This is a genomic window from Paenibacillus sp. GSMTC-2017, from assembly GCF_016019935.1.
Lineage (GTDB): Bacteria > Bacillota > Bacilli > Paenibacillales > Paenibacillaceae > Pristimantibacillus.
Window position 1 is genome coordinate 749,729 of sequence record NZ_JAECMT010000003.1, and the last position, 57,671, is coordinate 807,399.

Sequence of the window (57,671 nt, forward strand, 5' to 3'; positions counted from 1 at the left end):
CCGGATATAACAGGCATTCCCTTTTAGCCTGAGTAGATTGTCTAGATCGGGGGCTTGTGATCCAGCGACTGTGCCGATGAGTACTGCCGTTAAAATAGTTGGATTTGCTGCTACTACTGGATCTATCGTTGCAAGCCCAGCAAGGCCAATGCCCATAACAAGATGTGTTCCTGAATCCATAAGGCGGAAACCTCCCTAATAAAATAATTAGGATTAGTATTAGCTCAGCAAGGGAACTTTATCAATATAAGTGAGAGGAGTCATTATTAAGATGTACATTTGTTTTGCAGAGTATCGTATTATGCCGGAATTTATTGATCAATATTTGGCAGAAGTAACAAGGTTGCAACAATTTGAAAAGCGACAAGTAAAGTTATTTGAAGGAACGGATCAGCCAGGTTTATTTGTTGAAATATGGTCTGCGGAACATGCAGAGGAAGCTGAACAAATAAAAAAAGAACGCTGCGATGAGCGTTCTTCATGGTTTGAGCTTTCACAATGGATCGTGGGCGGTCCAGCAAAGCTCCATGTGTGGACGTTTAAGCCAGTTGTTCCAAATGTAACTAAGGACGACCAACAGGATTAAGGTGTGGGATCGTAAACCTGAATTAACTAGCTGCTAATAGGTGTACTAGGTGTGACCACACTTCCTTGGAACGGATATTCGTATTTGATTGGCTCGTCAAATGTTACATAATCCAAGTTCAGCATTAGTAAGAGGTAGCGCATGCCCGTTGATGGATCACTAATAACGATATGATCCCGTCCAGCTGCCTCGATGATGCCTTTGAAAATTTTGGCGTTCCACTCGCGATTGTTTTCGTAAGTCATATAAAATGTAGCAAGCTTACCACGGTTGAGCCTAAGAATATTTTCTACATAGGATTCTTCCGCCGCAGGAATGGTAACGATATTGCCGCCGCTTGGTGTAACAAAGGCACCGCTTGGTACATTAGTTGGAGGTATTGTGCCTCCTGCGCCGGATGATTGCATAGAAGATATCGTTGCCGCTTGCCCTGTCATGTATGGTTGAGCATATTGTGGATAGCCCGCGCCGTACCCATAGGGCTGATTCATTCCATAGGGAGAAATGTTTGGACCCGCATTTGATATACTCACTTGCTGTTTGTATCCATAACCATTGATCATACTTGTTTATCCTCACTTTCGCACGTTAGAAATCGTTTCTTAGAACACGGCAGGACATTCGCCAGCTTGCGGGACGAAGAAGCAATGCGCTTTGTATCTTCCGCTGTTAGCCTGATCCCACCAAGTGGCTGGGCATCCGCCCGTTGGTCGATAAAACCATAGTGCATTTGAAGCAGGGTGCTGCCGCTCACCATTAATCACTCGTTTTGCGAGTCGAATTTCGCTTTCTCGTGCTTTCTGATAAAAATAACTTTTTTGGACAGCTTCGTAGCCTCCAGGGCTTTGATAAACCATGTCCGGGATAGATCGTATGTTTTTGAAATCGAGACAATTGCCGCGTATTCGATTGACGCCGACATTACCAACCATAAGCATGCCGAGCTCGCCTTCGCCCTCAGCTTCTGCTCTGAGCAACCGAGCAAGCATCTTCGTATCTTCTGCGTTCGTTTTGATAACGGCCATAGACTAGATCCCTCACTTCCCTTCGTGATCTGATAGGCGTTACACCACATGGTTATTGTATTTGCGGATAGGCGAATTGGTTACTAAAGAAATTCAAATGAATTGTCACATATTGAGTGTCGAATTATTGAACAAAGGCGAGGAACGTTGTCACCGTACTATTTTTTCTGTATGATTAGAGTCGATTCATCAATGAAAGATAGACGTTTCAAACGTCTTGACGCATAACTTGGGAGGCTAGCTTCGTGCTGAAGGATTTGATTGATTTAACCAAACCACGACTCCTGCAACTGAACATGTTCGCTGCACTAGGCGGTTATATGGTTGCTGCTAAGTGGGACATTGATTTTTGGATTATGTTCTGGATGCTGATTGGGTCTACTCTAACGATGGCATCAGCTACAGTTGTAAATAACTACTGGGATCGTGAGCTGGACAAGAAGATGGAGCGTACCAGAAATCGTGCATTGCCAACGGGCAGAATGAAACCTGGCCCAGTGCTTGCGTACGGTCTAATAATGGGCGTAGCAGGGATATCGATACTGTTTCTTCTCGTAGAACCGATAACGGGTTGGCTTGGTTTGATAGGTTGGTTGGTATACATCGTGATTTATACGATGTGGCTGAAACGTACTTCGACTTGGAGTACTTCAATTGGGGGTATTTCTGGTTCAATGCCACCTGTAATTGGGTATTGTGCAGTTACTGGTGAAGTTGATGCAGGTGCGTTGTTATTGTTCGCCTTGTTGTTTTTATGGCAGCCTGCTCACTTCTGGTCGCTTGCGATTCGACGTGTGGAGGAATACCGTGAAGCGGGATATCCACTTTTGCCGGTAGTTAAAGGTATTAAGCGTACGAAGTTGCAGATGATTCCTTACGTTTTTCTTCTATTACCAACAGTAGTGTTATTGTACACGTATAACTATGCAGGTATTTATTTCTTAATCATTTCAGTCGTTTTCTCTTTAATTTGGCTTGTCCACACACTCAAAGGCGTATCTGCTAAAGATACGGAGAAATGGGCAAAAACGAACTTTTTAATTTCTGTCAATTATTTAATGGTTGTATTTATCGCGATGATCGCTAACACGACATTCTCATAACGTATTAATCTGGTAACAAGATCGTTCAAAGTAAAAGCTGTAAAATGTTATGGGAGAGTGATTGGAAATGAGTTTCTTAAGCAAACATGGCTTTAAAATTGCAGTATTAGCATTATGTGCAGTGATGGGCATCTATTTACTTTTTACTTATGTTTGGAAACCAGAAAAACCAATGCCCATTCAGCAAGCAGCTCCTGCATTTGAGATGAATGACATCAATGGAAATAAAGTTTCATTAGCATCTACGGATGGCAAGGCGAGAATCGTTTATTTCTACTTTGCAAATTGTCCGGATGTTTGTCCACCAACGACTTTCTTGCTTTCTGAAGTTCAAGAGAAGCTAAGAGAACAAGGCACACTTGGAGAAAAAGCTGAACTCATCTCGATTACGTTTGATCCGGAGCGTGATACGCCTGAGGTGATTCGTGAATTTGCAGGCAGGACCTTCGCAGAATTTGAAGGTTGGCATTTCTTAAGGGGCGAGGAAAAAGAAACAATCGAACTTGCCAGAAACTTTAATGTAGGTGTGAAGAAGGACGAGCAAGCAAATTCCTTCATCCATATGAATATCATTACATTAGTTGATAAGAACGGTCAGGTTCGCGAATGGATTAACGGTAGCGATGAAGAACTAACTGCTGATTACATCGTGAAGCAAATCAATAAATTGCTTTAAAATTCATGTTTGTTCCATAATGAGGCGGGACCCAGTGCAGGATAAATAATATGCGCTTCGAGACCCGCCTTTTCTAATTGTCCGATTAAATAATCCTCTGGTGTATGTTCAACCCCCGGATAACCTCTTCTTGTATAGATATGTTCTGCATCTGGATACAACTCTCTAATTATACGGCGGATTCTTCTCCCTGAAGAATCATTATCTGTAAATATAAAGACGTGGCTATCGCCAATATCCTTCTGCAGCTTCTCCAGTTGATCCGTACCAGGAGTTCCAAAGGTGCAATAAATACTTATCGAATTGCCCAGTACTCTCCGTAACTTAGCCCGGTCATTTTTTCCTTCTACTACGATTGCAATATCCATTCCTGTCCCTCCATACATTCGTTCTACGGATAGTTTATCATCTAATGTCCAAAAGATAAAAAGGCAAGCGGACAGTTTGGCAACTGCCGCTTGCCTAAGATCGACTTGAAATCAGCTTACCAAAATCCTGAACATACAATGATTACTAGTAAAATGAACAACACAAGAATTGTGCCTACATTATTATGACGGTGGTGGTGCTGGTGATGATGGTGGTGGTCTTTTACACATGACATCTATGGAGTCACCCTCTTTCTTGTAGTTAAACGTCTGTATGACCCGCATTTTACGATTCTCATCGCCTTCTGGTCATTTGACTCACCGTATTGTATGTGGGAGGGAGACGAATGCCTTGTGCGAATACCTATACCCCTTTAAAATGGGTGTTTGGTGGTACAGTTATGGAACGAATTTTATAGAACGGAAGTAGCGATAAAGCTAACATCAAAGCAATAAAAGCAATATAGTAAGGTGATACATAATCGCGAAGTTGACCCGCTAGCATGGGACCAAGGAATGCACCGATCGAAAAAGCGATCGATAACATTGAGAAGGTCCGCCCATATCTCGAACCTCCACTCATTTCAATGAGCAGTGTTGAAAGTGCGGGTAGAATAATGCCTTTTGCCATACCTACACCAAAGAGCATGACCGCAAGTGGGATTGGAGCATCAGTAGCAATTGTGAAATACAGCATTGCAAGACATAACGCACCTAATAAGGTGCGATAAAATGCAGGAAAGCGATTCAAAAAAAACATGCTGAGAGTGACTAGTGCGCCGATACTTATTACAGAGAAGAGTAAACCTGTCGTCATCATAGCATCACGTGTTTTTGCAAGTAGAGGCAACTCGAAGGACAATATGCCTTGAGCGCAGCTGATCGCTACTGGTAATAGAAAAATAAGCCAAGGAAGTGGCACAGTTTTGTCTGGCTCAGCTTTTAATTTATTTTTTGAAAGTAGCTGCTCACTAGTTTCTGCTGGTTTGTTATCTAGCTTGCGATTGATATCTCTAATGAATATGAGTGCACAAAGAGCGGTCACGATCAGAACCCAGCCAAGAACAGTGAATGCTGTTCCGAAACCGATTTTGGCTACTAAATATGCGCCTGCTGCTGGTGAGACGACAGAAGCAAGTGTATGGACTAGTCCATTGCCGGCCATTAGTTTACCTTGTTCGGAACGATCATCCGTTAGTCGAGCTAACAAAGCTAAGCATGCAGGGGAAAGGAAAGCTAATACGAACCCGCTAATCGAGCGTAGGATAAGCAATTGCCATGGGTTTGTGACATAAGCTTGGAATAGTAAGACTACGCCGGCTGCAAACAAGCTAAATACGATGAATAGCCGACTGCCGTAACGATCGACACCGAATCCTGCTATCAGATTTCCAGGCAGATGTGTAATCGAATACAAGCCCATCATTAGTCCAATGAATGAGGGCGCCGCCCCAAGTGAGATTGCAAATGGGGTAAGAATGGGGTATTGCGCATGCAGATCGAAGAAAGCGACGAATAGAAACAAATATAACCATAGAGCAGTTTTCACAGGCAAAGCCTCCTTGCACATTTCCTTGATATCTACTTGTACGTTAAAATAGGACAGGATATGTCTGATGATTGAAGAGATAACGTTTACGCTCTTTCTTGTGTAGGCTATAATATTTTGTAATGAGGTAACGTAAGAGATATAATGGAGGGGATCACATGAATTTTTTAGATTTTGCATCGTATGACTGGGATACTTGGATGACGTTTCTGCAAGAAAACTGGTTTGTGTTAGCAATTGGACTTATCGTTTTGATTCTCGTAATACGTATCGTAAAAACAGTTGTGAAATGGGCACTAGTTGCGGCAGTTGTTATTGGACTTGTTGTTTATAGCGGTTATACGCTCGATGATGTAAAAGAAATTGGGACAAAAGTAATGGCCAGTGTAAAAGATGAAGCAATAAATGCAATGGTAGGGGAAGCTAAGGAAGCTAAATATACGTTAAATGATGATGGTACGTATACGATTACAACAAAAAATATTGATCTAAAAGGTAAGGTTGGGGATAGTGAAGTTAAAGTATCCCTTCACAACGCCCCATATGTAACATTGGAACTTGAAGGTGCAATTAAACAATTCATTGATCAAGCAAAGCAAAATGGTTAGTTGCAGGTATATATACCTGCATTGATTGGGAGTGAGAGAAATGCAGGATGATCCACAAAAACGTGATGTTGACAATCGGCGGAATTTTTCGTTCCGTCTGAACTTTTTTTTCTTTATTACATTTGCTCTTTTTAGTTTGTTAATTGTTAAGCTTGCTGTATTACAGTTTGTAGAGGGCCCCAAGCTAAGTGCTGAGGGTGCTAGAAAAAGTACAAGAGAAGACTCTATCCCCCCGATACGAGGCAATATCTATGATTCCAATGGACATCCTATAGCCTATTCTACGTCTACACAATCGTTGTATTACAGCCTTCAGCCAGGAAGTAAAAAGACAAAAACTACAGGTGAAAAAGCTCGGGAGACAGCAGAGCAATTAGCTAAAGTGTTTAGTGAGCATGGCGATAAGACGAAGAAAGCTATGACAGTGGACGATATTATACGCCAGATGGATTTGAAGTTTGCGCGGAACAATCTTTCAACGCCTAGGCGGATCAAGTCAGGACTTACAAATGCAGAAGTGGCTTATTTCTTAGAAAACCGAACAGCGTTTACTGGAATAGAAGTAATGGAAGAAAGCGTTCGTAATTACGACCAAGATTCCATAGCTACACAATTGGTTGGTTATTTGAAAAAGTATAAGGGTGTACGTTTGGATGTAGACTTTTATAAAGATAAGTTAGATGAGACTGAAGCAACACTTAAATATTTGGAAGAGGAAGAAGTTGGGTTAGACGGACTGGAGTTTATGTACCAGGATATATTGCGGGGCAAAAATGGGGTCAAGTCGTATCCTGTTAACAATCAAGAGCATATAATTGGTCCAGTACAGATTACAAACCCAGTTAAGGGCTCTGACTTGTATTTAACGATAAACAAAGATGTGCAGCTTAAGACAGAAGAAGCTATTATGAAACATCTTGAAGTTATTCGTAAATCATCAAACCAATATGAAAGAGCCACTTCTGCACATACAGGTTATGCCGTTGCAATGGAAGTTGAAACGGGTAAAATTGTGGCAATGGCAAGTATGCCTGATTACGATCCTAATATTTGGGCAGGCGGATCAATTAGTCCCAAAGACTACGAAAATTTCGGCCACGTTCTCTTAAACGGAACGATTCGAACAGCGTATGGCCCATACAAAGAAAAAGCAGAGCGGGATAAACATCCTTCCTCTTTGTTGCCGCTTGGCTCAACGATCAAACCTTTAACGGTATTGGTTGGACTGCAAGAGGGACTTTTTACTCCTTCAACCATTTATAACGATACAGGCGTGTTTACGTATGGTAAAAAGGGATATGAAACGTATATCCGAAATTCACAAAATAAAAGACCTGGTCCTATTGATGGAGCAGATGCGATAGCAGAATCTTCTAACCCATTTATGTCTGCAATGATCGGCGATAAGCTTTACAAACGCGGTTCAGTTGGAGGTAAGTCGAGCCTTGAGATTTGGGACGACTACATGAAGCAATTCGGATTAGGTGTATTGACTGGGAGTGGTCTGCCAGGCGAGCATAAAGGAATAATCGAATATTTTGCGGAGGAACAATCATCGGGTAGTGCACAATCTCCACTTATTCAAGCTTCCTTTGGTCAGCAAGGACGATATACAACTTTGCAACTCGCTCAATATACAGTCATGTTGGCTAACCGAGGCAAACGTGTGAAACCACAATTTGTTAACGAAATTCGTAGTAGCAACGGTGAAGTGCTTCAAAGCTATAAGCCAGAAATATTAAATTCAGTCGACTTCGCAGAAGCTTATTGGAAAGAAATTGAAGATGGAATGTCTAGAGTTAGTGTACGAGGTTTCGATGGCTTCCAGCATCAATTTATGCGTAAGACAGGTACATCTGAGCAAGATGTAGCCGGACCAAAGGATGCAAATAATGCGGTATTTATTGCGTACGCGCCAGCAAAAAATCCAAAACTTGCAGTAGCGGTTGTTATACCAGATGGCGGCTTCGGAAGTTATGGTGCTGCACCAATTGCTAGACAAATTTTCGATGCTTATGATGCAGAAATTGGTCTCACTGGTGTTCCGAATGTGGCACTAAAGAACAAATTAAATGCAACTTCACAAGGCAGTGTACCAACTAACACAGCAACGAATACAGATCAACCTGCTCGGGAAGAGGATGCATCTGAGGAGTAAGAGTAGAATAATTGTAACAACTAAATGACTTATAAAAGATGATTCCTGCTGTAGTAAGCAGGGATCATCTTTTTTTTTGTCGGATCTTGTACGAATAAAAAAATGTTGCACATGAGAAACATTTTTGTGTATACTTAAAAAAAAGGCGCATGGCTAAATAAACTTCATGAGGGCAAGTTCACGTAATTTGCTTTTTAAAATAATTATGGGCTGTAAGAGACAGCTATCAGGAGGGTAAACGTATGAAAAAAAGTAACCGGACAAAGTCAGCAGTAAAGCGATTAATACTTGCATTAGTATTTTTAACTATGACAATAATTGTGTTATCTGCCTGTGGCAACGGAGCTAATCAATCAGGTCAAAGTGGAAAGCTAAAGATTACGACGACAACAGGCATGATTGCGGATGCAGTCAAACAAGTAGGCGGCGAATATGTGGAAGTTACTGGACTAATGGGAGCAGGCATCGATCCCCATCTCTACAAAGCTTCTCAAGGCGACGTAAAGAAACTGGATCGAGCAGATATTATTTTTTATAACGGACTTCATTTAGAAGGGAAAATGGGGGAAATCTTCGAGCGATTAGAGAAGAGTAAGCCCGTTGTTGCCATTTCCTCGAAGCTTGAAGAATCTCAATTACAGAGTGGTTCTGCAGCAACAGGAGGAGCGACTCATGACCCTCACATTTGGTTTAACGTTAAGCTTTGGATGACCTCAGTAGAAGTTATTCGAGATACATTGGTCGAAAAGGATAGTGCCAATGCAGAACATTACAAAGCTAATGCAGCAGCGTATCTAGTTGAGCTTCAGAAGCTTGATGTGTATGCGAAAGAGCAGATTGCTATTATACCAGAGAAAAATCGTATATTAGTAACGGCACATGATGCTTTCGGCTACTTTGGCAAGGCATATGGAATGACAGTAACAGGTTTACAAGGGATGAATACGATGTCTGAATATGGTTCTAAGGATGTTAGTAAATTGCGTGATTACTTAGTAGAAAACGAAATAAAAGCAGTATTTATCGAGTCTAGTGTCTCTCCGAAATCAATCGAGTCAGTCATCGAAGGAGCAAAAAAATTAGGACATAACGTTACAATTGGCGGTCAGCTTTATTCGGACGCAATGGGTGATGAAGGAACGCCAGACGGTACTTATATCGGCATGGTAAAACATAATATAGATACGATTGTAAAATCGTTGATGTAACGATTTTAAGCTACAGCGAGAGTGAGTGATAATATATGAGTAATGCTGAAACTAAATTGTTGTCTGAGGCAGGTTTGCATATCGCACCACTAACCATTAACGGTCTAAGTGTAGCTTACCAAAAGAAACCTGTACTTCGTAATGTAACCTTTGAAGTCAATGAAGGTGAGTTAGTCGGCGTAATAGGGCCTAACGGAGCAGGGAAATCAACCATGATGAAAGCTGCGCTTGGATTGATCCCAACTATAAGTGGTGAAGTGCTTGTTTATGGCAAGCCATATAAAAGTCAGCGCAAACTAATCGGGTATGTTCCACAGCGGGAATCAGTGGACTGGGATTTCCCAACGAATGCACTTGATGTTGTGCTCATGGGTACTTATGGTCGGTTAGGCTGGTTCGGCAGGCCGAGATCGAAGGAAAAGGCACTTGCTATGGAGTGTTTGGATAAGGTCGGAATGGCAGATTTCGCAGACCGTCAAATAAGTCAATTGTCAGGTGGGCAGCAGCAACGAGTTTTTTTAGCTAGAGCTCTTGCTCAGAACGCAAAATTATATTTTATGGATGAACCTTTTGCTGGAGTAGATGCTGCAACTGAGAAGGCGATTATAACACTTTTGCAAGAACTGAAGAAACAAGGAAAAACCGTCATCGTTGTACATCATGACCTAGCGACTGTAGAACAATACTTCGATTCCGTTCTCTTGCTAAATGTAGAATTACAAGCATATGGACCAACTGCAACTACGTTTACTCAGGAGAAATTGCAATGCACATATGGTGGTCGATTAGCATTTTTGAATCAAGGTGCTGTGGTCTCTAGCCATAATGGCAATGGGGGAATGTAGTCATGAAAAATATTACGGATATGCTTGCAGATCCAAATATGCAGTGGATCTTCCTTGGATGTATGTTGTTAGGTTTGAGCAGCGGAGTCATTGGAAGTTTCTCTTATCTTCGTAAACAAAGTCTAGTCGGAGATACACTTGCTCATGCAGCTTTACCGGGGATATGTATCGCGTTTATGCTAACAGGAGTGAAATCGATAGGTGTCTTTCTTATAGGAGCTGCTATTTCAGGCATTATCGCCACGTTCGGAATCGGCTTTATTACAAGGCATTCAAGATTAAAGCAGGATGCTGCGCTTGGTATAGTATTAAGTTCATTTTTCGGTCTTGGCATCGTATTATTAACCTTTATTCAACATGGTGATTATGGTAATCAATCGGGTTTAGATAAATTTCTGTTCGGGCAAGCAGCCGCTATGGTCGGTTCAGATGTCATCATTATGTCCATTATAAGTATTTGTTTAATAACGGTTTGTACACTTTTATTTAAACAATTCAAGCTCATATCTTTTGATCCCGGATTTGCAAAAGGAATAGGTTATCCAGTTGCTCTACTTGAGCAATTGTTGATGTTATTAATTGTTGTTGCTGTTGTTGTTGGCATTCAAGCAGTAGGAGTCGTACTTATTGCTGCCTTATTAATTACGCCTGCTGTATCGGCGAGATATTGGACGAATCGACTTGGAATTATGGTAGCTTTAGCAGGTTTTTTCGGCGCTCTAAGCGGTGCATTAGGTACGTGGGTAAGTTCATCCGTATCTAATCTACCTACTGGGCCAGTAACTGTACTCGCAGCTACTTTGTTTTTTTTAATATCGATATTGTTCGGACCTCAGCGAGGTTTACTTGCAAGGGCATTAGTTCGCACTAATGTAAAAAGGAAGTTCGAACTAGAAGGCGAGCTGGTTAGAAGGGAACGGATGAAGGAGGAGACTGCATCATGAGTGACTTCTGGATATTGTTAACTGGCTCCTTAGTTGCAGCTTGCTGTGGTATAGTTGGTGTTTTCCTTGTACTACGTAAGATGGCCATGATTGGAGATGCGATTAGTCATTCGGTTATGCCGGGAATTGTTATTGCATTTCTGCTGAGCGGCTCTAGAGATTCATTACTCATGATGTTTGCTGCACTTGTGTTTGGTTTATTAACTACGTTTCTGATCGGAATGTTTGAACGTAGTGGCATCCAGTCGGATGCGTCAATTGGAGTAGTATTTACAGCTTTATTTGCAATTGGAGTTATATTGGTTAGCTTGTTTGCTAGACAAGTGCACCTCGATCAGGATGCGATTTTATACGGAGAAATTGCTTTTGTACATTGGAACATTTGGGAGCTTGGCGGGGTCAATATGGGGCCGAAGGCAGTATGGCTGCTAGGTGCTACACTTCTCATCATAGCTACTGTAGTTGGGTTGTTTTACAAACAATTCAAGTTATGTGCGTTCGACCCTGCACTTGCCGCAGCGATAGGCATACCAGTTGCTTTGTTCCATTATTTGCTCATGGGTTTAGTTTCCATGGCGACGGTAAGCTCATTCGAAAGTGTGGGCGCCATATTAGTAGTTGGCTTACTCATTATTCCAGCATCGACCGCTTACCTGTTGACGGATCGGCTTGGTGTAATGATTATGTTAAGTATTATAGTTGGAGTAGCAAGTACCTTCACTGGTTATGGTATATCCATCATTTTGGATGCATCCATCGCAGGGTGTATCGTGTGTGCTGCAGGACTGTTGTTTGTATTAGCTTTTTTGTTTTCTCCTTCTCAAGGAATCGTTATCCGCAAACTACGCCAGCGTAAATTATCTGTTGAAAGTGTGAGCATAGCAAAATAATTTCATAAATATAGTTCGTAACGAAAGATGTAAGTACAGAGGATGTCTGTTCAGGTCAATTTCCGTTGACTGTAACAGCCATCCTTTTTGTTTTGATTTGTGATAAAATAAGTTATATGTACGGATCGGACAAGGAGATGGGCAACATGACGAAATTCAAACTTATTGCTTTAGATATGGATGGTACTCTGCTTAATGATCAGAGTGAAATAAGTAATGAAAATGCTGAGTGGATTAAACGGGCGATGGATGCTGGCGTGACGGTCATCTTATCTACAGGGAGAGGTTTCCATAGTGCATTGCCGTTTGCAGAGCAGTTGAAACTTAATACACCGATGATTACCGTTAACGGTGGTGAGATATGGACGAAACCTCATGTGCTTTATAAGCGTACTGAGCTTAGTCACTATTATGTAAAGCGACTACATGAGCTGGCGCTTCAGCATGGCGATACGTGGTTTTGGGCGTATACAACGGACACTATTTATAATAAAGAACGTTGGTTTGACGCTACTCACAACTATGATTCTTTTAACTGGTTGAAATTTGGCTATTATACAGAGGACGACCTTGCACGTGAAAGTATTTTAGCTGAAGTTGAGAGCTGGGGCGCACTTGAGATTACTAATTCTTCGCTACATAATATCGAACTTAATCCACAAGGCATTTCAAAAGCTAGCGCACTTAAAGATCTGTGCAAATGGATGAATATCGATATGTCTGAGGTTGTAGCAGCAGGGGACAGCCTTAACGATATTGCTGCGATTAGAGAAGTGGGGCTAGGTGTTGCAATGGGTAACGCTCAAGATGCTGTAAAGCAAGCTGCTGATGTTGTCACTGTAACAAACAATGAGAGTGGTATTGCAGAATTAATTAAGAATTACGTATTGCAATAATGTTGTAAACAAAAAGAAGGGGATATGATGATATGGCTATGGACATTTTAGGCTGGAGTTTAGTTGTTATTTTGTTTATCCTCGGTATGGCGGGTACAATTTACCCTATATTACCGGGTGTAGTTGCCATCTACGGAGCATTTTTTGTTTATGGGTTTTTCTTTTCATTTAGTGAATTTGGTTGGTTCTTCTGGATTATTCAAACGTTAATTCTTGTTATTTTGTTTATTGCAGACTATGCGGTCAGCGCATGGGGCGTCAAACGATTTGGGGGAAGTAAAGCATCCATAGTTGGTACGACGATAGGACTTATTTTTGGACCATTCATTATTCCTGCATTTGGTTTAATTATTGGTCCGTTCGCAGGTGCAGTTATTGGCGAAATGATATCGGGTAAAAACTTTGAACATTCTCTTAAAGTAGGATGGGGTTCACTGGTAGGATTATTTACTAGCGTAATTGTGAAAGTTATTTTGCAGCTCGTAATGATCGTTCTATTCGTACTTTGGTTAGTATTCTAAAGATACGCTAGGATCGATTAAGCAACTGCGGTCGATCACTATTACTGAATAAGGGGACAATGAAGTTTCAGCCATGTTAAAAAAAGACTCATTAATTAAAGGTACGCTCATTTTAGCGGCAGCAGCGTTAGTAGCTCGGTTTTTAGGTTTATTCCAACGGATTCCGCTTGATTACATGCTTGATTCCGAAGGTATGGCAGCATTCGTAGTTGCTAACCAAATATATTTGGTACTTCTTATTCTTGCTACCGCTGGTTTTCCGAGTGCGCTTAGCAAAATGGTTTCTGAACGTTATGCACTGGGCAAACCAGAAGAGGCAAAAAGGATCTACCATGCGGCACTTATTTTCGGTGCAGTGACAGGTCTTATACTTGCTTCATCCATGTTTATTATGGCGCCCTTTTTTGCAGACTTTGTTGTTAACCAACCAAATGCTGATCTAGCTATTAGAGCGATAGCACCTGCATTGTTACTGTTCCCAATTATTGCAATGATGCGTGGATATTTTATGGGAAGACAGATGATGTCTGCTGGTGGTACGTCGCAAATTGTAGAACAATTTCTACGTGTTATTGTAGGTATTGGATTAGGTATGCTTGTTCTTAGCCTCGGATGGGGTACTCGTTGGGGTGCAGCTGCAATCACATTCGGTAGTTTCATAGGTAGTATTGGTGCATTGTCCATTATGCTCGTATTTGCTCGCAAACTGAAACGTCAGGATGCAGAGATGAATGAGCGATTTAATGGTGAAGCATCTACGGCAATAATGTCGCCAAAAGGTACTGATCGTTCACCATCAACGATTAAGTTCAGAACGATTTACAAAGAAATATTAAAAATGTCATTACCGTCACTTGTGACATCGATGGCAATCAATTTTATTTACTTTTTTGACTTAGCACTATTTATGAGACTTACAGAAGCCTATTACCCATATGCAATTGCAACGGATGTCATGTCCGATTTTGGTGGTAAAGCTCAATCGCTTGCAGGCATTCCGCCTATACTCGCGATCGCGCTTGGTTCCTCAATTATACCGATTATAGCAACTGCATACTCGATCAAAAACTTTGGTGAAGTACAACGTCAAGCATCTGTTGTTCTTCGCATCGTATGTTTTACTGGAGTACCAATCGCATTGCTTCTTACGATTGCTTCATATTCGATTACAGGTCTTCTTTTTGAATCAACTAGTGGTTACGAAGCGGTTGCGATGTTATGTGCGGGTACGATCCTTCAAATTACGATGATGACATCCAACTCCATTCTTTATGGTATGGGTAAGCAAAAGGTGTCTATGCGACATACACTTATCGGTCTGTTCCTGAAAGTTGTAGTGAGTATCGCACTTGCACCTTTCTTAGGTGTTTTCGGACTAATCATCGGCTCTACGATTTGCTTTATCGTTGTAACGATGCTTAACCTTCGCTGGATTAATAAGGAAGTAAAGCTTCATGTATTAGGCAAGCGTTGGGTCTCTTATATAATAGCGGTCGCAATAGCTGCACTCGGTGGCTGGGGAGCAGAAGTTGGTGTACTTGCTTTGACAGGTAACTGGCATGCTAAGCTCTCGTTTTTTGCGGCGGCAACAATCGCTGCTATTGTAGTTGGCGTGATGTATGTTTCTATGTTAATTCTGTTACGTGTTGTTACACCGGAAGATGTAAACTCATTCCCTGGAGCGCTGCGTAAGCCGTTTAAAAAGTTAATGCGAGTGTTTCACAGAGGAGTAGCCTAATTGTATGAATAAGAATGAGACTCATGCTTAGTGTGTGAGTCTTTTTTACTTTTTTATGACAACTTACACCAAAAACTGTTAGGTTGTCGAAAAAGTTGGTAATTCCCTTATAAACCATACATTTACAACGTACTCTATTTTCCATTACAATAGATGAAGTCTATCAAACAATTGAGTAGATAAGGGAGAGAAATAGTAGAATGATAAATAAGTTTAAGTTCAAGAGGTTATCAATGCTTCTGTTAGCGTTGACATTATTGATTGTTGCAGGTTGCCAATCAGTTGGTGGATTAGATTTGAATAAAACGCTTAAAAATGTACTCAAAGTTACATCTAGTGAAAGCAAGCAATCAGTAGAATTTCAGTTACATATGAATGATGAGTTTCTAGAGGAAAATGACGAAGAGTATACAGAACTTATTAAATTATTATCCCATGTTACTGTGCAGCTTGATAACGTGAAATTACAAGACGCATCACATGTGTCAATGGAAGGTAGTCTTAAGCTCGGTAAAGAGATAGAAATCGGGTTTGATCTACAAGCTAATGATAAAGCGTTAGTAATTGATGTTGATGGAGCAAAGGCACCGTTCACATTTGACCTAACAGGCGAAAAGCTACTGGAAATGAGTGGATTGACGCCTGAAGAAATAGAAGAAGCAACTCCAACTTCTACACTTAGTAATGAGTCAATGACTAAAATTGGTAAAGAAATAATTGATATTGTTGGTGAATATGGTATTAACAACTTGCCTAACCCAACAAATATTAAAGTAAGTCCAGTTAATGAACCGATTAATGGTATTAACACCTCATTGATGCATGTACAAGCTTCGTTAAATGGCACTGAATTGTTAAGCTGGGTTAAATCTTATGTAGATGCGCTCGTGAATGATCGTGCTGGACTAGATGCAATGGTTTCGGGCATTATAAAGGTGTTAGCAGCGAACCCAGACATTTGGGCTTCTATTGGTGAAGTAGATCCTTTCAATACCGGTGAACTAGATGCAATGACGCAAGACGAATTTGCGAAAGAATCATCTAACGCAATTGCTGAGATGTTAGTTATGCTTCAAGAAGAGATTGAATCGTTCGATAAGTCTGAAGATGAATCGATGAAAGAAGTGTTTACTAAAGATTTAGTATTGAAAACAGACTTTTACGTAGATAGCAATTTAGATATTCGTAAGCAACAAGTGGAACTTAGCTTCAAACCTGAAGCAACTACTGAAGATGAACTTCTTCCTTTTATTGGATTCACACTTAAAGCAACATCAGAACAATGGAATATTAACGGTGCAGTAAAAGCTGACGCTCCAGTCGTAACAGATGACCATGTTGCAGTTGAGGATCTTATCTCGCTACAAGGTTATCAGACATTAAAGCTGTTTGACGAAAAATCAGCAATTTACGATCTTCTGAAAAATAAGCTTCATATTGCTAAACAATCATATATGGCATTTTCTGATGATTATTATAATGCACCTATCATAATGCCTGGTTATGTAACGATGGTAGCTGCACGTGATGTAGCCGATGTTTTCGGAGCGACAACAACTTATGATCCAGCAACAAAAAAAGTAACCATTTATGATGAAGCAACCGATACAACAATTATTATTCAATCAGGTAGCAGTACAGCTGTCATTAATGGTAAAAAGGTTGATTGGAAGTTGCCTGTTATGAATTTTGATGGCTCTTTGTATGTTCCAGCCCGTAAGTTTGCTGAAGCGCTTGGAGCTGATATTAAATGGGAAACTTTAGAGGAAATTGAAGCGAAAATATTGACAATTGAGCGTGAGCTGTAGGAGGTAAGTACAACATGAACAAACTAACTACTGACCCAGAGTTCCGCGATGCGACTGCGGGAGAGGGACTTGTCATTGCAGTATTCAAAACGACCTGGTGCAAAGACTGTCATTATATTAATCCATTTATGCCTGATTTAGAGAAAAAATATGAAGGTAATGTTCGTTTTTTTGAAATTGATCGTGATGATCTGCCAGATCTTTGTTCTGAACTTAACATTTTAGGTATTCCGAGCTTTATCGCTTTCAAAAATGGGAAGGAAGTTATCCGATTCGTTAGCAAGCTACGGAAAACTCGCGAAGAGATCGAGGAGTTTGTAGATCGTGCGATCGAAGTAGGCAACGCCCTAAGTTAAGGAAGTACAGAAGAAGAAGTCCGTATGAAGAAGAGGTAATAATCCTCTTCACATGCGGGCTTTCCTTTTTGTTCACAATCATTTAACATACCCCAAGTGTCACATTTTCAACATGGCTTTTACCCTTAGTTATCGCTATAATTGAACTGTCATATTATACGGAAAATAGGTGATTTATTATGGTAACCGGCCGTTTTCGCGCGTTTGCAATTGCAGCGTGCATCGGAATGCTACTTGTACTTCTTGCCGGAGCACTCGTCACGAACACCGAATCAGGCCGAGGCTGCGGAGATGATTGGCCGCTATGTCACGGTAAGTTTATTCCTGCGTATACGCTCGAATCAATGATTGAATATTCTCATCGTGTTGTTAGTGCCTTGGAAGGCATACTTGTTTTAGGAGTAGCGATTGCTGTTTACAGGAAATACAAAAAGAATCGCGAAGATTTTAGAGAAGCATTATTTTATTCAGGATCAGCACTGTTTTTCACTGTTGTACAAGCTTTGATGGGAGCAGCTGCAGTTATGTGGCCACAGTCTCCACCAATTATGGCTATTCATTTTGGTATTTCTTTAATTGCATTTGCTGCTACAATGCTACTCGTCATTTGGACCTATCGAGTCAAAGACGGGCGACAAAAAACATTTGTTGTACCAAAAGCTATTTATCCTAGAGCCCTTATCGTTTCGATTTATTGTTATGTGGTCGTTTATTTAGGAGCATTTATCCGTCATACAGATTCAGCAGGCGGATGTGAAGGCTGGCCGCTTTGTAATGGAGAGGTCATACCAGAGCTGTCCGGAGCTACTGGAGCTGTTTTCATTCATCGTATTGCTGCTCTTATTCTTGGACTTATGGTTGCGGGACTTTATTTATACATCAAAAAAGTTACCGTTTCAGAAGAAGGCTTAACGAAGCCGACAGGCTGGGTACTGGCTTTGATCATTATTCAAGTATTTAGTGGAGCACTACTTACAGCCACTATTGGCGACGCTAATGTATTTATTTTCACAAGCTTGCTTCATAATGTAATTGTCGTCATTTTGTTCGGTATATTAATGGACGTTCTTATCCGTTCATGGAGATTTAGAGAAGGCCGCAAAAATCAATAACAGATGTAGGAGGCGAAAGTTATGCTTCATTTTATGTTTGGCGAGCAAGAGAAGGAACAGAATGAGGCATTGACAGACACCTACACTTTTATGGATCAATTTGCCGATGCTATGGTGAGGCGGATTAAAGGTGGTCAAGACACTACAAATAAGCTTCGTAAGTTTGAAATATGGACGCGTGGTCTTCGCTCGTCACTAATGGAGCTAGAACAAAGCCAATTTGCCGCATCTCGCTTCAAAGAACGTATTAAGTCGGCTTCAGTTGATGGTATGTCGGGGGAAGAGCGACTGAACTACGAGCGTTATGTTTATTTTGACAAAAACAGCTTTATACGTGTCTTTTCATTACTAGACAAATTGGGTACGCTGCTTAATGAGCTACTCGACATGAAAACGGAGAAAGTTAAGCCACATTTTTCATATTTTACAGTGCTTAGGCATATGAGAGAACGTAACGCTCACCCTGATTTAACATGGAAGCTTAGTGCAATTAAAGAGCAATACAAAGAGCCGATGAATCGTCTTAGAAAAAGAAGAAATACAGAAATTCATTATATGAATTCGGAGATGCAAGATGATCTCATTCAAAATCAGCGTATGTACGGTGAGCAAATTCCGCTAGAAAATCTTTCTTTGCAAGCCGACGACTTAGCAGCGTGTTTAGTTATGTCGATTGAATCGCTCAGACTTACGTTTCAATATGCCTGTGTGCTCATGAGAAACAAGACTGTATAATTCCGGGAGAAGGTGGAACGCTCGTGGACCTTAAGGGCAGAACTGCGTTAGTAACAGGAAGCGCTAAAGGACTTGGCAAACGAACTGCGTTGCAACTTGCGGAACAAGGTTGCAACGTCATTATTAATTATTTGGAAAGTGAACAAGAAGCTCATCAGGTGAAGGCAACGATTGAAGAACTTGGTGTTAAAGCGATAACTGTTCAGGCAGATATTACCTCCATTGAAGGCGCTCATAAACTAGCCGACGAAGCAGAACGATGGGCGGGCGGCGTAGATATTCTCGTTAATAACGCAGGCCCATTCGTTCGAAAGAGGCGTTTGTTCAGCGAATATGATGAAGAGACGATCATTAAGCTGCTACATGGTAATTTACTTAGCGTCATGCTGCTGGATCACAGGCTGTTACCTGGAATGCGTGAACGTAGATGGGGACGAATTATTCACTTCGGCTTCGGACACGCGAACGAAGCTAGAGCATGGCCTCATCGTGCCGTATATGCCGCTGCTAAGACTGGACTCGTATCGTTTACAAAGTCTTTGGCAGTAGAGGAAGCGCCATTCGGCATTACTGTGAATTTAATTGGTCCTGGCGATATTAGAGGTATTAACAAGGAACGATCTATTGATGAAGTAGAAGCGGATTATGATGCAGAGACGCCGATGGGACGACCGGGTGTAGGGGAAGATGTAGCAAGAGTGATCTTGTTCCTCTGTGAAAATAAGTCTAACTTCTTAACGGGCAATGTCATTGATGTAACAGGTGGCTTCGATCCGATCAGAGCGAACATTAAAGGCATGTTCTAATAGTGCTAACACAAAAAAAGAGTCTTATCCGGGGAGGTGAAGCATTGCTTCACCTTAAGGATAAGACTCTTTATGTGTTAGAATACTTGAACGACTTCGATTACGCCATCTACCTCTTCAAGCAACGCACGCTCAATACCAGCCTTTAGCGTGATCGTGGAGCTTGGGCAGCTTCCGCATGCACCCACTAGACGAAGCTTAACGATGCCTTCTTCAACATCCACTAATTCAACGTCGCCGCCGTCCCGCTGCAGGAATGGACGAAGCTTATCAAGAACGTCCAAAACTTCATCATACATTGTATCTTGTACCTGTTCACTCATTGCAATCAACTCCTTTCTACCCTATTATAGTACAAAGTGAAGCAATTGAAAATGGATCGTAATCCGCAATTATAAAAAGTAAGGTGATTCCTATGTTCAAACCAATGATAGAATTTTGCGCAAGCAATATGCATCATGGCACCGATGAGATTATGGATCGAATGGAACAAGATGATTCCTTTGAAGTAATCGAATACGGTTGTTTAGGCAATTGCGGCGAATGTTACTTAAAGCCGTTTGCATTAGTAGATGGAACAATCGTTGCTGCCGATTCAGTAACAGAGTTGTATGACCGTATTATTGCAGCCATCAAACAACAAGAAGCAGATAAAGATGCGCTTGATAAATTAATTGATGATCTGTAAATACGATTAACCCGAATGCCTCTTCGAACGCCACAAGATACCACTTTTTACTAGACGGGGCACTTTTCCTAAAATTGGAGTGCCTCCCATTATGCCGAATCCGCTTTTTTTGCCAAGCGAGCCAAGAACACCCTTAAGCTTAATCGTGCCAAGTCTAGGAGTCTTACCTTGCCAGATTGCATGAAGGACTTCAGCAATTTGTTTGCCCTGTGCTCCGGCAGCTTGCCCACTTGGTGATAGTGATAGTGCAGCACAATCCCCAACAACGAATATGTTCGTATAATCTGGAAGCTGATGATAGCCATTAATGATTAGTCGTCCCTGTGAGTCTTTAGGGAGATCGATCCGTTGAACAAGCTCAACAGGCTGTATACCAGCAGTCCATACCGTTACGTCCGTATGGAAGGAGCTTGAAGTAGCGGAATTGTACAGTATCCCTTGCTCCAAGCGTGTAAGGGATACACCACCCCACATTTCTACCTCATGTTCTGTAAACCATTCAGCGACGTAATCTTGAAGTCTGCCAGGGAAGGATGAAAGCACTTTAGGTCCTCTATCTATAATACGAATATTAAGATCAGGACGACTTTCACGAAGTTCAGATGCAACCTCAACTCCGCTTAATCCTCCACCAACAATAGAAATTTGCCCATAAGGCTTAACGTCATTTAGAAGGGCGTATGTTTTTCTTGCAGCAGAAAACGTTTGTATACTTGTTGAATATAGTTCTGCGCCTTCAATACCATGATACTTATCCGTACATCCAAGACCAATAACTAACCAGTCATAAGATATAGGATCTTGATCTTCAAGCATAACGAGCTGCCGTTCTTTATCAATTTCTGTTATTTCGCCATAAGTCAGTTTTACGCGAGGATCAGAAGGGAATTTCACCCTTAAATCGAGATCCGATACTGTTCCAGCAGCAAGAGCATAATACTCCGTTTTTAAGCCTTGGAAAGGCATTCGATCAATCAGTTCAATCGCAATGTCACTCGGCAGTTGTTTTTCTAACAGTTCGTTAATAATAGCAGCTCCACCGTAGCCGCCTCCTAAAATGACTAATTTTCTCATTGGTTTCCCAGCTCCACGTTTCGTGATGTTGGTAGTAGGTTGTGCCTACAACCGCTTGTTTAATCATTCATAAATTTTGATTTCGTTGTAGAAAGTGTCCCGTTCAACAGGTATTCTTCCTGCACCTTTAATGAGCCAGATCAGATCTTCACGAGTAATACCTTCTGGTGTAAGTGCTCCGGCAGCATGGCTTATTTTTTCTTTGACGATTGTTCCATGTGCATCAGATGCACCCATAGTTAAAGCAACTTGAGTTAGCTGTACGCCGATGTTAATAAAATAAGCTTTAATATGCTGGAAGTTATCAAGCATTAGTCGACTTATCGCAATCGTCTTCAGATCCTCAAACGCTGAGTTGCGGCGTCTGATACCTGCCTTTGGATTTATCGGCTGCATGGAGAGTGGAATGAAGACTAAGAAACCATTTGTTTCGTCTTGAAGTTCACGAATATGCATCAAATGGCGAATCCGATCTTCTTTCGTTTCAATTGAACCGTACAACATCGTTGTATGTGTTCGTAATCCTAGTTCATGAGCTGTCCGATGAACGTCAAGATATTGGGAAACATCCGCTTTAGTGACGCGCATCTTTTTGCGATAATGATCCGACAAAATTTCTGCACCGCCACCAGTAAGTGACTGTAACCCAGCTTTCATAAGCTCCTGAAGCACTTCTTTATAAGTAAGCCCACTAATACGGGAGAAAAAATCAATTTCTGCTGCCGTATAAGCTTTAAGCGTTACGTCTGGATAGTGTGCCTTCAGCGCTTTCAGTGAATCTACATAATATTGGAACGGAACATGTGCATTATGTCCGCCAACAATATGGAACTCACGTACACCTGGGTGGAAGTGCTGTTCAACGTACTGAATCATTTGTTCGCCAGTTAGCGTGTATGATCCAGGTTCTCCTTCGTCTTTACGGAAGTTACAGAAAGCACAATGGGCTTCGCAAACGTTTGTGAAGTATAGGCTCATATTTTCGATAAAATAAACCTTTTTACCGTTTTTACGCATATTGACTTCGTTCGCCAGCTGACCAATCGTTAGCAGGTCATCCGACTCATATAAGAAAACACCGTCTTCCAAAGTCAAACGCTGTCCATGACGCACTTTTTCGATAATATGTTGCATATGGTTTTCCTTAGTCGGAATTACAACGTTCATGGGAAAGCCTCCTTCATATCTTTATGGTACGTTACAGGATAGTTTGTGAAAAAAATAACAAGCAATCACAATTAATAAGCTCTAACTATTATAAACCTCACACGTAACTCGGGCAACAAGAAAGTCATTCAAGTTAAGAGAAACAATACAATTGTGATGGAATAAAGCAACTTGCCCATTAAGCTTGAGGAAGTAATCAAGGTGGAGTATACTATGGATAAGTAAGTGAACGATAGAGTATTGGATGGAGGGATGTAAATTGATCACGATTAGTGAGTTAGCATCTGAAAAAATAAAAGAAATGTTGGAGCAAGAAGCATCGCCTGATTTATTTCTACGCGTTGGTGTCAAAGAAGGCGGCTGCACTGGTTTTTCTTACGGCATGGGTTTCGATGATGAGCAGAACGAAGGCGATCAAACGATAAGTCAAGAAGGTCTAAAGATCGTTGTCGATGGCGACAGCGTTAAATATTTGCACGGTCTAGTTATCGATTATAAGGAATCCGCTATGGGCGGAGGCTTCACAATCGAAAACCCTAATGCAAGCGCAACGTGCGGCTGCGGATCTTCGTTCCGTACAGCATCTGATGCAGGTAAACCTGCTGCTGAAGGCGAGTGCTAATATAACTGAGCAAGTCCCTACACATAATACGTGTAGGTTTTTTTATTAAAGAGCAGCTTGATTAGTCACAATCGAAGGAGTATGAGAAGCGATGAGAGAATGTATTTTTCACTTTAAGGTCATTAGAGGAAATAAGACAGAGACGCTGCGTGCATTAATTATGCTAGACAGTAATAAAACGCCTACAATTACTGATTTTATAGAAGCATTCGAGCAACTTGGTTATCATGTTAGATTAGAGAATGAGCATGAGCTTATTTTTGCACCTAAAGGCGGGAAAGAGGACTATAAACTTGATGTAACCCGTATTGAAATAAAGGGTGAAACGGACGAGCAGTCGCAACATGATGGTGAGCTTAAAGCACTTGTTGAACATTTGGTACGTCGTAATTAGTGAGGTTATTTCGTAATTAAACTAACGCTTATTTTTCTTAATGAAAAGAAACAGCCAATGCATAATTTGGCTGTTTTTTTTGTGAAATAGTTAGTCTGATTAATCATTTAGAAGTAAGTGATTGATGTTCCTGATGAAAACATTTATATACAAATGAGTAAAAATTATCTATTCTATTCTAGAGTCTCAAACTATATGAACTCAAATTGTTTAAAGAGAGGAATGTTGCGAATTGATTACTAGTTATAAAAGTGAAAGGGAGGTAGATGATAACTTATATTTAAAGAAGTTTCAAAATGTAAGCGCTACAATGGCCTGTCTACTCGTCTCGAAATTATATGTTTAATAAGGGGTGTTGGTGAATGGTAAAGTTTTGGAATGAATCAGTATGGTCAGCATGGCTGGTTACACTAGTAAGAATTGTATTAGGATATGAATGGTTAACTGCAGGCTGGGGCAAGTTGAATGGAGACAAACCATTTGATGCTACTGGTTTTATAACAAATGCACTTTCAAATCCGGTTACGGATAGAGCTACAGGTGATCTCGTTTATCCAACGTATATATCATTTCTAGAGAATATAGCACTTCCAAACGTTAAAGTAATTAATATATTAGTTCCTTGGGGAGAGTTTCTTGTTGGTCTAGGTTTAATCTTGGGAGCGCTAACATTGACGGCAGCATTTTTCGGAATATTTCTAAATTTTCTCTTTATGTTTTCCGGGTCAGTAAGTGTAAATCCATGGTTATTACTTCTTGGTTTTCTAGTATTCCTGGCAGGCAGCAATACTGGACGTTTTGGAGCGGATCGTTATTTACTTCCTTGGTGTAAGAGCTATTTCACTAAGTTGTTTGGTGGGCAGAGTAAGTCGAGTGGGATAAGTGCAAATAACGGGAGTGCGTAACGGTATTGAATTCTTTTAGTGCGTTTGAACGGCCTTCGCATATTTGCGGAGGCTTTTTTGTTCATATTTTACGCTAAGTTCGACTCTAATTACAGTATTTGTTTATAATATGAAGGAAACCATATCATCATTTTCGTAGAGAAGTTGAACTTTTAGGGGGAGTCACACATCATGTATCGCATATTCATCATTGAGGATGACATAAAAATTGCAACAATATTAAAAAATAAGATGGAGCAATACGGGTATATTTCACAAGCGGCTACTCAGTTCCAAGAGTTGATGCCTGAAATCGAAGCTTTTGATCCACAGTTAGTATTGCTTGATATTAATCTACCTTATTTCGATGGCTATTATTGGTGTAGACAGATTAGAACACGTTCCAGCGTTCCTATTATTTTTATTTCTGCGCGTTCTGGTGAGATGGATCAAGTAATGGCTATCGAAAATGGCGGAGACGATTATATAACGAAACCTATTCAGCTTGAACTGTTAATGGCAAAAGTACGAGGCAGCTTACGTAGATCGTATGGGGAGTATGCTCCGGCGATAAGCGCTACTGATTTTCCGGATGGAGCGGGTAACGAGAATCGTCAAGATTCTTCTGAACTTGCTGTGCAAGGTCTAAGGCTATATATGAGCCGCAACGAACTGGAATGGGACAAGCGGCGTGTAGAGTTAACGAAAAATGAAGGGTTGTTAGCTGAATGTTTACTTCGTAAACCAGGGCAAATTATTTCCCGTGAGCAACTATTAGAAGCTTTATGGGACGATGTGCAGTTTGTTGACGACAATACGTTAACGGTTAATGTGACAAGACTGCGCAAGAAGCTGGAGGAACTGGGTCTTCCCAAAATTATTGAGACGATTCGAGGACAAGGATATAAGCTTTCAACGTACCCGCTTGGCGAAGGTGAGGATTAATGAGTAGAAGCGAACTAGGAATATCGATCGTTTTGTTTATAAAGGATCGTCTTTTATATATGTTGAGCATAGTTGTCATTATCGGGTTGGGATGCTCTGTCTATTTTTTGGAGCAAAAACGTTATCCGGGCTTAATCGAATCAGGAACAATCATTTATTTTGTAATATTGGCTTTGTCTGTACTTGGTGTATGGCTTGTTCTTGATTATGTCAGGCAACGTTATTATTTTAAACAAGTGATTGAGGCTCTCAGACGATCCGATGAATTAAATAGTGCAACAATCGTCCATTCAATCGTGACCGAAGAACAGAAGTTAGTGTCTAGCTTACTTCAAGAACAACATCGGGCTTATTTGAATGAGCTTAACAAATACCGACGGCAGCAGGAGTTACATAATCACTTTGTTCTTCAATGGGTGCATCATATGAAAACGCCAGTATCAGTTGTTGATCTATTGATGCAAGAGGCTGTTCATCAGCAACCTACCACAGAACATGTAGTTAAATCATTAATAGATAGTGTACAAGAAGAAACGGAGCGAATGACGCGCGGCTTAGATATGATGTTATATACGGCAAGGCTAGATAAATTTGAGCTAGATCTTCATGTACGCAGAATAGCACTGCATGAGAAGATACGTGGGGCAATTAATGAGAATAAACGGCTATGTATAAAAAATGCTATCTTCCCTCGAATAGAAGGGGAGGCATGGATGGAAACAGATGAGAAGTGGATTTTGTTTGTTATTAACCAGCTTATTGGCAACGCGATTAAATATAGCAAAGGAAAACAAGGTTCAAAACTATTATTAATTCGCCTTACAACGCAGGGAGAGGGTATTGGCAAGCTTGAAGTAATTGACCAAGGTATTGGTATCGCTTCCCATGATCTATCTCGTATATTTGATCCGTTCTTTACTGGTGAAAATGGGAGAACGACTGGTGAATCAACAGGTATGGGACTTTATTTGGCAAAACAAGTTTGTTCTCGTCTAGGGCATAGACTTACCGTTTCATCAGAGCTCGGTACAGGAACAACGTTTACGATTCATTTCGAGCCGAGTGGAATACATGTAATGGATTAGTCCTTATCAGGTGACAATAATGTAAGGTTCTCATTTATGGATTGAAAGGGAAATCGATGGGTCGTTTTTCTCCTCAGGTATATACTCGGTACATAGAGCAAAACACAATAAAAATTCCGAGGGGGATTACGAATATGAGCGTACTTAGTGCACAGGGAATTGGCAAAGTATATAGCAGTAAAGGTAATGTCGTATATAAAGCATTAGAAGATATAGATTTGCAGGTGGAGGCTGGCGAGTTTGTTGGGGTTATGGGGCCATCAGGTAGTGGGAAGACCACACTTCTAAACTTATTATCGACGATTGATCGTCCAACTTCGGGACGAATAGAGATTAACGGTATTGATCCGACGAAGCTGACTGATAACAAGCTCGCATTGTTTCGTCGACGTGAATTAGGATTCGTCTTTCAGGACTTTAATTTGCTCGATACGTTATCCATTAAGGAGAACATTATCCTTCCGCTCGTGATGGAGGGAATGGCTCCCAAAATTATTGAGCAAAAACTAAAGCCGATTGTCGACCTGCTTTCAATCGAAGGTATTTTGGGGAAAAGAACGTATGAAGTATCGGGAGGACAGAAGCAACGCGCCGCAATTGCTCGTGCAATTATCCATCAGCCGTCACTTGTACTAGCGGATGAGCTTACAGGGAATTTGGATTCCAAATCTGCCAAAGACGTAATGGACTCGCTTAAAGAGATGAATGAACGTCTCAAAGCTACAGTACTAATGGTAACTCATGATCCGTTCTCTGCAAGCTATTGTCAGCGAATCGTGTTCATTAAAGATGGCAGGTTCTTCTCAGAAATTCGCCGCGGTTCTAATCGCCAGGCTTTCTTCCAGCAAATTTTGGATGCATTAAGCGTGTTGGGAGGCAATTTCGATGACGTTCCGTTCGCTCGCACTTAGTAATATTAGGGGCAATTGGCGTTCTTACAGCGCATTTTTTCTTAGCAGTGTTTTTTCTGTACTTATCTTTTATGTATATGCGGCATTCATCTCGCATCCAGATGTATTGAGTGGAGTTATAATTGGTGCTGACAAAGTTCGCCAGGGCATGCAATTTTGTCTATATCTCATTATCATCTTTTCGTTCATGTTCATTTTGTATTCCAACTCGGCTTTTCTTAAAACGAGAAAGCAGGAATTCGGACTATTTTCATTATTTGGAATGACAAAGTCACAGCTTAGAAAGCTAGTTATTTACGAAAATATCGTCATTTCAATATTAGCCATTTCGGTTGGTATCGGTCTCGGTATTTTGTTTAGTAAACTCTTTTTTATGGCATTAACTGCACTTCTTGGTTTAAATAAAACGATAGCGTTCGTTGTACCGATGAAAGCGGTATGGATGACAGCAGGTGGATTTTTTGCACTGTTTATGATCATTTCGATTTTGACAGTACTGAAAATGAGACGTGTTGAAATTATTGAGTTACTTAGAGCTTCCAAACAACCAAAAGGTGAACTTAAATATTCGCCTTGGCTCGTTGCTATAGGTGCAATATGCCTCATAGCGGGTTATGGCATGGCAGTTATTATGACTAGCTATACGTTTATCGTATTTTCTTTGCCCATCTTAATTACAGTAGTCGCTGGAACGTATTTCTTATTTACTCAATTAAGTATTGTTGTTCTTCGATGGGTGCAAAATCGCCATAGTATTTATTACAAACGTACAAATATGCTTATATTTGCTCAATTAGGCTATAAAATAAGAGACAATGCCCGCATTTTATTTGTTGTCTCCATTATGAGCGCGGTTATTATGACAGCTATGGGTACAGTTTACATTATGCATATATGGACTAAACAAGGCATAGTAGAGACTTCCCCGTATACGATAGGTTATGTTGAAGAAGGTTTGCATACCCATCAAGTGATGAATCCTGATGAAATGCGCACTATTTTGAAGAAGGACAATGTTGCAGTCAAACACGAGGCTAAAGTTATTGGAATAGGTCTTAAACATTATTCGGTTAATTTTGATGATGGTACTACATTAGGTAGTCCAGAAGATGCTAAATATAAGTTAAATGCAATGATCATTTCTGCAACAGATTACAATAAGTTAGCTGCTCTTCAAGGTAAGCAGACTTTGACAGTAGAGAGCGGCAAGCTGATTGCACTATATCCGAATTTTGATAAGCTGGCACATGGATCAGGCGAAGCAATTGGGAAAATAAATGACAAGAGGGTACAGCTGCCGGTAGAAAGATCAATCAATGATAGAGTAATAAGCAATTGGATTGATTCTAACGGAACAACTTTTGTAATGGATGATTTAACTTATTTGAATCTTTTATCGAATATTTCTGAGGACAAGCAATTAGTGTTTTATGGCTATGAGCTTTCGAATTGGGAAAATGCTGCACCGACCGTAGAGAAGATAGCTAAACTGATACCGGACGAGATGAAATTTGAGAGTGATCTAAATCGGTCTATCCAATATAAAGACACTAAGGAAATGGTGTCCCTCACATTATTTATTGGTATGTTTATTAGCTTATTGTTCTTTATTGCAGCAGGGAGCATGATCTACTTCAAACTTTTTACCGAAATCCAAGAGGATCAAGCTCAGTTCAAAGGATTGTTTAGAATTGGTATGACACGTAAGGAAGTTCGGCGGATCGTAGTCTCTCAAATCGCGATCATTTTTTATCTGCCTTGTATCGTGGGTATTAGTCATGCCTTATTCGCAATGGTGTCACTCGACAATATGATGATGGCGTCAAATTGGAGCTATTCCTTTGTTGTCATCGGCATTTATATAGCGATGCAGACTATTTATTTCCTACTTGCTAGTAATAGCTATATGAAAAGTATGCTTCGTGGTACTAATGCATAACGATTTAGGACTGTTTCACAAGGTAAAGGCGCTCACCCGAAAGTAGATCACTCTACATAGGGCGATGCGCCTTTTCTTATATGTATGGTTTCGTTTCTTTACAACCTACCGAAAAAACGAAGCATCGCTTTAATCATCTGTTCTCTACCAATAGGTCCCCAAGGGTCCCATTCTCTACTGTCGGGATAATACACCCGACTCTCTTTAACCGCCTTAAGTTCCTGCCATCTAGGGTCAGCTGAGAATTCATTGACATCGGGTTCCTCACTCCAAATAATTAATAGTTGATCAGGATTGAGTTCGACCAAATGATCAAAAGCATCATTCATGTATGAGCCATGAGTGATACGTTTATCAGGCTTAAACTGTAGACGTTTATAAAAAAGTTCTGTGAATGCATGATCTTTAACACCGTACAGTCTACAGTTTCCGGGAAGCAGTCTAACAATTGTCCACTTTCCTTCCTTTGTAACGGCCTCTAACTTACGTCTTGCTTCTTGCTCGATTAAAGTTAATCCTCTAATGACTCTTTCCGCCTCCGCTGTTCGGTCAAGATGCGAGGCAATGTTGCGGAAATATTGCTCCCAACTTGTAGATTCGTCTATGAAAAATGCGCTGGAATCCTCTCCCCAATGTTTGTCACTTAGATCATCTTTCAGCCTCGTTCGTAAAATAAGATCAGGCGATAATCGAATGACATCGTTTGAACGGATTGGAGTTTCGGCGTTTAGGGGGATCGTACCGTCTAGTCGATCATGCAAATAGCTCGGAAAACCAGATGGTGTTGTGAAATAGTTTGGGTAACTTGGTGCTGCAATAGGAAGTATGCCTAGAGCTAACAAGTGATCTTGCAAAATAAGGCTACTAACGACGGCTACTTTGCGTTCACGTCGTTTCAAAAAAACGGAGGGTGATATTCCTTCCGTTTTCTTAAACACGCGGCTGAAATAAAGTTCGTCCTGATAGCCGACGGTAACGGCGATATCTCTTAATGCAGCATGTTTGTCAGACATAAGCTCCTTAGCTTTAAGCATGCGAAGCTGAGTTAAATAATTGCCTGGCGTTAGGCCGGTCATCTTCTTAAAAGCACGGCAATAGGAGCTTTGTGTCATACCTGCCAATTGAGGAAGCTCACTAATTTGTAAAGGTTTGGACAATCTTTGCTCCATATAACTAATTGTCGCTTGTACAGAGTCGTTCACATTTCTGCCTGGTGTTCGCTGATGAGCGTGTAAATGCAGCAGTAGCTCATAAAGGGTAAGCTGCTTACGCATAGAGCCTAATTCACCTTTTACACTCATGGCTTGTCTAAGATGAGAAAGTAGTGTGTCCGTTAGTGCAGATGCTGATTGATGCACAATGCCTCCACTATTAAGCAGAGATAAGCTTGTTGCAACCATTAGTTCGTTTTTCAAGTCGGATACATTATATTGAACGAGTGTGAGCTTAAGTGTGCTGCCTGGGTCGGCCATTAACTCATAACTGCACTCTTCCTTATGTATGAAAAAAAATGAACCTTCACTGAGAGGACTAGACATGTTGTCACCGAAAAATAACATGCCTATTCCACTATGTACAATACCAATTGTGGCATTATGGGGAACGATAGGCTCTGAACGAAAGCCTCCTTTATAATAAAGAGATTGAAGGTCAATAGGAAAACAAAACAGATAGGGGCTGTTATTCACACAAATACAGTCCTTTACAAAAGAAATAGTAGTCAACATAAGAAATCAATTGATAATTATTATCAGTTACAAGTGTAGCAATATTATCGTTTTGGGGCAACAGTTGTTTAGTTGACACTAATTTGAATATTTTGTCCATATGAATAAGACAATTTTGTGTATACAAAACAATTATGACGATCTGTACAATAAATGATGAAAATGATTATCATTCACAAGAGGTTGGGGGTTGTAACATTATTTTTAATCATTCAGTAAAGAAAAAGGAAAGCGATAATGCCAAACGCAATATCATGTGGCCGCTCCTGATTCTAGTCTTCATTTTATTAACTGGATGCGGTACAGCAAGTTCAGGCAATAAAGAAACGGTATCAGGAAATGCTGCACAGGGGAAACCTTCTGCTAATGAGAAGGGCGATCCTTTCGTCGATATTGCTCCAGCTGACATTACGGATATTCCAACAGCACTTGAGGAATTGTCCAGTCTAATTAAGTCATTCAAAGGCATCGTAGAATCGGATGACAAGGAAGAAGCAGTAAGGCAAGGGGAACGAATGGCGGCGGTCTGGAAAGCAATAAGCCAGGAAGTAGCAACAGTTCAAGCAGAGCAACATGATCAAATTAATAGGGATCTAGGTGCACTATTCGAAGCAGTTCATGCTAAAGAATGGGACAAGACAAAACTTATTGATCTTGATTATTCGCTCTACCAAGGGTTAAGAGATTTAAAACAAGCATTTCAAAAAGAATAGGATAGGTGATTGTGACAATGATTAACCGCAAAAAAGTACTATCATTTGTATTGAGTCTTGCACTTATTGTATCGCTTGTACCAGCAACTGCAGCAACTGCAGCAGCTAAAAAAATTAATGTAACGATTGATGGCAAGGGTCAGAAATTTGACGTTAGCCCTAAAATTGTAAATGGTCGTACAATGGTTCCTTATCGTGCAATTGCTGAAGCTTTGGGCGGTAAAGTAAAGTTTGATGTTAAAACGAAAAAAGCAACAATTGTAAAAGGCAAACAAACGGTTGAACTTACACAAGGAAGCAAAAATGCAAAAATTAACGGGGCTGCTGCTACTTTGGAAGCTGCACCAGTTAATGAAAAAGGTAGCCTTCTTGTACCTTTACGTTTTGTTGGTGAGTCACTAGGCGTTTGGGTAAACTGGAACAATAGCTCATCTACTGCTGTACTTGAAACGAAACGTTCGTTCAAACATGAGTTTGGTACTGCACAACTTAACGGCGTTCCTAAACGTGTTGTAGTATTGTACAACGGAGCAGTAGACACTTCTGTAATGTTAGGTATTAAACCAGTAGGTGCTGTTGAATCAATCGTTCAACAACCATTCTATGAATATATCCGTCCACAACTAAAAGGTGTTAAAGTGCTTGGTGACGAAGCTCAACCAAACCTTGAGGCGATTGTAGCTCTTAAGCCGGATGTTATTATTGCATCAAAATGGCGTCATGAAAAAATTTATGCACAATTAAGTAAAATTGCTCCAACAGTTGTAACGAAAGAGTTTACTGACTGGCAAGAAAGTGTTGATGTTATTTCCAAAGTAACGAACAAAGAAGATGTTGCTGCTAAGTTTATGGCTAGCTGGAAAACTAATGTAGCTGATTTCAAGAAAAAAATCTCTGCTAAAGATCTAAATTCAACAATTTCTATTATTCGTGTTAACCCGAATGGAAGCGCACGTGCTTACTATAGCGGATTCGCGTTCTTGATCTTCAAAGAGCTAGGATTCAAATCGCCTGCGGCACAAACTAAATTTGCAAAAGAAAAAGAAACAGATATTATTCCAGTTACTTCAACTGAGCAAATTGGTTTGCTTGATGGAGATTATATCTTCGATTTCACAACTGATTGGGAAGGTGACGGAGCAATCTACCAACACCAAAAAACGTGGACAAGCAGTGAGCTTTGGAAAAACCTTAAAGGTGTTAAAGCTGGAAACTACTACAAAGTTAATGCTGTAACTTGGAACCTGTCTGCAGGTCCACTTGCTGCACAACGTATGCTTGATGATCTTTACTTCTACTTCGGATTGGAATAGTATTTTTACTGGAGTAATGTGCTTGGATATGAATGTTATTTAAAAGCACGAGAGAATGGGCCTTTTAGGCTCATTCTTTTCGTCTATATTTATAACCCGGAAGGGAAACAGAACTTAACATGGGACAATTAGCAAAAGGAAATTTATATCGAGTGATTGGACTTTTTATTAGTGTATTTGTGTTAGTCGTAAGTTTTTTGTGCAGTATTAAATTTGGTTTTTATCCAATTAGTTGGCAAGATATTATTCATACATTCACAAACTATGATTCTAGTAATAATGAACAAATCGTTGTACGTACTGCCAGATTGCCACGTGCATTAATTGCAACAGCAGTTGGAGCAAGTCTTGCTCTAGCAGGTGCTATTTTGCAGGCGGTTACACGAAATGCGATGGCATCACCAAGTATATTAGGTATTAATGCAGGTGCTTCAGTTGCTATCGTCTTTGCTATTACGATGCTGAAGATTAGTGATGTAGATGTACTAACATGGATTGCATTTGCTGGAGCGGCAATGGCGTCAGTTTGTGTGTATGTACTTGGTTCTATGGGTAAGGGAAGTTTGTCTCCGCTGAAAATTATTTTGGCAGGAGCAGCTATGACAGCTTTCTTTTCTGCAGGGACACAAGGGATGCTTGTGCTTAATGAAAATGGACTACAAGATGTTATGTTTTGGCTCGCTGGATCTATTGCAGGAAGAACGATGGAATCGTTCCTGCCTGTACTTCCTTATTTAATTATCGGCGGGCTCGGTGCTGTCCTTATGTCTAGACAATGGAATGTATTGTTAATGGGCGAGGAATCTGCTAAGGGACTTGGTCAGAACATTATTTCTGTGAAAATAATAGCAGCTCTGCTAGTCGTACTGCTCGCTGGTGGTTCAGTTGCTGTATCAGGACCAATTGGGTTAGTAGGCATTATCGTCCCGCATATTGCTAGAAAAATTGTGGGCTTGGATTATCGCTGGCTTATTCCATACAGCGCATTATTTGGTGCTATTTTGCTGTTGCTTGCTGATATAGCTGCAAGGTTTATTTCATTCCCATTAGAAGTCCCGGTTGGATTAATGACCGCAGCTATAGGAGCGCCATTCTTCATCTATCTTGCTAGAAAGGGGATGAAGAAAAAATGAGTAAAAGCAGAATCCGTTATGTGATGGGTTTATCATTATTGTTAGTCGCTCTGTCCGCCGTATATTTAATGTTAGGTGATCAATTCATTGCTCCTATGGATGTGTGGAACGCATTATTAGGAAAGGGTGATGGAGAGCAAATTTTTATTGTACAGACGTTACGGGCTCCGCGTTTAATTATTGGATTACTAATCGGCGTTTCACTCGCGGTATCCGGTGCTATATTGCAATCTATCGTTCGTAATCCGCTCGCAGCTCCAGATGTTGTAGGTATTACAGGTGGTGCTTCTGCGGGGGCTGTTTTATTTTTAACTCGCTTTCCTGGTCTGTTTAGTGTTCACCTATTGCCGATCCCGGCTATGGTAGGTGCATTAATTTCAGCGTTAGTTGTATATTCACTTTCTTGGAAAGGTGGCGTTAGCTCGAATCGGCTTGTACTAGTTGGTATTGGGGTGGCGGCAATTCTTTCTGCAATAACTTCATACCTACTAATCTTTAGTCCAATTTATTCTGCGACAGCCGCATATATATGGCTGACAGGAACGGTATATGCGACTACATGGACTAATGTGATAACGTTGTTGCCTTGGACTGTAGGACTGCTCATTATTGTTGGACTAACAACTCGCCATGTTCATGTTCAGCTGTTAGGAGATGAGCTTGCTACAGGACTTGGCAGTGCGGTACAGCGTCATCGTTTCCTCCTGCTTCTTCTTAGTGTTGGGTTAGCGGGATCAGCAGTTTCAATTGGCGGTGTTATCGGATTTGTTGGACTTATGGCACCGCATATGGCCCGGAGATTAATTGGGCCAGTAATGAACCGAGTATTGCCGGTAAGTGCACTTATAGGAGCTATTCTTGTTGTGGCAGCGGATCTTATTGGCCGTGTAGCCTTTCTTCCGCATGATATTCCAGTAGGCGTATTTACTGCTGCGATAGGCGCTCCGTTCTTTATTTATTTACTATATCGCTCTCGAAATCAAGGTTAGTCTGTTCTCGTTTATATTTGCTACACAAAAATGCTCCATTGTCTCTTTAGACAATGGAGCATTTTTGTGTTAACAGCTACTTGCTGGCGTCGAACTTCACTTCAATATGGAGCACTTCGGAACGACTCCCGATACGAATAGGCGGCCCCCAGAAGCCGAAGCCGGAAGAAACGAAAGCATTCAGATTTTTTATTCGTTTATAGCCAAAGTCTAGTGGGAATATACGTTTCGTTATCAGATGATTTGGCATCATCTGTCCCCGATGTGTATGACCTGATAAGCTAAGGTCAATACCGTTGTCAGAAGCTACAATAATGTCGGATGGCTGATGATCTAACATGATCAGGGGTAAAGTAGTGTCAAGTGGTGCTAGGAGATCAACGATTGATTTCCTGCCATTAACTCCAAAACTTGCTGCGGCCTTGTCTTTCCGCCCGATAATAATAAAACTATCGTCAATCACTACTGTTTCATCCATTAATACTCTGATGCCTATTGCTTCTAACGTCTTAACAAATTCGGGAACCTTCTTACCGATATACTCATGATTACCTGTAACTGCGAACACACCGAGTGGAGCTTTAAGTTGACCGAGCTTGGCTGACATTCCTTTTTGCAGGAAGGGTGTTAGATCATCATCCAAAATATCTCCCGGTAACAATATAATGTCTGGTTTAATTTCATTAACCTTTGCAACTAATCGATCGATATGGTTGTTGTCTATAACAGTGCCTAAGTGGAGATCTGAGGCCATTGCGATTCGGAGAGAATCTCGATTACCTGCTGATTTCGCAATAGTTGCTTCATAATGACGAATGACAGGACTCCATGCATTTCTAGAGCCAAGCAATAAAATTCCGAGAAGTAGCAGTAGAACGGCTCCTCCAACACCTATCAAGTAGATTTCTTTCGAAACACCGGCCCATTTTAACAACAGTGCTGTGATGTTGGCGACTGGTAGAAGTAAGACCCCGAATTGCACAATAGCAAACCAATAGGAGCCAATGAGCTTCAGTAGTTCTGCGATTGGTCTTAACCACGTGGATTGTGTTGCACGTCCTATTAAATAGGCTAGCGCTAGAATGATGATAAGGATAGTATAAGTCGCCGATTGTTCCAGCCCGCTTATTTCGGAGAGGAACAACCAACCGTTCCAGCCGATGTACGCAGAGATCCCGCCGTATATAGAGAGGAAGATAATAATTGATGCTGTAATGCGAAGCTTCATAAGGGATGTATGCTCCTTCTTTATGCTGGAATAATAACGATAAGAAACTGAAACTACTATAGCATATTTGAAGAATAGGAACCAAATCTGCTAGATTGATAAACTTGTAAGGTAAATCGATGGTTCGATTATGTATAGGGCTTTATACTCAAAATAATCAATTGTTTCAGGAGGTTATTATGAATCGTTTAGAACTTAGAGATCGAATCGATGAATTAGATTATTTAAGAGGATTCGCTCTGCTTGGCATTTTGTTATTGAATGTTATCTCACTGCTCAAGATCCCTGTTCCACAGCCCGATTCAATGGGTGAGACGTATCAGCGAATGCTTTATTTGTTTGGGGAAGCTCGCTTTTTTAGCATTTTTTCATTTCTGTTTGGGATTGGGTTTTATATGTTCATTTCTAGAGCAAATGATAAAGGACACAATGGTATGTTGTTATTTCTAAGGCGAATTCTTGTCATGTTTGTATTTGGAATTATTCATTCTTACTTTCATCCAGGGGAAGCACTTGCAATTTATGCTGTATGTGGTCTGCTTTTGCTTCCTATGTTTAAGGTGAAGCGCCCAATTAACTTAATAATAGGGATTATACTTATGGTTTTATTTTCGTATACAGGTTCAAAAGTGTTGTTGCCTCTTCCTTTTATATTGTTAGGAATTGCCGCAGGTCAATATGGTGTTTTCGAACAATTAGCTAAACGACGTAAAGTATTAATCATTGTTACGTTAATTATGGCTTCAGTAGCAGCAGCAAGCTTAGTTTATCAATATCAACAAGCACCAACTGCACCATTCCAACCTTATGCTGTTGCAGGTACGGGTGATCCTATTATTGAGCAAGCGAATTTGTATATGAAAATAGGGATATGGAATAGTGCAATTGTATCTTTTGCTTATGCTGGCATTTTGCTTATGCTTCTACAAGCAAGATGGTTTCGCAAGCTGCTTTTTCCAATGAAAGCTTTAGGACGTTTGGCGCTTACTAACTATATTGGACAAACCGTGTTAGTACTCGTTGCAGGACATTGGCTTAATCTTATCGGAAGTATTGGGCTATTCGAGTCTTTAGTACTGTGTGTAGGTATCTATATTTTCCAAATGTTGTTTAGTGTCATTTGGCTGGAATATTTCGTTATGGGCCCTTTAGAATGGATATGGAGAGCTGCAACATATTTACAATGGCCGCCACTCCGTAGGCAGAAACGTATGATGAACGGATAAGATGGTCGTTGCATGGGTTATAGGCTTATGGTATCTTGTCACCATAACGCAAGAGGATTGGGGAGTAGGACAGAATGAAAGTATTAGTACTTGCAGAGAAGCCAAGTGTTGCAAAAGAAATTGCAAGAGTACTTGGTTGCGGAGCGAAACAGAAGAGCTACTTTGAAGGACCGAAGTACGTTGTCACATGGGCACTGGGACATCTAGTTACATTAGCAGAGCCGGAAGAATATGATAAAAAATTTCAAACGTGGAACTTAGAAGATCTCCCACTGCTACCGAATAAGATGAATTTGAAAGTGATGAAGGAAACATCTCATCAATTCCGTGCGGTTTCCCAGTTATGTAAAAGGAATGATATTGGAGAGTTAATTATAGCTACAGATGCGGGCCGAGAAGGGGAGCTTGTTGCACGCTGGATAATGGAGCTTGTCCACTGGAAGAAACCATTTAAACGATTATGGATTTCGTCGCAGACCGATCAAGCAATTAAAGATGGCTTCAAATCGGTGAAGCCTGGTCGAGACTACGATAATTTGTATACTTCAGCAGTATGCCGAGCAGAAGCAGATTGGTTAATCGGACTTAATATGACGAGAGCTCTTACTGTTAAATATAACGCGCAATTAGCAGCTGGGCGAGTTCAAACGCCAACGTTGTCGATGCTAATGAATCGCGAAAGTGAGATTGGTGGGTTTCAATCGCAGCCATATTGGACTATTGGGGCTAATTTCAGTAGTTTTTCAGCAGTATGGCGTCAGAAGGATGGTCATGACGGGAGATTATGGAGTCGCGAAGAAGCGGATAAGGCCGCGGCTAGAGCTAAAGCGGCTGGTACAGCTAAGGTGGAGCAACTCCGTACTTCGGAGCGGGCTGAGCCGCATCCAGAGGCGTATGATCTCACTGAGCTGCAACGTGATGCTAATAAGCGTCTTGGTTTTTCTGCTAAGCAAACTTCGAACGTCTTGCAAAAGCTGTACGAACAGCACAAGCTGGTTACTTATCCGCGAACGGACTCACGTCATTTGACGAGTGATATGGTTCCTACACTAAAAGGACGTCTTGAGAGTGTTGCTGTGGGGGCATATGCCCCGCTAGCTCGAAAGGTGCTTCGTTCTGGGTTGCAAGTGACAAAGCGATTCGTAGACAATAGCAGAGTTACTGATCATCATGCCATTATTCCTACTGAGCAATATGTAAATTTAAACGCGCTCACGAATGATGAAAGACGATTATATGATCTTATCGTTAGACGATTTATATCATTGTTTTATGGGCCATATCGCTACGATGAAACGAATGTCACACTGCTAGCTGATGGGGAAAGGTTCTATACGAAGGGTAAGATCGAAAAGGATATCGGCTGGAGAGAGGTTTACCAGGGAAATAGCGGATCGCTTTATAATGATACAGATGAAGCAGGCGAGGGAGATGCGGGCAATGCTGGGGCGGCTCGTCAGTCGGCACAGAAGCTGCCATCCCTTCAAATTGGTCAATTAATTCCTGTTAAGCAGACCGAGGTTAAGGAGCTTCGGACACTGCCGCCAGCTCGATATACGGAAGCAACGCTTTTGACACAAATGGAGAAGCATGGTCTGGGCACACCTGCTACTCGTGCGGACATTATAGAAAAACTTATAGCTACAGATACGATTGAGAGAATGCGAAATACACTCGCTCCAACAGGTAAAGGCAAGCAACTCATTGAGCTTGTCGTTGATGAGCTGCGAAGCCCTGAACTTACTGCACGTTGGGAGAGTGAGCTTGAGCGAATTGCGCAGGGCAAGGGAGATGCGGAGGCGTTCATGCGCAATATTCGTGAGCAGGCATCTAAGTGGGTCGCTGAGGTGAAAAGAGAAACAAAGGAATATAAACCACATAACCTTACAGGTTCTATTTGCCCGGATTGCAGTAAACCATTGCTCGAAGTGAAAGGGAAGCGGGGTAAGTCACTCGTATGCTCCGATCGGGAGTGTACATATCGAAGAGCTGCAGAACCTGTGTTGCTTAATAAGCGTTGTCCACAGTGTCATAAAAAGATGGAAATGCATACCGGCAAAGCCGGAAAGTATGCACAATGTAGACCTTGTAACGTTATCGAAATGTTAGGAGACAAGGACGGAGGTCGTATGAATCGCAGAGAACAGCAGAAGCTTGTACAACAATTTAGCGATAGTACACCGCTCGCAAATAGTTTAGCGGATAAGCTTAAGGCTGCTCTAGAGAAAAAATCTGATTAGAAATAAATCATAAGCCTCATTATCGACATTCATCCAAGAAGGTTGGCCTTTTCCACCATATAATAAGGATGAAGCGATGGTAAAGGAGTGCGGCTGATTTGACCAATCATAATCATGATGGAAGACAACTTGCAAGCAAATGGGAGAAGACAGAGGCGCTACTTTCACACCCGTCTCTTGTCCCTCACATTCCGCCCACTAGTCGATTTTCTGCTCCGCAACTGCGGAGTATGCTGGAGAGACACGGTACGGTCGTTATAAAGCCTGTCGTTGGATCAGGCGGCAAAGGTGTAATAAAAGTATCAAAGTCCGGAAATGGGTTCTCATACACGCATTATGAACGAACAGTATCCTATTCAAACTTTGATGGTCTAGTGATGGCATTGCTTCAGAAGATGGGGCAAAAGAGTTATTTGATTCAGAAAGGGATTTCACTTGCAACTGTGAACGGTCGACCGATTGATTACAGAGTAAAGTATGTGAAGTCTTTTAATCGCTGGGAATATCGCGCTTTGGTTGGACGAATCGCTAGATCGGGGTTATTTGTCACTAATCTTAGCCAAGGTGGCGATATGGTGCTGGCCGGACAAGGCATAAAAGCTTCGCTCGGACCCTCTTACGTCAAAGTGAAAAAGCGTGAGATGAGGGAGCTAACAGTAATTTCTACGAGAGTATTGGAACAGAGATTTCCTGGGATAGTCCAACTAGGTTTTGATTATGGAATTGATAGACAAGGGAAGATATGGATTTTTGAAGTAAATACCCGCCCACATTGAGTTTTTGCTTTTTTTATCGTATTGTTCCTGTAAATCAAAACGATGTATAAATAAGAGGATCGTCTTATTAGGTTTAAGTAACCTGGGCGATCCTTTTTACGTTCAGACCGTAATATGGACTTAAAATTAATGCCTTATTGCTCAGACAAGCTAGTTAACGACGTTAAAATATTCCATTAATAGGAAAGTGGAATGCCATTAAAGTTTTTTATTGATTTTCCGCGATAAAAGGATGTGGATAACCATATCCACATTATCCACGCCGTTTTTCCTAGTAATTCCAGATCTATTCACATCCAATTAACAGAATATCCACATACTGATGTGCATAACAGGGTCTGTTGTTTAGGTTCTACTTTGCATGATACACTAAAAACTGTAAATAAGAGGCATTTGGAAGGAGGGGGCATGATGGATCATCTATCGGATGAACTTCTTGTTGATACCTATTATGCAGCTATAGAATTTAAGCTGGAACCGGATTTCATACGTATGCTTGCAATTGAGTTGAAGCGTAGAAACGTCGATTTATCCGCTCAACGACACTCGGCTTAAATAAACCTCCTTAGAGGTCTGACACTTCGAGCAATAGATGATGTGACAGCATGTAGCCTCTGACTCCATCGTTTTCAACTGGCTTAATTGACCTTCCGCAATTTGTTCGTATGGCGCATATGGACTAGTATAATCCGATAAACGACCACAATCCGTTACGTTACCTCCACAAGAGATACAGCAACCTTGATAGTCTTCAATTCCGTTGCACACTGGGCAAAACATAAGGGTACCCTCCTCGGCGCGTATAGAACGAAATCAGTTCATCATTCCGCTTGGCCAAGCTTAGGATACCCTTATGAAATCATTTTATGAGAAAATGGCAGTCAGTTATAACTTCATGTTACTGCTATGACCTGGTGATAGTTTAGCACTTGGATCAACATATACTTTTGCATTATTGATTGCAGTTGGTGCTTCGCCGAACCCTACCGCAATTAGCTTCAGCTTACCAGGATAAGTTGTAATATCGCCTGCGGCGAATATGCCAGCAATGTTCGTTTCCATACGTGTATCGACAACAATGGAGCCACCTTGGATTTCAATACCCCACTCTGCAATTGGTCCTAATGAGGATACAAAGCCAAAGTTGACAATAACAGCATCAACCTCGATTTCTGTCACTTCTTGCGTCTTCACATGAGACAATGTCACTTTTGTAATCTGCTCGTCTCCATGTAGAGCTGTAATTTCGGTTGGAGTTATCACTTTAACGCTTGAATTTAATAAGTTTTCTACACTATGTTCGTGCGCCCGAAACTTATCACGACGGTGAATAAGTGTAACGCTCTTAGCAATTGGCTCTAGCATGAGAGACCAGTCTACAGCAGAGTCGCCTCCACCACTTATAAGTACTCTCTGATCTTTAAAGCGTTGTAGATCACCTACAAAATAATGAAGATTTTTGCCTTCGAATCTTGAAGCTTCTGGAAGCTCTAGCCTGCGAGGCTCAAAAGCGCCCACACCGGCTGTGATGATGACGGCTTTTGCATAATGTGAAGACGTAGCTGTTTTTACTTCAAACAGTCTCTCGTCATGCTTAATAACATCAACTACTTTTTCCTCTAAACAAATCTCTGGTTTAAAGAGATCAATTTGTTCTTTCAGTCTATCCACTAATTCCTGTGCAGTCACTTTAGGGAAACCTGCAACGTCATATATATATTTCTCAGGATAGAGCGCAGCAAGCTGCCCTCCTAACTGTGGCATACTTTCGATAATTTTGACCGAAGCCTGACGCATACCCCCGTAAAATGCAGCGAACATTCCAGCTGGTCCGCCACCGATAATAATAATATCGACTGTGTTTATGGATGGTTCAGTGTTTGACAATGCTAGCACCTCCAAAGATTTAAAGTTCACCTAATCAATTATAAACTTTCAACTGCCAGGATGGAAATATATAAATATCACAATGTTCCAAAGTTTTTTGTATAAATAACTATTGAACTTTTCGTGAAATGTCTGTAATATGTCTGATGTATGTAACAGTTAAATGCGGTTCGTCCAATTGGCGAAAGTTGTCGGAATAACAAAATGATCACCAATTGTTTTTCGTCATAAAAGTGCAACGCTAAGAGCAAACTCTTACTAACATCATAATTTTGTGGATTTGATTGTGTAATTTTTCACAATGTTTGTTAAGCGAACTCGCCCTGTAAGCGAGGGATTTTTTATATCGCCAATCAAAAGTAAATAAGGAATGGATGGGATTCTACGATGAGCAACATACCAAAAATTGTTATTCTTGGTGCGGGCTATGGCGGCGTACTTACGGCGCTTCGGTTACAAAAAGAACTAAATTATAACGAAGCTGACGTAACACTAGTCAACAAACATGACTATCATTACATTACGACGCATCTTCATATGCCAGCTGCAGGTACTGACAACCCAGAAAATGCACGAGTTAGCATCTCTAAGCTGATTGATGAATTTAAAATTGATTTTGTGAAATCAACAGTTGTACAAATTCGCCCTCAAGACAAGAAAGTCATTCTTGAAGACGGAACATTGTCATACGACTATCTTGTAATTGGTCTTGGCGGGGAGCCGGAAACTTTCGGTATTCCAGGTCTAGCTGAACATGCGATGAACATTCGAAGCATCAACTCTGTTCGCCTAATCCGCGAGCATATCGAATATCAATTCGCACGTTTCAAACGCGAGCCGCACCGTACAGATTATTTGACATTTATCGTTGGCGGCGCTGGTTTCACAGGTATTGAATTTATAGGTGAACTTGCTGATCGAATCCCTGAACTATGCAAGCAATTCGACGTAGATCCAACGTTAGTGAAAATCTACAACATCGAAGCAGCTCCAACTGCATTGCCAGGTTTTGATCCTGAGCTAGTTGAATACGGTATGGATGTATTGACTAAAAAAGGCGTGACATTCCGTATTGGAACTGCAATTAAAGAATGTTCACCAGAAGGTGTAATTGTAGGTGAAGGCGAAGAAATCAAGTCCGCAACTGTTATTTGGACTGGTGGTATTCGTGGTAACCGTTTGATTGAAGAAGCTGGCTTTGAAACGATGCGCGGACGCGTTAAAGTTGATGAGTTCCTTCGTTGCCCAGGCAACGAAAACATTTATGTAGTTGGTGACAACTCATTAATGTTTAATGCTGAAGGTCGTCCATTCCCACCAACTGCACAAATTGCTATGCAACAAGGCGTTGTTTGTGCACATAACTTGGTTGCTTCGATTCGTAACCAACCACACAAAACATTTGTGTTCCAAAACAAAGGTACAGTTGCATCGCTTGGTAAAGGTGAAGCAATCGGTATCGCTTTCGGCAAAAAGTACAAAGGCCGTTTTGCAGCTTTCCTTAAAAAGCTGATTGATATTCGTTACCTGTTTATTATCGGTGGAATTCCTCTTGTTCTTAAAAAAGGGAAGTTCCTATAATGAGACATTGCAGCGTACAAGTCCGCGGCTTATTGACGAGAGATGAGCTTGATCGTTATAACGCCTTAATTGAGGTAGGTTCTTTTTTGGAATCCCAATCTCGTTATGACTTGGCCTATACGGTGCAGCAAGAAATTGACCGACTCATTCAACCAGCGATTGAAAGGTTGAAGGACAAGGGACGTGCTCGCGATAAAGCTACCCAAGAATATTTGGAAGCGAAGAAGCAGAGCGCTGAGGATAGCACCGAAGAGGAATAAATAAAAAAGGGCCTTCACGTTAATCGGCATAACTGCTGATGTCGTGAAGGCCTTTCATTATGTTAATGTGTTTAATTTATTCGCATACGGTTGGGAATTAAACAGACAAAAGTTCAGTAAACTTGTCTGCATCTAGGAAGTTACCGATATAGAAATCACCGAAGTCGCCGTATCTTGCGCTTACTTCATCAAAACGCATTTCATAAATTAACTTTTTGAATTGAAGCGCATCTTCTGCGAACAAAGTTACGCCCCATTCCCAGTTGTCGAAGCCGACAGAACCCGAAATGATCTGTTTTACTTTACCCGCATATTGGCGACCAATCATGCTGTGGCTGCGCATCATTTCACGACGAACATCCATTCCAAGCATGTACCAGTTGTCGTTGCCTTCACGGCGTTTGTTCATTGGATAGAAGCAAATATGTCTCCATTTTGGTAAGATTGGCTTCAATCTTGCAACGATTTCTGGATTTTCCATAGGATCAGAACCTGGTTTAGCCATGTAGTTGCTCAGTTCAACAATACTTACATAGGAATGAACAGGATATGTAAAGCTAGCGAAAGTCGTTTTATTGAAAGCTGTTTCTAGTGCATTCAATTCTTCTAACGTTTCGCGAAGATGCATGAATACGAAGTCCGCTTTTTGCCCTACAATAGAATAAACGGCAGTGCTACCAAGCTTCTCTTCTTCTAATTGTGACCATTGTCCAAGGAAAGTATGAAGCTCGTCCAAAGCGCGTGTGCGCTCGCTTTCATCGGCTAGGCGCCAAGCTGTCCAATCAATACTGCGGAAGTCATGAAGGGCATACCAGCCCTCTAATGTTTGTGCTGCTTCACTCATAGGGTATTGCTCCTTTCAAGTCCTTATAAAGGCTACTATTATTGTATCGTAATGGTTACAGGATGAGCAAATGACGGTCTTGTGACATTTGATTAGACCTAATTGACTTAAGTAATGGCTTTCATTAAACTAAATAACAGAGTAAGAAAGGGGTAATTTGGTCTATGATTGAGGTTGTCCAAATCATTATAGCGACTGTGCTATTTTTCGTCATGATGTTCGGTATTGGGTTTATTCTCAATATGTTGCTCAAGACGACTTATTTTCCCATTATTTTGTTCGTAATTGTTATCGTTGTACTTGCAATCTGGTCTCCTTGGGAAGATGCGGCTAATCCGACTTTGGATAATATCGGAACTTACACATTAGTGTATTATATCCCAATAACAGGTGCACTTATCGGTGCATATGTCAGTGGCTGGGCTATCCAAGCGTTACGCAAAGGCGGCTACAAAATGTTTTAATATGAAAATCCCTCATTCGGGGGATTTTTCTATTTTTCGACTCGCCATTATCCCTTAAATATATGTTAAAATGATAGAAAGAGAATAAGAGATGGGGGCGGTACGATGCGAATCAATCAATTAATGCAATTTACAGAACATCACCGTTACTACATTTTTCGGGATTTTTCGCTAAGCAGTCTTGATTATAAAATGTTATCTTTAATCTATCAGCCAATGATTGGCGCATTTGCAGTCTCTCTTTACCAACAACTTTATCATGGTATTGAGGAAGGTCGTTCCGGTTACTCAGAGCTGGAACCACAGCGTAAGTTGTTTCTTGGGCTTGGCCTTGAGATGAATGAGAAAAGCCGTCGATTTATTATTGAACAAACATCGAAGCTTGAAGCAGTCGGGTTGTTGCAAACTTCACGACTTGGTGTTCCCGAACAAGCTGACGTAATATATGAATACGAGTTGACAGCACCTTTGTCGCCTGCGGAGTTTTTCCGAAATATGCATCTTGCTATGTTACTTAGAGATAAAGTAGGCAAATATGCTGTTATTTCTCTCCGAGAATCTTTCGGAAGTAATGAGCCTGATGAACTAGCCCAAGCACAATTAACGAAAGAAAATATATCCGTTCCTTTTTATGAGCTATTTAAACTTAATATGCAGTCATTTGATTCCGAGTTAGAGCAAGCACTTACGGAAGTTGCACCTTCTCGTCAAGCATCAAATCGTTCAGAATTAGCATCTGCTGGCATTCCATATGGAGAAATTATTTTGCGTTTTCCGCGTAATTCGGCGAATAGGTCATATGTTGAGCGACTACGTAATAATCCCGAGGGTCTAGCTCAAGTTAATTATGTAGCTTACAAATACAGTCTTTCCGTCGTAAATGTTTGTCGCTTGCTGGATGAGGACGGCATATTCGGACATAATGGTGAAATCGAATTGGATGCGCTCCAGCTTCGAGCGAACCAATTATATCGTCAAGATAAGAAACGGGATGGAGAGCAACAGCGTAAGCTAGCAAATACAGCTGTCCATAATGACGAACCAGAAGAGCAAGAAGAGGAAGAAGAATTCGAAGTGCAAGAGCAGGACTATTTGCCTGTACCGAATCAATTGCAGGGCCGCTGCGATGTGCAACAATACAATATGTTAATGCGCAATGAGCCACATACACGTTATTTGAAACGATTTTTCCCCGGTGCGATTCCGGATTGGATAGAAAATGTGTTTGAACGTATCGACTTAAATTATCGATTGGCGACGCCAGTTATTAACGTCCTTATTCATTATGTACTAGGTGCAAACGATGCTGGAAGAGTTACGAAAACATTTATAGATGCTGTTGCTTCTAACATGCTAATGAAAGGGATAGACACTTTCGAGAAGGCTGTCCATTATGTAAGAGAGCAAGCTCAACTAGAACAGGACAAGCAGAAGCGCAAGGAAGCTGTAACTGGAGCAGTTGGAAGCGGTACTTACAATGGCGGAAGAAGCGGAGCAAGAGCAGGTGGAGCACGAAATGGAATTTCACGTAAGCCATCTATACCAATAGTAGCGGAAGATCAAGGTGCTTCTTCTGTATCTGCCGATGAGATGGAGGAGCTGCGTAAGCTCGCTCGTAAGTTAGACGGCAAATCTTAAAGACGAGGTGTGAAGATCTGTGGAATCACTAGGTGATCTGTTGAAAGCATGGCCCGGGGGAAGATCCCTGACGGAACAAGCGGGGAAAAAGCTGGCGGATCTCATGCAGGAACCCCTCGTTGAGAAACTTCGCTCCAAATATCCAGAGGTAGACGAGGAAGCTGTTCGCCTTAACTTGAACCGAGTATATCAGTACGTAACCGAATATAAAAATTGCTCCAATTGTCCCGGTCTTGATAAGTGCCCGAATGACTATGAGGGTCATTATACCCTCCTAAGCTCAGAAACATTAAACGGAAATGCGCAGCTATATGATCGTAAAGTAGCATGCAAAAAGTTTTTGGCAAAAGAGACAGAGGTAGCGATTCGTAGCCGAATACGCAGCTTTTATGTGGATGATGCGGCACTTCGCAGAGGATATTCTTCGGATGAAATATTGACTAATGATTTCGAACGGGCTAAAGCAGTTGGACAAATTTTACGATATATTGATCGGACGAAAGAGAATGGTTTAGGTCAAGAAGGGCTTTATTTAGCGGGGCGATTTGGTACGGGGAAAACATTTCTAATGTGCTACTTGTTGCAGGAACTAGCCAAAGTAGGTCATTCCGGCGTCATTGTATACATGCCAGATTTCGTAGAAGATTTGAAGGTATTGATGCATGAACCAAACAAACTGAAAGAGACGGTTGAGATGATGAAGGAAACCGATCTTCTCATCTTCGATGATATTGGAGCAGAAAATTTGAATCCGTGGGTGCGCGATCATGTGCTTGGCGCAATTCTCAACTACCGAATGGAACGCAAGCCAACCTTTTACACCTCTAACTACGAGCTTGAAGCGCTTGAGAAACATTTCAGTTTCACGAGCAAGGATGGGGATGAGTTACATAAAGGGCAACGTATTATGGATCGGATACGTCCTTATGTAGAGGTTGTAATGGTAACAGGTGAAAATAAGCGTGGTCGTAAATAACGGATTGGAAGTAATGGGTTGAAAATCAATTTAGAAGCGTTGTCTTGTTAGTAGAGTAATCTACCGTGGGCAACGTTTCTTTTTATTAGATAGATTTATTTTAGCTGCCATGGATCATGTAAACCGACAAATTCGGGTTAAAAGCCGAGCAGCGCTCCGCGCAGGCACTCTAACCCGACGAATTCGGGTTAATCATTCGTTATTTCCTCGTTTTCCTCCCTCGTTTACCTCTATCGTTAATCCTTTGAGAAACAGAAAGTTCAGCACATCAGTTAACTTAAAAAGCAAGGTTCTCACACGACTATCTAATCGGATTAGATAGTTGAAGAAAAGTGCTCTAGTGTAGTGGCTTGCTTGGACGTATAAAAGATTCTTATAACAAAATTAAATATTTTAAATTAAGTGTTGACTGGAATGGAGATCGCTGGTAATATTCTTTCATAACCAACTAATCAGGTAGGAATAATTGATTAATGACCGGACGAACCGGAGTTGACGAGGGCCCTAACCACATTAACCAAGGGGTGTAAAATAATGAAGAAAACTTCAGTTCGTATTCAGTCCATTTTACTCGTAATCATAATGACATTGGTACTTACAGCTTGCGGATCACAAGGTTCAAACAAAAATGCAGAGAAAAGTACTGATACACCGGCAGCGACAACTACGCCTTCAAGCTCACCAGCAGCTGAAGAGACGAAGAGCGAACCATTGCCACCAGTTAAACTTTTGAATGTATCGTATGACCCTACTCGTGAATTATATGTAGATTTTAATAAAGCATTTGCAGCTCATTGGCTAGCAGAAAAAAATCAAAAAGTTGAAATTGATCAATCACATGGCGGATCAGGCAAACAAGCGCGTACCGTTATCGATGGCTTAAAAGCTGATGTTCTTACGTTAGCACTTGGTTATGATATCGATGCTGTTGTGGAATCAGGTCTTTTGGGAGCAGATTGGCAGTCACAATTCGAACTTAACAGCTCGCCGTATACATCTACGATCGTATTCCTCGTACGTAAAGGCAATCCAAAAGGCATCAAAGATTGGAATGATTTGCTGAAAGATGGCGTTGAAGTCATTACTCCGAATCCAAAAACATCAGGTGGAGCACGTTGGAACTATCTTGCAGCTTGGGGTTATGCTTTGAAACATAACAATAATGATGAAGCAGCAGCTAAAGATTTTGTAACGAAACTATTTAAAAATGTACCGGTTCTAGATACTGGTGCTCGTGGATCAACAACAACGTTTGTTGAACGTGAAATTGGCGATGTATTACTTGCATGGGAAAACGAAGCTTACCTTTCGATTAATGAATTAGGACCAGATAAATTTGATATCGTATACCCTTCACTTAGTATTTTGGCAGAGCCTCCTGTAGCTGTTGTTGATAAAACGGTTGATGAACGTGGAACACGTGAAGTGGCAGAAGGTTACTTGAAATATTTGTACTCCGATGAAGGACAAAAAATTGCAGGTAAACACTACTATAGACCAACTAATCCGACAATTGCAGCTGAGTTCAAAGATCAGTTCCCTGCGTTAGAATTGCTTAGCATTGATAAGGATTTCGGCGGCTGGAAAGAAGCTCAAACAAAACATTTTGCTGATGGCGGAGTATTCGACCAAATTTACACACCAGGAGCTAAGTAATAGATTTCTGATAGAGCGGAGCTGACTTCTCATGAAAGGTTCCAAAAACCGTAGAGTGCTGCCGGGGTTTGGATTGTCGCTAGGATTTACATTGTTTTATTTAAGTTTGATTATCCTTATCCCGCTTGCAGCAATATTTTTCAAAACATTTGAACTTACATGGGCGGAGTTCTGGAGTGCGATAACAAACCCAAGGGTTCTGGCTTCTTATCGGGTTAGCTTCAGTACTGCGCTATGGGCGGGATTAATTAATGCCGTATTTGGTTTGCTAGTGGCTTGGGTGCTCGTAAGGTATAAGTTTCCAGGGAAAAAGATAATCGATAGCCTGGTTGATATACCGTTTGCACTTCCTACAGCAGTAGCTGGGATCGCATTAACGACGATCTATGCCAAATCTGGATGGGTTGGCTCGCTTATTGAGCCACTCGGAATAAAGGTTGCATATACGCAATTCGGTATTACGATTGCGCTAGTATTTATCGGCTTACCTTTCGTTGTACGAACGGTACAACCGGTCCTTCAAGATATGGCGAAGGAAACGGAAGAAGCCGCTGCTATGCTCGGATCATACCGATTGCGTACGTTCCGAAAAGTGATATTGCCAGAGCTAATGCCAGCGCTTCTAACCGGCTTCGCTCTAGCTTTCGCGAGAGGAATAGGAGAATATGGCTCAGTTGTATTTATTTCCGGCAACATGCCACTTAAGACTGAGATCGCACCGCTGCTTATTATGACGAAGCTGGAACAATATGATTATGCGGGAGCGACAGCTATCGCGTCCGTCATGCTAATAGTATCGTTCCTCATGTTGTTAATTATCAATTTACTGCAATGGCGAATGAATCGTCGAACGATTGCGGATTGATAAGGGCAGATCAATAGGCACAGATCTCTAGTTAAAGGAGGAGAATAATATGGCCGGAGCCATAACTGTATTTGCACAAAAGGAAGATGGAAAACGACCAAAACACAACACAGAGCCGTTATTTGTCCAATGGCTACTCATTGGGATCGCCTTATTATTTTTGGGGCTGGTCGTATTAATGCCACTTGCCTCAGTATTCGTAGAAGCTTTCCGAAAAGGTGCCGCGGTTTACTTTAAAGCATTGTCGGAGCCCGATGCTTTATCTGCTCTAAAGCTAACGCTTATCGTTGCTTTGATTGCTGTTCCGGTAAATACCATATTCGGAATTGCAGCAGCATGGGCGATCAGCAAGTTTAGCTTCAAAGGTAAAAATTTACTCATTACACTAATTGATCTGCCTTTCGCGGTTTCACCAGTTATTGCTGGACTCATTTATGTTCTATTATTCGGAGCACAAGGGTTCCTAGGTCCATGGCTAGACGATCAAGGTATCCAAATCATATTCGCATTACCGGGAATTGTACTCGCTACAATTTTCGTTACAGTACCATTTGTTGCTAGGGAGCTTATTCCACTTATGCAAGCGCAAGGTGTACAGGAGGAAGAAGCAGCAGCGAGCCTTGGTGCACGCGGCTGGTCAATCTTCTGGCGAGTTACCCTTCCTAATATTAAGTGGGGACTGTTATACGGCATCATACTGAGCAATGCTCGCGCAATGGGTGAGTTCGGGGCTGTATCGGTCGTATCGGGGCATATTCGAGGACAAACGAATACATTACCGCTCCATGTTGAAATTGTATATAACGAATATCAATTTTCCGCTGCATTTGCGGTTGCATCATTGCTCGTTATGTTAGCCGTCGTTACGTTAATTGTAAAAGCGGTTGTAGAGTGGAAATCTGCTGCGCATCATACAGGCACAAATTAATTCCAACTTATTTTAGTATAATGGAGGAGATTTATATGGCGAAGCCATTAGAAGTGGATGTAGTGTGGCAGGATCGAATCCTGAATCAAGTGAGCGGATTGCAATATGGGCAAGTTATTATTACCGTACATGATGGTCGCATCGTTCAAATTGATCGTACCGAAAGAACTCGTTATGACGCACCAGCGGCACAGAAGCAAACGCCAAAAGAAGCTGCCAAACCATCTGGAGCACGTGACAAAGGGCAACAATCGGCGGAAGGTGAGTCGCTTAGAGCTGTTCAATAGCACTTCTAATAGAAATTAAAAAAAGCTTCGAACTTAAACGGCATGTTGCCGAAAGTTCGGAGCTTTTTTCTCTTTACTAAGAGATAACGAATTTCACGATTACCGCCACTGTAAATACGACAGTCATGAAGCCAAGCATACCGCCAAATCCGAACATAACATCCATCAAATCATGACGGGGTTCTTCGTTATAATGTTCGCGCGGATCTCTAACGTTTTCCATCGTTGACGTCTCCCTTCAAAGTTTGCACGTGCAAACTTTTCGTCATAAGCATACGCCTAAGACCTAGTACTTTCAATAGTATACCCAAACTTCAGAACAATTGTAAAGAATCTATCAGTGACAATTATGAGGCAAGGTGGGCGATGAGTATGCTAAAATGTGAACAGGAGCGTTATGTATTCGGAGGGGAATCGATATGGACCACATAGATAGCATGGACCCGAAGGATCATGCAGCAATTAAGGAGTCAATTCGTAATAAGTTAGCCCTATTACCAGATAAATCGGGTTGTTACTTGATGAAAAATAGTGAAGGCGTCATTATTTATGTCGGTAAGGCAAAGGTACTGAAAAACCGTGTAAGATCGTATTTTATTGGTAGCCACAATGCTAAGACGCAAAAGCTCGTTTCGGAAATCGTTGATTTTGAGTTTATTGTAACGTCTAGCAATATGGAAGCACTTATTTTGGAGTGTAATCTGATTAAGCAGCATCATCCTCGTTATAATGTATTGCTTAAGGATGACAAGTCCTTTCCTTATATTAAAATTACGAATGAAGCACACCCGAAACTAGAAGTAACAAGAAGAATCGTGAAAGATAAAGGGAAATATTTCGGCCCTTATCCCAATGCCTATGCCGCGCAGCAGACAAAAAAGCTGCTAGATCGTTTGTATCCACTGCGCAAATGTAAGTCGCTGCCGGACAAGGTATGTCTGTATTATCATCTAGGGCAATGTATTGCGCCATGTGAATTTGAAATAGAAAAACAAACCTATAGTACGATGATTAATGAGATTACACGTTTCTTAAACGGTGGTGAAGATGTCGTCAAGGCTGAATTGGAACGTAAGATGGGAGAGGCAGCAGAAGCTTTAGAATTTGAGCGGGCTAAAGAATATAGAGATCAGCTTATTGCAATCGATGCCGTAATGGAGAAGCAGAAGATTACGATGTCGGATGCGATGGATCGGGATATATTCGGTTACGCCGTGGACAAAGGCTGGATGTGCGTTCAAATTCTTTATATGAGGAAAGGAAAGTTAATCGAGCGTCACGGTACAACATTCCCTTATTACGGGGAAGAGTTCGATGATTTCATGACCTTCGTTACGCAATACTACAGTGATAATCCTGCATTACCGAAACAGATTTTGTTACCTCGTCCTCTTGAGCCAAATGACGAACAGGAAGAGGAAGTGATAGCCTCATTGAATAGCTGGCTCAAAGTAAAGGTGCTTATGCCACAAAGGGGCCGCAAAAACGAAGTTGTTAGTATGGCACAAGAAAATGCAAAAGTGATGTTGGATGAGAAGTTCCGACTAATTGAGCGTGATGAGGAGCGGAGCGTCAAGGCATCGCAATCACTTGCCGGATGGATTGGATTAGATAAAGTTCGTCGTATTGAGGCGTTCGACAACTCCAATATACAAGGAACGAACCCCGTTTCCGCGATGGTCGTGTTTACAGACGGCAAACCAGATCGGAAAGAGTACCGTAAGTACAAAGTAAAAACAGTTGTTGGGCCTGATGATTACGAAACGATGAGAGAGGTTATCCGCAGACGGTATGAGCGGGTGCTAAAAGACGGTTTGCCACAACCTGATCTAATCGTCGTTGACGGAGGCAAGGGACAGATTACAGCTGCTCTAGATGTGTTAGAAAACGAATTAGGGTTGTATATACCTGTATGCGGTCTTGTAAAAGATGCAAAACATAAAACCGCACAGTTAATGATGGGTGATCCTGCAGAGATCGTACCACTACCTCGGGATAGTCAGGAGTTTTATTTACTGCAAAGAATTCAAGATGAAGTCCATCGCTTCGCGATTACCTTCCACCGTGAGCAACGAGCCAAATCAATGGTTGAATCCAGATTGGATTCTATACCAGGAATCGGCGATAAGAGGCGTAAGGCGATGTTGAAACATTTTGGATCGCTCAAAAAAATAAAAGAGGCCTCAGTCGAAGACTTCAGGCCCCTCTCAATTGGCGAAAAACTCGCCGGAGAAATTATTGCTGCTCTAAGGGATGAACCGTCGTAATCGGCGGTTTCGTTCCTTTTTTGTTGCTCCAAATCTTAAGTATCAGAGCGATTAATGCTGGTAGCAGTATAAAGAAGATAGCCGATACAATATCGATGGAAGATCCGACCATAAACATCGAAATTCCTACAGTTATACTGTTGAAAATTGCATGAGTAAACATAGCCGAGATAAACCCATATCTAACGAATATGAAGCTGAAGATTAGACCGATAATCATGAGCTCAATCAATCTTGTCGTTGATGGGTAGATGGGATAAGTTACATGCCCTAACGCCCAGAACAATGTGGGGAAGATTGCTGCTGCGAATGTATGTCGGAACCATTTCCGGAATAATCCAATTCCAAAAAAACGGAACACTGCTTCTTCCATAATCGCTGCTGCCCAAGCTAATACAGGCATTAGCCATAGCATACTCATATTATAAGGAGACATTGTCACATCGGTTGAACTCCAAGTACCAATTAGTAATTCAAGTGCCCAGAAGATGATCGACTGTAGTCCAAGTAATATGAGGGCAAACAGATAAGATAGCCCCATACTGCGCCATACGTAATTCCCATATCCCTGATCTCGCAGTCTAGGCCACAGATTACGACCTTGGGCTTTCCACAATCCATCACCTGCAACGATTGAAAAATAGACTGATGCAGCGAGAGGAATAGTTAAAATAACGGAAATAATTCCCATAAATGCAATCATACCATCTGCAGTAGGTTCTTCACCTTGTAAAGCGATAATACCATCCATCACACCTAAATTCATAATCAGATAACAGATGAAGAAAAAGATGGTCAAAATAATGCCGTATTTAAATGATGTATGTTTACGGTACAAGATGGAATAGATTATCGCCAAAATGCCGAGGACGAAGCTCATAAATACATACCCTACACCAGTAAGCCAGTCACCTAACTTATCTTGGCCTTTTACATACGATTTATAATCGTCAGGTGCGACAAAAACAGGTTTGTATTTCGAAATGATATTTTGTCCATTTATAGAAACGGCTTCGGTCGATAATTGTAGCTTGGATTCACCAATTACATAATTGGCTGGTAAGAAGGTTACTCCTCCATCAGAATCAAACGTACCTGAATCTAGTTCATCCTCTTTAAATTGTTCGCCAATTAAAAAGCGGTGAATTGTTTCAAGCTGCTCCTCATTGCTTAAGTATTGCTCTGAATGAAGAATGAAATTCCAGCCAGTAATTCGTTCGTTGTACATATGTAAATAAACGAATCCATTGCCCTCATTATTTCCAAATTCAATGTTCACTTGGAAAGTATCAGCAGGAAATTGGCTGTCATAGTTTTTTTCATACTTTTCATGTAACGTTTCTTTAGCTAAATATCCATTTAGAAGCTTATCAGACTGATGTACCACTTTTGCAGAAATGACCTCTAAACCAGTTTGCTCTTTAGCGAAGTCGATTGCGTGCTGTTCTGCCACAGCTTTATCAATGACTTTCCCGCCGTATTCGTGTTTGTTCATTGATAAAACGGAAGGAACTATTTCCATTAAAATATAAATAACTGTAAAAATTATTGCTGCCAAAATAAACTTTTTCCATTCATGCTGTTTAATTTGATCTAGCATAGTTCACCTCTATTTGTTAAGTTTTACAAACCCTCCACTACCTTATCACAAAGGTGTCTATTTTATCCATTATAGTCGCTTTAATAAAGTAACACATCTCTCGATAGGATTTGGAAGATCAATTATGGCAATAATTATATCAAGTAAATTTTGCTGCAATTTCATTAATACATTGGCGAATGGCTGGACTTAATGCGGTTGGATCAACATGTATTAAGGAAGTTGTCCGTTTTGCATTCTCTAGTTCATGTATCGGTACAACGATAAGATCGTTATCTTGCAGCAACTGCTCGCGCATATATGATTTTGGTAGCAATGTACCTGCACGACAGGTGTGCAATAGCCTAAGGATCGCTTCAAAGGAGTCGATTTCCATTCGAACATCTGGTGATATTTTGTACGAGTCGAACAGCTCGTCAGTCATTATTCGATACCAAGTGCCTTTGGAAAATAGTATCATTGGCAAACCGTTTAAATCTTCAATATGAAGAGATCCTTTTTCCGTAACAACATGATTACGTGGTAATACAAGGAGCAGATGATCATCGAACAAAGGAATGCATCTGAGTGAAGAATCTTCGATGCTAGAGGCGACGATCCCGAAATCTACTTTATGTTCTCTTACATATGAAATGATTTCATGCGTCTTGCCAGTTACAGCTTTAATATCGTATTCGGGATGTGTGGATGTTAATGATTGAATAAGGTCTGGTAGAGTTGTTTGTAATGTAGTCAAACTGGCACCAATGGTAAGCGATGTGCGACCAGATGCGGTGAATTCGGCTACAGTTCCCATATATTCTCGATGTAATTGCCGTAGTTCAAGCGCATATTCGTATGTAAGCTGCCCAATTCGAGTGAGTTCCAGCCTTTTTCCGACACGTCTAAACAATTCGACACCAATTTCTCCTTCGAGCTTAGCAATCTTTCGAGATAACGCAGGTTGGGACAAGTTAAGTAGGGCGGATGCTTTGTTCATACTGGATTGTTCTACGATTACTGTGAAGACATCAAGCTCATCGTACATGGTGTTTGAATACTCCCTTATGTCGTTTTGTTATAAGAAATTATAAACAATAAGCAATTCCATTATAAGCTGAAAAAGAGTAGGATGGAAGTGTGGCAAAAATGTGTCGACTATTGTTGACGGGGGTAAAGTATAGCGTTACAATGTTGAATGGTTTGTTTACTACACAATGGGCATTTCAGTCTTGAAAGGAGAAGGAAAAATGAAAGGAAATTCGTATTTCTCGCGCAAATTGCACTCGCTTCTCGGAATTATTCCACTCGGCGGGTTCATTGTTGTGCATGGATTAGCGAACTATCAAGCTTTCGAGCGTGGACCTGAGGGGTTTGAAAAGGGTGTCAAGCTCATCAACAGCATGCCGCTAATACCACTTCTTGAAGTCTTCTTGATTTTCCTCCCGCTATT

The 57,671-nt window shown here is 41.1% G+C and carries 59 protein-coding genes (2 of these 59 running past the window's edge); 44 read left to right on the plus strand and 15 right to left on the minus strand.

What is annotated here, in order from left to right:
- Window positions 1-180: the 5' end (the start) of a metal-dependent hydrolase gene (locus I6N90_RS15395; RefSeq protein ID WP_197936473.1), read on the minus strand. It extends 807 nt beyond the left edge of the window; the window shows 180 of its 987 coding nt (coding positions 1-180); it begins with the start codon at window positions 178-180; its stop codon lies off the left edge, out of view.
- A gap of 91 nt (window positions 181-271) precedes the next feature.
- On the opposite strand from I6N90_RS15395, the gene I6N90_RS15400 reads away from it, so the two are divergent.
- A complete protein-coding gene (locus tag I6N90_RS15400) occupies window positions 272-586 on the plus strand; it encodes a hypothetical protein (RefSeq protein ID WP_197936474.1) in 315 nt (104 codons plus the stop codon).
- Between the two features lie 26 nt (window positions 587-612).
- Here I6N90_RS15400 and gerQ read toward each other — a convergent pair whose 3' ends face one another.
- Both gerQ and I6N90_RS15410 read right to left on the minus strand, forming a co-directional pair.
- A complete protein-coding gene (gerQ, locus tag I6N90_RS15405; RefSeq protein ID WP_442950964.1) occupies window positions 613-1,077 on the minus strand; it encodes a spore coat protein GerQ in 465 nt (154 codons plus the stop codon).
- Window positions 1,078-1,188: 111 nt separating this feature from the next.
- Window positions 1,189-1,611: a cell wall hydrolase gene (locus tag I6N90_RS15410; RefSeq protein ID WP_197936476.1), complete on the minus strand. Its 423-nt coding sequence runs from the start codon at window positions 1,609-1,611 to the stop codon at window positions 1,189-1,191.
- Between the two features lie 245 nt (window positions 1,612-1,856).
- On the opposite strand from I6N90_RS15410, the gene cyoE reads away from it, so the two are divergent.
- Together cyoE and I6N90_RS15420 are read left to right on the plus strand one after the other, a co-directional pair.
- Window positions 1,857-2,714: a heme o synthase gene (gene cyoE / locus I6N90_RS15415; protein WP_197936477.1), complete on the plus strand. Its 858-nt coding sequence runs from the start codon at window positions 1,857-1,859 to the stop codon at window positions 2,712-2,714.
- A gap of 67 nt (window positions 2,715-2,781) precedes the next feature.
- Entirely contained in the window at window positions 2,782-3,390 is a 609-nt protein-coding gene (locus I6N90_RS15420) for an SCO family protein (RefSeq protein ID WP_197936478.1), read from the plus strand.
- On the opposite strand, the gene I6N90_RS15425 is transcribed toward I6N90_RS15420, so the two are convergent.
- Both I6N90_RS15425 and I6N90_RS15430 read right to left on the minus strand, forming a co-directional pair.
- Window positions 3,387-3,758, minus strand: a complete 372-nt coding sequence (locus tag I6N90_RS15425) for a toprim domain-containing protein (protein ID WP_197936479.1) — start codon at window positions 3,756-3,758, stop codon at window positions 3,387-3,389. The genes I6N90_RS15420 and I6N90_RS15425 overlap by 4 nt on opposite strands.
- Window positions 3,759-4,122: 364 nt before the next feature.
- Entirely contained in the window at window positions 4,123-5,307 is a 1,185-nt protein-coding gene (locus I6N90_RS15430; protein WP_197936480.1) for an MFS transporter, read from the minus strand.
- Window positions 5,308-5,465: 158 nt separating this feature from the next.
- Here I6N90_RS15430 and I6N90_RS15435 point away from each other — a divergent pair, with 158 nt between their 5' ends.
- From I6N90_RS15435 to I6N90_RS15500, 14 genes are all read left to right on the plus strand, one after another.
- Window positions 5,466-5,915, plus strand: coding sequence for a hypothetical protein (locus tag I6N90_RS15435; protein WP_197936481.1), 450 nt, complete (start codon window positions 5,466-5,468; stop codon window positions 5,913-5,915).
- Between the two features lie 40 nt (window positions 5,916-5,955).
- Window positions 5,956-8,073 carry a peptidoglycan D,D-transpeptidase FtsI family protein gene (locus tag I6N90_RS15440; protein WP_197936482.1) on the plus strand — a complete coding sequence of 706 codons (2,118 nt, stop codon included), beginning with the start codon at window positions 5,956-5,958 and terminating at the stop codon, window positions 8,071-8,073.
- A 242-nt stretch (window positions 8,074-8,315) separates the two neighbouring features.
- The gene (locus I6N90_RS15445; RefSeq protein ID WP_197936483.1) at window positions 8,316-9,281 is read left to right on the plus strand and encodes a metal ABC transporter solute-binding protein, Zn/Mn family; all 966 of its coding nucleotides are present in this window, start codon (window positions 8,316-8,318) and stop codon (window positions 9,279-9,281) included.
- Window positions 9,282-9,316: 35 nt separating this feature from the next.
- Window positions 9,317-10,126, plus strand: coding sequence for a metal ABC transporter ATP-binding protein (locus I6N90_RS15450; protein ID WP_232243013.1), 810 nt, complete (start codon window positions 9,317-9,319; stop codon window positions 10,124-10,126).
- Window positions 10,127-10,128: 2 nt separating this feature from the next.
- Entirely contained in the window at window positions 10,129-11,070 is a 942-nt protein-coding gene (locus I6N90_RS15455) for a metal ABC transporter permease (protein WP_197936484.1), read from the plus strand.
- The gene (locus tag I6N90_RS15460) at window positions 11,067-11,960 is read left to right on the plus strand and encodes a metal ABC transporter permease (RefSeq protein WP_232243014.1); all 894 of its coding nucleotides are present in this window, start codon (window positions 11,067-11,069) and stop codon (window positions 11,958-11,960) included. The genes I6N90_RS15455 and I6N90_RS15460 overlap by 4 nt, the downstream gene beginning before the upstream one ends.
- A 146-nt stretch (window positions 11,961-12,106) precedes the next feature.
- Complete coding sequence (locus tag I6N90_RS15465; RefSeq protein WP_197936485.1) at window positions 12,107-12,856, plus strand: Cof-type HAD-IIB family hydrolase; 750 nt, start codon at window positions 12,107-12,109, stop codon at window positions 12,854-12,856.
- Window positions 12,857-12,894: 38 nt separating this feature from the next.
- The gene (locus I6N90_RS15470; protein WP_197936630.1) at window positions 12,895-13,377 is read left to right on the plus strand and encodes a DUF456 domain-containing protein; all 483 of its coding nucleotides are present in this window, start codon (window positions 12,895-12,897) and stop codon (window positions 13,375-13,377) included.
- Between the two features lie 73 nt (window positions 13,378-13,450).
- Window positions 13,451-15,115, plus strand: a complete 1,665-nt coding sequence (locus I6N90_RS15475; protein ID WP_197936486.1) for a putative polysaccharide biosynthesis protein — start codon at window positions 13,451-13,453, stop codon at window positions 15,113-15,115.
- Window positions 15,116-15,348: 233 nt separating this feature from the next.
- A complete protein-coding gene (locus tag I6N90_RS15480) occupies window positions 15,349-16,923 on the plus strand; it encodes a copper amine oxidase N-terminal domain-containing protein (RefSeq protein WP_197936487.1) in 1,575 nt (524 codons plus the stop codon).
- Window positions 16,924-16,937: 14 nt separating this feature from the next.
- Window positions 16,938-17,279: a thioredoxin family protein gene (locus I6N90_RS15485; RefSeq protein WP_197936488.1), complete on the plus strand. Its 342-nt coding sequence runs from the start codon at window positions 16,938-16,940 to the stop codon at window positions 17,277-17,279.
- Between the two features lie 179 nt (window positions 17,280-17,458).
- Window positions 17,459-18,391, plus strand: a complete 933-nt coding sequence (locus I6N90_RS15490) for a COX15/CtaA family protein (RefSeq protein WP_197936489.1) — start codon at window positions 17,459-17,461, stop codon at window positions 18,389-18,391.
- Between the two features lie 21 nt (window positions 18,392-18,412).
- Complete coding sequence (locus I6N90_RS15495) at window positions 18,413-19,126, plus strand: Cthe_2314 family HEPN domain-containing protein (protein ID WP_197936490.1); 714 nt, start codon at window positions 18,413-18,415, stop codon at window positions 19,124-19,126.
- Window positions 19,127-19,149: 23 nt separating this feature from the next.
- Entirely contained in the window at window positions 19,150-19,932 is a 783-nt protein-coding gene (locus tag I6N90_RS15500; RefSeq protein ID WP_197936491.1) for an SDR family oxidoreductase, read from the plus strand.
- 77 nt (window positions 19,933-20,009) lie between these two features.
- Here the strand turns inward: I6N90_RS15500 and I6N90_RS15505 are convergent, their stop codons facing one another.
- On the minus strand, window positions 20,010-20,255 hold the full coding sequence (locus tag I6N90_RS15505; protein WP_197936492.1) for a NifU family protein: 246 nt from the start codon (window positions 20,253-20,255) through the stop codon (window positions 20,010-20,012).
- Window positions 20,256-20,347: 92 nt separating this feature from the next.
- Here I6N90_RS15505 and I6N90_RS15510 point away from each other — a divergent pair, with 92 nt between their 5' ends.
- Complete coding sequence (locus I6N90_RS15510; protein WP_197936493.1) at window positions 20,348-20,620, plus strand: YuzB family protein; 273 nt, start codon at window positions 20,348-20,350, stop codon at window positions 20,618-20,620.
- 6 nt (window positions 20,621-20,626) lie between these two features.
- On the opposite strand, the gene I6N90_RS15515 is transcribed toward I6N90_RS15510, so the two are convergent.
- Together I6N90_RS15515 and mqnE are read right to left on the minus strand one after the other, a co-directional pair.
- Window positions 20,627-21,694, minus strand: a complete 1,068-nt coding sequence (locus I6N90_RS15515) for an NAD(P)/FAD-dependent oxidoreductase (RefSeq protein WP_197936494.1) — start codon at window positions 21,692-21,694, stop codon at window positions 20,627-20,629.
- 63 nt (window positions 21,695-21,757) lie between these two features.
- The gene (mqnE, locus tag I6N90_RS15520; RefSeq protein WP_197936495.1) at window positions 21,758-22,861 is read right to left on the minus strand and encodes an aminofutalosine synthase MqnE; all 1,104 of its coding nucleotides are present in this window, start codon (window positions 22,859-22,861) and stop codon (window positions 21,758-21,760) included.
- A gap of 259 nt (window positions 22,862-23,120) precedes the next feature.
- Between mqnE and erpA the strand changes: the two genes are divergently transcribed.
- From erpA to I6N90_RS15555, 7 genes are all read left to right on the plus strand, one after another.
- Window positions 23,121-23,483, plus strand: a complete 363-nt coding sequence (gene erpA / locus I6N90_RS15525) for an iron-sulfur cluster insertion protein ErpA (RefSeq protein WP_197936496.1) — start codon at window positions 23,121-23,123, stop codon at window positions 23,481-23,483.
- 91 nt (window positions 23,484-23,574) lie between these two features.
- Window positions 23,575-23,877, plus strand: coding sequence for a hypothetical protein (locus I6N90_RS15530; protein ID WP_197936497.1), 303 nt, complete (start codon window positions 23,575-23,577; stop codon window positions 23,875-23,877).
- A gap of 362 nt (window positions 23,878-24,239) precedes the next feature.
- A complete protein-coding gene (locus I6N90_RS15535; RefSeq protein WP_197936498.1) occupies window positions 24,240-24,782 on the plus strand; it encodes a DoxX family protein in 543 nt (180 codons plus the stop codon).
- Between the two features lie 171 nt (window positions 24,783-24,953).
- Window positions 24,954-25,706: a response regulator transcription factor gene (locus I6N90_RS15540; RefSeq protein WP_197936499.1), complete on the plus strand. Its 753-nt coding sequence runs from the start codon at window positions 24,954-24,956 to the stop codon at window positions 25,704-25,706.
- Window positions 25,706-26,791, plus strand: a complete 1,086-nt coding sequence (locus I6N90_RS15545; protein WP_197936500.1) for a sensor histidine kinase — start codon at window positions 25,706-25,708, stop codon at window positions 26,789-26,791. Before I6N90_RS15540 ends, I6N90_RS15545 begins: the two co-directional genes overlap by 1 nt.
- 134 nt (window positions 26,792-26,925) lie before the next feature.
- Entirely contained in the window at window positions 26,926-27,702 is a 777-nt protein-coding gene (locus I6N90_RS15550) for an ABC transporter ATP-binding protein (RefSeq protein WP_197936501.1), read from the plus strand.
- Complete coding sequence (locus I6N90_RS15555; protein ID WP_197936502.1) at window positions 27,677-29,641, plus strand: ABC transporter permease; 1,965 nt, start codon at window positions 27,677-27,679, stop codon at window positions 29,639-29,641. Before I6N90_RS15550 ends, I6N90_RS15555 begins: the two co-directional genes overlap by 26 nt.
- Window positions 29,642-29,739: 98 nt before the next feature.
- Here the strand turns inward: I6N90_RS15555 and I6N90_RS15560 are convergent, their stop codons facing one another.
- Window positions 29,740-31,179, minus strand: a complete 1,440-nt coding sequence (locus I6N90_RS15560) for a helix-turn-helix domain-containing protein (protein WP_197936503.1) — start codon at window positions 31,177-31,179, stop codon at window positions 29,740-29,742.
- Window positions 31,180-31,502: 323 nt separating this feature from the next.
- Between I6N90_RS15560 and I6N90_RS15565 the strand changes: the two genes are divergently transcribed.
- From I6N90_RS15565 to I6N90_RS15580, 4 genes are all read left to right on the plus strand, one after another.
- On the plus strand, window positions 31,503-32,081 hold the full coding sequence (locus tag I6N90_RS15565) for a hypothetical protein (protein ID WP_197936504.1): 579 nt from the start codon (window positions 31,503-31,505) through the stop codon (window positions 32,079-32,081).
- A gap of 17 nt (window positions 32,082-32,098) precedes the next feature.
- Entirely contained in the window at window positions 32,099-33,394 is a 1,296-nt protein-coding gene (locus tag I6N90_RS15570; RefSeq protein WP_197936505.1) for a stalk domain-containing protein, read from the plus strand.
- A gap of 119 nt (window positions 33,395-33,513) precedes the next feature.
- Window positions 33,514-34,527 carry a FecCD family ABC transporter permease gene (locus I6N90_RS15575; protein WP_197936506.1) on the plus strand — a complete coding sequence of 338 codons (1,014 nt, stop codon included), beginning with the start codon at window positions 33,514-33,516 and terminating at the stop codon, window positions 34,525-34,527.
- Window positions 34,524-35,516 carry a FecCD family ABC transporter permease gene (locus I6N90_RS15580; protein WP_197936507.1) on the plus strand — a complete coding sequence of 331 codons (993 nt, stop codon included), beginning with the start codon at window positions 34,524-34,526 and terminating at the stop codon, window positions 35,514-35,516. Before I6N90_RS15575 ends, I6N90_RS15580 begins: the two co-directional genes overlap by 4 nt.
- A 76-nt stretch (window positions 35,517-35,592) precedes the next feature.
- Here the strand turns inward: I6N90_RS15580 and I6N90_RS15585 are convergent, their stop codons facing one another.
- Window positions 35,593-36,744, minus strand: coding sequence for a metallophosphoesterase (locus I6N90_RS15585; RefSeq protein WP_197936508.1), 1,152 nt, complete (start codon window positions 36,742-36,744; stop codon window positions 35,593-35,595).
- Window positions 36,745-36,923: 179 nt separating this feature from the next.
- Between I6N90_RS15585 and I6N90_RS15590 the strand changes: the two genes are divergently transcribed.
- The 4 genes from I6N90_RS15590 (at window position 36,924) to I6N90_RS15605 (ending at window position 41,541) form a co-directional block, all read left to right on the plus strand.
- The gene (locus I6N90_RS15590) at window positions 36,924-37,970 is read left to right on the plus strand and encodes a DUF418 domain-containing protein (protein WP_197936509.1); all 1,047 of its coding nucleotides are present in this window, start codon (window positions 36,924-36,926) and stop codon (window positions 37,968-37,970) included.
- A gap of 74 nt (window positions 37,971-38,044) precedes the next feature.
- Window positions 38,045-40,210: a DNA topoisomerase III gene (locus I6N90_RS15595; RefSeq protein ID WP_197936510.1), complete on the plus strand. Its 2,166-nt coding sequence runs from the start codon at window positions 38,045-38,047 to the stop codon at window positions 40,208-40,210.
- Between the two features lie 98 nt (window positions 40,211-40,308).
- On the plus strand, window positions 40,309-40,986 hold the full coding sequence (locus I6N90_RS15600) for a YheC/YheD family protein (protein ID WP_197936511.1): 678 nt from the start codon (window positions 40,309-40,311) through the stop codon (window positions 40,984-40,986).
- A gap of 408 nt (window positions 40,987-41,394) precedes the next feature.
- Window positions 41,395-41,541 (plus strand): sporulation histidine kinase inhibitor Sda, encoded by a 147-nt coding sequence (locus I6N90_RS15605; protein WP_332262461.1) that lies wholly within the window; start codon window positions 41,395-41,397, stop codon window positions 41,539-41,541.
- A gap of 330 nt (window positions 41,542-41,871) precedes the next feature.
- Here I6N90_RS15605 and I6N90_RS15610 read toward each other — a convergent pair whose 3' ends face one another.
- Window positions 41,872-42,873, minus strand: a complete 1,002-nt coding sequence (locus I6N90_RS15610) for an NAD(P)/FAD-dependent oxidoreductase (protein WP_197936513.1) — start codon at window positions 42,871-42,873, stop codon at window positions 41,872-41,874.
- 387 nt (window positions 42,874-43,260) lie between these two features.
- Between I6N90_RS15610 and I6N90_RS15615 the strand changes: the two genes are divergently transcribed.
- A complete protein-coding gene (locus tag I6N90_RS15615) occupies window positions 43,261-44,454 on the plus strand; it encodes an NAD(P)/FAD-dependent oxidoreductase (RefSeq protein ID WP_197936514.1) in 1,194 nt (397 codons plus the stop codon).
- Window positions 44,454-44,714: a hypothetical protein gene (locus I6N90_RS15620; protein ID WP_197936515.1), complete on the plus strand. Its 261-nt coding sequence runs from the start codon at window positions 44,454-44,456 to the stop codon at window positions 44,712-44,714. Before I6N90_RS15615 ends, I6N90_RS15620 begins: the two co-directional genes overlap by 1 nt.
- Before the next feature lie 97 nt (window positions 44,715-44,811).
- On the opposite strand, the gene hemQ is transcribed toward I6N90_RS15620, so the two are convergent.
- Entirely contained in the window at window positions 44,812-45,558 is a 747-nt protein-coding gene (gene hemQ, locus I6N90_RS15625) for a hydrogen peroxide-dependent heme synthase (RefSeq protein ID WP_197936516.1), read from the minus strand.
- A 164-nt stretch (window positions 45,559-45,722) separates the two neighbouring features.
- Here hemQ and I6N90_RS15630 point away from each other — a divergent pair, with 164 nt between their 5' ends.
- The 7 genes from I6N90_RS15630 (at window position 45,723) to I6N90_RS15660 (ending at window position 52,372) form a co-directional block, all read left to right on the plus strand.
- On the plus strand, window positions 45,723-46,022 hold the full coding sequence (locus I6N90_RS15630) for a YuiB family protein (protein ID WP_197936517.1): 300 nt from the start codon (window positions 45,723-45,725) through the stop codon (window positions 46,020-46,022).
- 105 nt (window positions 46,023-46,127) lie between these two features.
- Window positions 46,128-47,660: a DnaD domain protein gene (locus I6N90_RS15635; protein ID WP_197936518.1), complete on the plus strand. Its 1,533-nt coding sequence runs from the start codon at window positions 46,128-46,130 to the stop codon at window positions 47,658-47,660.
- Between the two features lie 19 nt (window positions 47,661-47,679).
- Window positions 47,680-48,636, plus strand: coding sequence for an AFG1/ZapE family ATPase (zapE, locus tag I6N90_RS15640; protein WP_197936519.1), 957 nt, complete (start codon window positions 47,680-47,682; stop codon window positions 48,634-48,636).
- 534 nt (window positions 48,637-49,170) lie between these two features.
- A complete protein-coding gene (locus I6N90_RS15645; RefSeq protein WP_197936520.1) occupies window positions 49,171-50,292 on the plus strand; it encodes a sulfate ABC transporter substrate-binding protein in 1,122 nt (373 codons plus the stop codon).
- Window positions 50,293-50,323: 31 nt separating this feature from the next.
- Window positions 50,324-51,157: a sulfate ABC transporter permease subunit CysT gene (cysT, locus tag I6N90_RS15650; protein WP_197936521.1), complete on the plus strand. Its 834-nt coding sequence runs from the start codon at window positions 50,324-50,326 to the stop codon at window positions 51,155-51,157.
- A 49-nt stretch (window positions 51,158-51,206) separates the two neighbouring features.
- Window positions 51,207-52,085 (plus strand): sulfate ABC transporter permease subunit CysW, encoded by an 879-nt coding sequence (gene cysW, locus I6N90_RS15655; RefSeq protein ID WP_197936522.1) that lies wholly within the window; start codon window positions 51,207-51,209, stop codon window positions 52,083-52,085.
- Between the two features lie 35 nt (window positions 52,086-52,120).
- The gene (locus tag I6N90_RS15660; protein WP_197936523.1) at window positions 52,121-52,372 is read left to right on the plus strand and encodes a YezD family protein; all 252 of its coding nucleotides are present in this window, start codon (window positions 52,121-52,123) and stop codon (window positions 52,370-52,372) included.
- 76 nt (window positions 52,373-52,448) lie between these two features.
- On the opposite strand, the gene I6N90_RS15665 is transcribed toward I6N90_RS15660, so the two are convergent.
- Entirely contained in the window at window positions 52,449-52,595 is a 147-nt protein-coding gene (locus I6N90_RS15665; protein WP_197936524.1) for a YqzM family protein, read from the minus strand.
- A 196-nt stretch (window positions 52,596-52,791) separates the two neighbouring features.
- Here I6N90_RS15665 and uvrC point away from each other — a divergent pair, with 196 nt between their 5' ends.
- The gene (gene uvrC, locus I6N90_RS15670) at window positions 52,792-54,639 is read left to right on the plus strand and encodes an excinuclease ABC subunit UvrC (RefSeq protein WP_232243015.1); all 1,848 of its coding nucleotides are present in this window, start codon (window positions 52,792-52,794) and stop codon (window positions 54,637-54,639) included.
- Here the strand turns inward: uvrC and I6N90_RS15675 are convergent.
- Entirely contained in the window at window positions 54,608-56,239 is a 1,632-nt protein-coding gene (locus I6N90_RS15675; protein ID WP_197936525.1) for a CPBP family intramembrane glutamic endopeptidase, read from the minus strand. The genes uvrC and I6N90_RS15675 overlap by 32 nt on opposite strands.
- A gap of 139 nt (window positions 56,240-56,378) precedes the next feature.
- On the minus strand, window positions 56,379-57,266 hold the full coding sequence (locus I6N90_RS15680) for a LysR family transcriptional regulator (protein ID WP_197936526.1): 888 nt from the start codon (window positions 57,264-57,266) through the stop codon (window positions 56,379-56,381).
- Between the two features lie 202 nt (window positions 57,267-57,468).
- Here I6N90_RS15680 and I6N90_RS15685 point away from each other — a divergent pair, with 202 nt between their 5' ends.
- Window positions 57,469-57,671, plus strand: the 5' portion of a protein-coding gene (locus I6N90_RS15685) for a succinate dehydrogenase cytochrome b558 subunit (RefSeq protein ID WP_197936527.1). 469 nt of this gene lie beyond the right edge of the window; 203 of the gene's 672 nt are visible here — the first part of the coding sequence; it begins with the start codon at window positions 57,469-57,471; its stop codon lies off the right edge, out of view.

Coding starts and splice junctions, on each gene's coding strand:
- I6N90_RS15420 (WP_197936478.1), top strand. CDS start 2,782: ATGAGTTTCTTAAGCAAACATGGCTTTAAAATTGCAGTATTAGCATTA.
- I6N90_RS15460 (WP_232243014.1), top strand. CDS start 11,067: ATGAGTGACTTCTGGATATTGTTAACTGGCTCCTTAGTTGCAGCTTGC.
- mqnE (WP_197936495.1), bottom strand. CDS start 22,861: ATGAACGTTGTAATTCCGACTAAGGAAAACCATATGCAACATATTATC.
- cysW (WP_197936522.1), top strand. CDS start 51,207: ATGGCCGGAGCCATAACTGTATTTGCACAAAAGGAAGATGGAAAACGA.
- I6N90_RS15465 (WP_197936485.1), top strand. CDS start 12,107: ATGACGAAATTCAAACTTATTGCTTTAGATATGGATGGTACTCTGCTT.
- I6N90_RS15555 (WP_197936502.1), top strand. CDS start 27,677: ATGACGTTCCGTTCGCTCGCACTTAGTAATATTAGGGGCAATTGGCGT.
- I6N90_RS15620 (WP_197936515.1), top strand. CDS start 44,454: ATGAGACATTGCAGCGTACAAGTCCGCGGCTTATTGACGAGAGATGAG.
- I6N90_RS15470 (WP_197936630.1), top strand. CDS start 12,895: ATGGACATTTTAGGCTGGAGTTTAGTTGTTATTTTGTTTATCCTCGGT.
- gerQ (WP_442950964.1), bottom strand. CDS start 1,077: ATGAATCAGCCCTATGGGTACGGCGCGGGCTATCCACAATATGCTCAA.
- I6N90_RS15440 (WP_197936482.1), top strand. CDS start 5,956: ATGCAGGATGATCCACAAAAACGTGATGTTGACAATCGGCGGAATTTT.
- I6N90_RS15580 (WP_197936507.1), top strand. CDS start 34,524: ATGAGTAAAAGCAGAATCCGTTATGTGATGGGTTTATCATTATTGTTA.
- uvrC (WP_232243015.1), top strand. CDS start 52,792: ATGGACCACATAGATAGCATGGACCCGAAGGATCATGCAGCAATTAAG.
- I6N90_RS15410 (WP_197936476.1), bottom strand. CDS start 1,611: ATGGCCGTTATCAAAACGAACGCAGAAGATACGAAGATGCTTGCTCGG.
- I6N90_RS15660 (WP_197936523.1), top strand. CDS start 52,121: ATGGCGAAGCCATTAGAAGTGGATGTAGTGTGGCAGGATCGAATCCTG.
- I6N90_RS15575 (WP_197936506.1), top strand. CDS start 33,514: ATGGGACAATTAGCAAAAGGAAATTTATATCGAGTGATTGGACTTTTT.
- I6N90_RS15510 (WP_197936493.1), top strand. CDS start 20,348: ATGTTCAAACCAATGATAGAATTTTGCGCAAGCAATATGCATCATGGC.
- I6N90_RS15545 (WP_197936500.1), top strand. CDS start 25,706: ATGAGTAGAAGCGAACTAGGAATATCGATCGTTTTGTTTATAAAGGAT.
- I6N90_RS15490 (WP_197936489.1), top strand. CDS start 17,459: ATGGTAACCGGCCGTTTTCGCGCGTTTGCAATTGCAGCGTGCATCGGA.
- I6N90_RS15550 (WP_197936501.1), top strand. CDS start 26,926: ATGAGCGTACTTAGTGCACAGGGAATTGGCAAAGTATATAGCAGTAAA.
- I6N90_RS15475 (WP_197936486.1), top strand. CDS start 13,451: ATGTTAAAAAAAGACTCATTAATTAAAGGTACGCTCATTTTAGCGGCA.
- I6N90_RS15630 (WP_197936517.1), top strand. CDS start 45,723: ATGATTGAGGTTGTCCAAATCATTATAGCGACTGTGCTATTTTTCGTC.
- I6N90_RS15535 (WP_197936498.1), top strand. CDS start 24,240: ATGGTAAAGTTTTGGAATGAATCAGTATGGTCAGCATGGCTGGTTACA.
- hemQ (WP_197936516.1), bottom strand. CDS start 45,558: ATGAGTGAAGCAGCACAAACATTAGAGGGCTGGTATGCCCTTCATGAC.
- I6N90_RS15595 (WP_197936510.1), top strand. CDS start 38,045: ATGAAAGTATTAGTACTTGCAGAGAAGCCAAGTGTTGCAAAAGAAATT.
- I6N90_RS15645 (WP_197936520.1), top strand. CDS start 49,171: ATGAAGAAAACTTCAGTTCGTATTCAGTCCATTTTACTCGTAATCATA.
- I6N90_RS15530 (WP_197936497.1), top strand. CDS start 23,575: ATGAGAGAATGTATTTTTCACTTTAAGGTCATTAGAGGAAATAAGACA.
- I6N90_RS15495 (WP_197936490.1), top strand. CDS start 18,413: ATGCTTCATTTTATGTTTGGCGAGCAAGAGAAGGAACAGAATGAGGCA.
- I6N90_RS15590 (WP_197936509.1), top strand. CDS start 36,924: ATGAATCGTTTAGAACTTAGAGATCGAATCGATGAATTAGATTATTTA.
- I6N90_RS15665 (WP_197936524.1), bottom strand. CDS start 52,595: ATGGAAAACGTTAGAGATCCGCGCGAACATTATAACGAAGAACCCCGT.
- I6N90_RS15675 (WP_197936525.1), bottom strand. CDS start 56,239: ATGCTAGATCAAATTAAACAGCATGAATGGAAAAAGTTTATTTTGGCA.
- I6N90_RS15400 (WP_197936474.1), top strand. CDS start 272: ATGTACATTTGTTTTGCAGAGTATCGTATTATGCCGGAATTTATTGAT.
- I6N90_RS15560 (WP_197936503.1), bottom strand. CDS start 31,179: ATGTCTAGTCCTCTCAGTGAAGGTTCATTTTTTTTCATACATAAGGAA.
- I6N90_RS15425 (WP_197936479.1), bottom strand. CDS start 3,758: ATGGATATTGCAATCGTAGTAGAAGGAAAAAATGACCGGGCTAAGTTA.
- I6N90_RS15515 (WP_197936494.1), bottom strand. CDS start 21,694: ATGAGAAAATTAGTCATTTTAGGAGGCGGCTACGGTGGAGCTGCTATT.
- I6N90_RS15445 (WP_197936483.1), top strand. CDS start 8,316: ATGAAAAAAAGTAACCGGACAAAGTCAGCAGTAAAGCGATTAATACTT.
- I6N90_RS15455 (WP_197936484.1), top strand. CDS start 10,129: ATGAAAAATATTACGGATATGCTTGCAGATCCAAATATGCAGTGGATC.
- I6N90_RS15585 (WP_197936508.1), bottom strand. CDS start 36,744: ATGAAGCTTCGCATTACAGCATCAATTATTATCTTCCTCTCTATATAC.
- I6N90_RS15540 (WP_197936499.1), top strand. CDS start 24,954: ATGTATCGCATATTCATCATTGAGGATGACATAAAAATTGCAACAATA.
- I6N90_RS15635 (WP_197936518.1), top strand. CDS start 46,128: ATGCGAATCAATCAATTAATGCAATTTACAGAACATCACCGTTACTAC.
- I6N90_RS15450 (WP_232243013.1), top strand. CDS start 9,317: ATGAGTAATGCTGAAACTAAATTGTTGTCTGAGGCAGGTTTGCATATC.
- I6N90_RS15480 (WP_197936487.1), top strand. CDS start 15,349: ATGCTTCTGTTAGCGTTGACATTATTGATTGTTGCAGGTTGCCAATCA.
- I6N90_RS15605 (WP_332262461.1), top strand. CDS start 41,395: ATGATGGATCATCTATCGGATGAACTTCTTGTTGATACCTATTATGCA.
- cysT (WP_197936521.1), top strand. CDS start 50,324: ATGAAAGGTTCCAAAAACCGTAGAGTGCTGCCGGGGTTTGGATTGTCG.
- I6N90_RS15505 (WP_197936492.1), bottom strand. CDS start 20,255: ATGAGTGAACAGGTACAAGATACAATGTATGATGAAGTTTTGGACGTT.
- I6N90_RS15565 (WP_197936504.1), top strand. CDS start 31,503: ATGACGATCTGTACAATAAATGATGAAAATGATTATCATTCACAAGAG.
- I6N90_RS15485 (WP_197936488.1), top strand. CDS start 16,938: ATGAACAAACTAACTACTGACCCAGAGTTCCGCGATGCGACTGCGGGA.
- I6N90_RS15615 (WP_197936514.1), top strand. CDS start 43,261: ATGAGCAACATACCAAAAATTGTTATTCTTGGTGCGGGCTATGGCGGC.
- I6N90_RS15570 (WP_197936505.1), top strand. CDS start 32,099: ATGATTAACCGCAAAAAAGTACTATCATTTGTATTGAGTCTTGCACTT.
- I6N90_RS15435 (WP_197936481.1), top strand. CDS start 5,466: ATGAATTTTTTAGATTTTGCATCGTATGACTGGGATACTTGGATGACG.
- I6N90_RS15680 (WP_197936526.1), bottom strand. CDS start 57,266: ATGTACGATGAGCTTGATGTCTTCACAGTAATCGTAGAACAATCCAGT.